The organism is Janthinobacterium sp. GMG2 (assembly GCF_033949445.1).
Taxonomy (GTDB): domain Bacteria; phylum Pseudomonadota; class Gammaproteobacteria; order Burkholderiales; family Burkholderiaceae_D; genus Janthinobacterium; species Janthinobacterium aestuarii.
In genome coordinates this window covers 629,903-686,542 of sequence record NZ_JAXAWA010000001.1, presented here as the reverse complement: position 1 = coordinate 686,542, position 56,640 = coordinate 629,903, and the positions used below count along the sequence as shown (strand labels likewise).

At 62.0% G+C, this 56,640-nt stretch carries 54 protein-coding genes and 1 tRNA gene (2 of these 55 only partly in view); 22 read left to right on the top strand and 33 right to left on the bottom strand.

The window, feature by feature from the left end:
* The 10 genes from SKZ59_RS03110 to SKZ59_RS03065 all read left to right on the top strand — a co-directional run.
* Positions 1-795 carry the 3' portion of a glycosyltransferase gene (locus SKZ59_RS03110; protein ID WP_034747038.1) on the top strand. It extends 228 nt beyond the left edge of the window, so 795 of the gene's 1,023 nt are visible here — the last part of the coding sequence; its start codon lies beyond the left edge, outside the window; its stop codon occupies positions 793-795.
* Positions 792-2,021, top strand: coding sequence for a glycosyltransferase family 4 protein (locus SKZ59_RS03105; RefSeq protein WP_034747035.1), 1,230 nt, complete (start codon positions 792-794; stop codon positions 2,019-2,021). The genes SKZ59_RS03110 and SKZ59_RS03105 overlap by 4 nt, the downstream gene beginning before the upstream one ends.
* A 25-nt stretch (positions 2,022-2,046) precedes the next feature.
* Positions 2,047-2,901: an SDR family oxidoreductase gene (locus SKZ59_RS03100; RefSeq protein ID WP_319990790.1), complete on the top strand. Its 855-nt coding sequence runs from the start codon at positions 2,047-2,049 to the stop codon at positions 2,899-2,901.
* 13 nt (positions 2,902-2,914) lie between these two features.
* Entirely contained in the window at positions 2,915-3,925 is a 1,011-nt protein-coding gene (locus SKZ59_RS03095) for a polysaccharide biosynthesis protein (protein ID WP_319990789.1), read from the top strand.
* Positions 3,918-5,042 carry a non-hydrolyzing UDP-N-acetylglucosamine 2-epimerase gene (wecB, locus tag SKZ59_RS03090; RefSeq protein ID WP_319990788.1) on the top strand — a complete coding sequence of 375 codons (1,125 nt, stop codon included), beginning with the start codon at positions 3,918-3,920 and terminating at the stop codon, positions 5,040-5,042. The genes SKZ59_RS03095 and wecB overlap by 8 nt, the downstream gene beginning before the upstream one ends.
* A gap of 51 nt (positions 5,043-5,093) precedes the next feature.
* Positions 5,094-6,029 (top strand): SDR family oxidoreductase, encoded by a 936-nt coding sequence (locus SKZ59_RS03085; RefSeq protein WP_319990787.1) that lies wholly within the window; start codon positions 5,094-5,096, stop codon positions 6,027-6,029.
* Positions 6,030-6,040: 11 nt separating this feature from the next.
* The gene (locus SKZ59_RS03080; RefSeq protein ID WP_034747012.1) at positions 6,041-6,601 is read left to right on the top strand and encodes a sugar transferase; all 561 of its coding nucleotides are present in this window, start codon (positions 6,041-6,043) and stop codon (positions 6,599-6,601) included.
* A gap of 93 nt (positions 6,602-6,694) precedes the next feature.
* Positions 6,695-8,650: a nucleoside-diphosphate sugar epimerase/dehydratase gene (locus SKZ59_RS03075; RefSeq protein WP_319990786.1), complete on the top strand. Its 1,956-nt coding sequence runs from the start codon at positions 6,695-6,697 to the stop codon at positions 8,648-8,650.
* A gap of 65 nt (positions 8,651-8,715) precedes the next feature.
* Positions 8,716-9,951: a hypothetical protein gene (locus SKZ59_RS03070; protein WP_034747010.1), complete on the top strand. Its 1,236-nt coding sequence runs from the start codon at positions 8,716-8,718 to the stop codon at positions 9,949-9,951.
* Between the two features lie 46 nt (positions 9,952-9,997).
* The gene (locus tag SKZ59_RS03065) at positions 9,998-10,306 is read left to right on the top strand and encodes a hypothetical protein (protein ID WP_200872991.1); all 309 of its coding nucleotides are present in this window, start codon (positions 9,998-10,000) and stop codon (positions 10,304-10,306) included.
* Positions 10,307-10,366: 60 nt separating this feature from the next.
* Here the strand turns inward: SKZ59_RS03065 and SKZ59_RS03060 are convergent, their stop codons facing one another.
* Positions 10,367-11,917 carry a DEAD/DEAH box helicase gene (locus SKZ59_RS03060; protein WP_319990785.1) on the bottom strand — a complete coding sequence of 517 codons (1,551 nt, stop codon included), beginning with the start codon at positions 11,915-11,917 and terminating at the stop codon, positions 10,367-10,369.
* Positions 11,918-12,291: 374 nt separating this feature from the next.
* Between SKZ59_RS03060 and SKZ59_RS03055 the strand changes: the two genes are divergently transcribed.
* Positions 12,292-12,510 (top strand): oxidoreductase-like domain-containing protein, encoded by a 219-nt coding sequence (locus tag SKZ59_RS03055; RefSeq protein ID WP_083292492.1) that lies wholly within the window; start codon positions 12,292-12,294, stop codon positions 12,508-12,510.
* Between the two features lie 10 nt (positions 12,511-12,520).
* On the opposite strand, the gene SKZ59_RS03050 is transcribed toward SKZ59_RS03055, so the two are convergent.
* Positions 12,521-14,212, bottom strand: coding sequence for a methyl-accepting chemotaxis protein (locus SKZ59_RS03050; protein ID WP_070301298.1), 1,692 nt, complete (start codon positions 14,210-14,212; stop codon positions 12,521-12,523).
* Between the two features lie 481 nt (positions 14,213-14,693).
* Between SKZ59_RS03050 and SKZ59_RS03045 the strand changes: the two genes are divergently transcribed.
* The 6 genes from SKZ59_RS03045 to SKZ59_RS03020 all read left to right on the top strand — a co-directional run bounded on the left by SKZ59_RS03045 (position 14,694) and on the right by SKZ59_RS03020 (position 18,804).
* Entirely contained in the window at positions 14,694-15,413 is a 720-nt protein-coding gene (locus SKZ59_RS03045) for a Crp/Fnr family transcriptional regulator (protein ID WP_034747863.1), read from the top strand.
* Positions 15,414-15,484: 71 nt separating this feature from the next.
* Entirely contained in the window at positions 15,485-16,090 is a 606-nt protein-coding gene (locus SKZ59_RS03040; RefSeq protein WP_319990784.1) for a glutathione S-transferase, read from the top strand.
* Positions 16,091-16,210: 120 nt separating this feature from the next.
* Complete coding sequence (locus SKZ59_RS03035; protein ID WP_034746999.1) at positions 16,211-16,702, top strand: DUF4265 domain-containing protein; 492 nt, start codon at positions 16,211-16,213, stop codon at positions 16,700-16,702.
* Between the two features lie 263 nt (positions 16,703-16,965).
* Entirely contained in the window at positions 16,966-17,358 is a 393-nt protein-coding gene (locus SKZ59_RS03030) for an STY0301 family protein (protein ID WP_139143258.1), read from the top strand.
* A 158-nt stretch (positions 17,359-17,516) separates the two neighbouring features.
* Positions 17,517-18,230, top strand: a complete 714-nt coding sequence (locus tag SKZ59_RS03025) for a YjjG family noncanonical pyrimidine nucleotidase (protein ID WP_319990783.1) — start codon at positions 17,517-17,519, stop codon at positions 18,228-18,230.
* Positions 18,231-18,327: 97 nt separating this feature from the next.
* Entirely contained in the window at positions 18,328-18,804 is a 477-nt protein-coding gene (locus tag SKZ59_RS03020; protein WP_319990782.1) for a DUF2726 domain-containing protein, read from the top strand.
* 16 nt (positions 18,805-18,820) lie between these two features.
* Here SKZ59_RS03020 and SKZ59_RS03015 read toward each other — a convergent pair whose 3' ends face one another.
* The 8 genes from SKZ59_RS03015 to ybiB form a co-directional block, all read right to left on the bottom strand.
* Positions 18,821-19,156, bottom strand: a complete 336-nt coding sequence (locus SKZ59_RS03015) for an FKBP-type peptidyl-prolyl cis-trans isomerase (RefSeq protein WP_099401492.1) — start codon at positions 19,154-19,156, stop codon at positions 18,821-18,823.
* 101 nt (positions 19,157-19,257) lie between these two features.
* Positions 19,258-19,336, bottom strand: a tRNA-Ile gene (locus tag SKZ59_RS03010).
* Positions 19,337-19,444: 108 nt separating this feature from the next.
* On the bottom strand, positions 19,445-21,685 hold the full coding sequence (gene rpoD / locus SKZ59_RS03005; RefSeq protein ID WP_034746980.1) for an RNA polymerase sigma factor RpoD: 2,241 nt from the start codon (positions 21,683-21,685) through the stop codon (positions 19,445-19,447).
* A gap of 464 nt (positions 21,686-22,149) precedes the next feature.
* Positions 22,150-23,946, bottom strand: coding sequence for a DNA primase (gene dnaG / locus SKZ59_RS03000; RefSeq protein ID WP_034746977.1), 1,797 nt, complete (start codon positions 23,944-23,946; stop codon positions 22,150-22,152).
* Positions 23,947-24,075: 129 nt separating this feature from the next.
* Complete coding sequence (locus SKZ59_RS02995; protein WP_070301291.1) at positions 24,076-24,528, bottom strand: GatB/YqeY domain-containing protein; 453 nt, start codon at positions 24,526-24,528, stop codon at positions 24,076-24,078.
* A gap of 195 nt (positions 24,529-24,723) precedes the next feature.
* Positions 24,724-24,936, bottom strand: coding sequence for a 30S ribosomal protein S21 (gene rpsU / locus SKZ59_RS02990; RefSeq protein WP_008451879.1), 213 nt, complete (start codon positions 24,934-24,936; stop codon positions 24,724-24,726).
* Positions 24,937-25,118: 182 nt separating this feature from the next.
* Entirely contained in the window at positions 25,119-26,333 is a 1,215-nt protein-coding gene (locus SKZ59_RS02985; RefSeq protein WP_034746968.1) for an NAD(P)/FAD-dependent oxidoreductase, read from the bottom strand.
* A 56-nt stretch (positions 26,334-26,389) separates the two neighbouring features.
* A complete protein-coding gene (ybiB, locus tag SKZ59_RS02980; RefSeq protein ID WP_319990781.1) occupies positions 26,390-27,382 on the bottom strand; it encodes a DNA-binding protein YbiB in 993 nt (330 codons plus the stop codon).
* A 158-nt stretch (positions 27,383-27,540) separates the two neighbouring features.
* Here ybiB and SKZ59_RS02975 point away from each other — a divergent pair, with 158 nt between their 5' ends.
* Both SKZ59_RS02975 and SKZ59_RS02970 read left to right on the top strand, forming a co-directional pair.
* A complete protein-coding gene (locus SKZ59_RS02975; RefSeq protein WP_319990780.1) occupies positions 27,541-28,218 on the top strand; it encodes a hypothetical protein in 678 nt (225 codons plus the stop codon).
* Positions 28,219-28,360: 142 nt separating this feature from the next.
* Entirely contained in the window at positions 28,361-29,422 is a 1,062-nt protein-coding gene (locus SKZ59_RS02970; RefSeq protein WP_319990779.1) for a 3-deoxy-7-phosphoheptulonate synthase, read from the top strand.
* Positions 29,423-29,537: 115 nt separating this feature from the next.
* Here the strand turns inward: SKZ59_RS02970 and SKZ59_RS02965 are convergent, their stop codons facing one another.
* Positions 29,538-29,945: a nitrite reductase (NAD(P)H) small subunit gene (locus SKZ59_RS02965; protein WP_219327848.1), complete on the bottom strand. Its 408-nt coding sequence runs from the start codon at positions 29,943-29,945 to the stop codon at positions 29,538-29,540.
* A 210-nt stretch (positions 29,946-30,155) separates the two neighbouring features.
* Between SKZ59_RS02965 and tsaD the strand changes: the two genes are divergently transcribed.
* The gene (tsaD, locus tag SKZ59_RS02960; protein ID WP_219327849.1) at positions 30,156-31,196 is read left to right on the top strand and encodes a tRNA (adenosine(37)-N6)-threonylcarbamoyltransferase complex transferase subunit TsaD; all 1,041 of its coding nucleotides are present in this window, start codon (positions 30,156-30,158) and stop codon (positions 31,194-31,196) included.
* Here tsaD and eutC read toward each other — a convergent pair whose 3' ends face one another.
* The 21 genes from eutC to ybaK all read right to left on the bottom strand — a co-directional run bounded on the left by eutC (position 31,197) and on the right by ybaK (position 52,378).
* Positions 31,197-31,970 carry an ethanolamine ammonia-lyase subunit EutC gene (gene eutC / locus SKZ59_RS02955; RefSeq protein ID WP_319990778.1) on the bottom strand — a complete coding sequence of 258 codons (774 nt, stop codon included), beginning with the start codon at positions 31,968-31,970 and terminating at the stop codon, positions 31,197-31,199. It lies immediately after the preceding gene.
* An 8-nt stretch (positions 31,971-31,978) separates the two neighbouring features.
* On the bottom strand, positions 31,979-33,367 hold the full coding sequence (locus SKZ59_RS02950; protein WP_219327851.1) for an ethanolamine ammonia-lyase subunit EutB: 1,389 nt from the start codon (positions 33,365-33,367) through the stop codon (positions 31,979-31,981).
* 35 nt (positions 33,368-33,402) lie between these two features.
* A complete protein-coding gene (locus SKZ59_RS02945; protein ID WP_319990777.1) occupies positions 33,403-34,866 on the bottom strand; it encodes a TIGR01777 family oxidoreductase in 1,464 nt (487 codons plus the stop codon).
* The gene (locus tag SKZ59_RS02940) at positions 34,863-35,504 is read right to left on the bottom strand and encodes a DUF4166 domain-containing protein (protein ID WP_219327853.1); all 642 of its coding nucleotides are present in this window, start codon (positions 35,502-35,504) and stop codon (positions 34,863-34,865) included. Before SKZ59_RS02940 ends, SKZ59_RS02945 begins: the two co-directional genes overlap by 4 nt.
* A complete protein-coding gene (locus SKZ59_RS02935) occupies positions 35,501-36,055 on the bottom strand; it encodes a GbsR/MarR family transcriptional regulator (protein WP_034746943.1) in 555 nt (184 codons plus the stop codon). The genes SKZ59_RS02940 and SKZ59_RS02935 overlap by 4 nt, the downstream gene beginning before the upstream one ends.
* A gap of 67 nt (positions 36,056-36,122) precedes the next feature.
* Entirely contained in the window at positions 36,123-37,241 is a 1,119-nt protein-coding gene (locus SKZ59_RS02930; RefSeq protein ID WP_319990776.1) for an acyl-CoA desaturase, read from the bottom strand.
* Positions 37,238-38,353: a sterol desaturase family protein gene (locus tag SKZ59_RS02925; protein ID WP_319990775.1), complete on the bottom strand. Its 1,116-nt coding sequence runs from the start codon at positions 38,351-38,353 to the stop codon at positions 37,238-37,240. Before SKZ59_RS02925 ends, SKZ59_RS02930 begins: the two co-directional genes overlap by 4 nt.
* Positions 38,350-38,973 carry a phosphatase PAP2 family protein gene (locus tag SKZ59_RS02920; RefSeq protein WP_319990774.1) on the bottom strand — a complete coding sequence of 208 codons (624 nt, stop codon included), beginning with the start codon at positions 38,971-38,973 and terminating at the stop codon, positions 38,350-38,352. The genes SKZ59_RS02925 and SKZ59_RS02920 overlap by 4 nt, the downstream gene beginning before the upstream one ends.
* A 14-nt stretch (positions 38,974-38,987) precedes the next feature.
* Positions 38,988-40,292, bottom strand: a complete 1,305-nt coding sequence (locus SKZ59_RS02915; RefSeq protein WP_319990773.1) for a F390 synthetase-related protein — start codon at positions 40,290-40,292, stop codon at positions 38,988-38,990.
* A complete protein-coding gene (locus SKZ59_RS02910; protein ID WP_319990772.1) occupies positions 40,289-41,119 on the bottom strand; it encodes an MBL fold metallo-hydrolase in 831 nt (276 codons plus the stop codon). The genes SKZ59_RS02915 and SKZ59_RS02910 overlap by 4 nt, the downstream gene beginning before the upstream one ends.
* A complete protein-coding gene (locus SKZ59_RS02905) occupies positions 41,112-42,149 on the bottom strand; it encodes an NAD(P)-dependent oxidoreductase (RefSeq protein WP_319990771.1) in 1,038 nt (345 codons plus the stop codon). The genes SKZ59_RS02910 and SKZ59_RS02905 overlap by 8 nt, the downstream gene beginning before the upstream one ends.
* Positions 42,150-42,159: 10 nt before the next feature.
* Positions 42,160-43,140: a 3-oxoacyl-[acyl-carrier-protein] synthase III C-terminal domain-containing protein gene (locus SKZ59_RS02900; protein ID WP_034746931.1), complete on the bottom strand. Its 981-nt coding sequence runs from the start codon at positions 43,138-43,140 to the stop codon at positions 42,160-42,162.
* Between the two features lie 49 nt (positions 43,141-43,189).
* Positions 43,190-44,098, bottom strand: a complete 909-nt coding sequence (locus SKZ59_RS02895; RefSeq protein WP_034746928.1) for an ion transporter — start codon at positions 44,096-44,098, stop codon at positions 43,190-43,192.
* Positions 44,099-44,178: 80 nt separating this feature from the next.
* Positions 44,179-45,930: a cation:proton antiporter gene (locus tag SKZ59_RS02890; RefSeq protein WP_034746925.1), complete on the bottom strand. Its 1,752-nt coding sequence runs from the start codon at positions 45,928-45,930 to the stop codon at positions 44,179-44,181.
* Positions 45,931-46,042: 112 nt separating this feature from the next.
* Positions 46,043-47,275 (bottom strand): metal-dependent hydrolase, encoded by a 1,233-nt coding sequence (locus SKZ59_RS02885; RefSeq protein ID WP_072455122.1) that lies wholly within the window; start codon positions 47,273-47,275, stop codon positions 46,043-46,045.
* A gap of 102 nt (positions 47,276-47,377) precedes the next feature.
* A complete protein-coding gene (locus tag SKZ59_RS02880; protein ID WP_319990770.1) occupies positions 47,378-49,039 on the bottom strand; it encodes a GDYXXLXY domain-containing protein in 1,662 nt (553 codons plus the stop codon).
* Complete coding sequence (locus tag SKZ59_RS02875) at positions 49,036-49,995, bottom strand: DUF2157 domain-containing protein (protein WP_319990769.1); 960 nt, start codon at positions 49,993-49,995, stop codon at positions 49,036-49,038. The genes SKZ59_RS02880 and SKZ59_RS02875 overlap by 4 nt, the downstream gene beginning before the upstream one ends.
* Before the next feature lie 39 nt (positions 49,996-50,034).
* Positions 50,035-50,325, bottom strand: coding sequence for a DUF427 domain-containing protein (locus SKZ59_RS02870; RefSeq protein ID WP_070301271.1), 291 nt, complete (start codon positions 50,323-50,325; stop codon positions 50,035-50,037).
* A 70-nt stretch (positions 50,326-50,395) separates the two neighbouring features.
* A complete protein-coding gene (locus SKZ59_RS02865; RefSeq protein WP_034746914.1) occupies positions 50,396-51,055 on the bottom strand; it encodes a DsbA family oxidoreductase in 660 nt (219 codons plus the stop codon).
* A gap of 89 nt (positions 51,056-51,144) precedes the next feature.
* Complete coding sequence (gene plsY, locus SKZ59_RS02860) at positions 51,145-51,789, bottom strand: glycerol-3-phosphate 1-O-acyltransferase PlsY (RefSeq protein ID WP_235194155.1); 645 nt, start codon at positions 51,787-51,789, stop codon at positions 51,145-51,147.
* Positions 51,790-51,886: 97 nt separating this feature from the next.
* Positions 51,887-52,378, bottom strand: a complete 492-nt coding sequence (ybaK, locus tag SKZ59_RS02855; protein ID WP_034746908.1) for a Cys-tRNA(Pro) deacylase — start codon at positions 52,376-52,378, stop codon at positions 51,887-51,889.
* 37 nt (positions 52,379-52,415) lie between these two features.
* Between ybaK and SKZ59_RS02850 the strand changes: the two genes are divergently transcribed.
* Positions 52,416-53,387, top strand: coding sequence for an endonuclease/exonuclease/phosphatase family protein (locus SKZ59_RS02850; protein ID WP_319990768.1), 972 nt, complete (start codon positions 52,416-52,418; stop codon positions 53,385-53,387).
* Positions 53,388-53,391: 4 nt separating this feature from the next.
* Here SKZ59_RS02850 and SKZ59_RS02845 read toward each other — a convergent pair whose 3' ends face one another.
* Entirely contained in the window at positions 53,392-55,926 is a 2,535-nt protein-coding gene (locus tag SKZ59_RS02845; protein ID WP_319990767.1) for an EAL domain-containing protein, read from the bottom strand.
* Positions 55,927-56,318: 392 nt separating this feature from the next.
* Between SKZ59_RS02845 and SKZ59_RS02840 the strand changes: the two genes are divergently transcribed.
* On the top strand, positions 56,319-56,640 hold the 5' portion of the coding sequence (locus tag SKZ59_RS02840; protein ID WP_319990766.1) for an efflux RND transporter periplasmic adaptor subunit. It continues 917 nt past the right edge of the window; the window shows 322 of its 1,239 coding nt (coding positions 1-322); the start codon lies at positions 56,319-56,321; the stop codon falls past the right edge of the window.

The following is a 56,640-nucleotide window of genomic DNA, read 5'->3' as shown; positions in this document are numbered from 1 at the left end:
GACGTCATTTTGTGCTTCCATGGCATGCCGCCGCTGCTGCCGCTGGCCGGCCATGTCGTGGTATTCCAGCAAAATCGGAACTACTTTGGCCTCACGCCCCTTTCCGAATTTTCCGGCAAGACAAAGATACGGGTAGCATTCGAACGCATCATTTGCCGCGCCTTCAAAGGCAATGTCAACGAATATGTCGTCCAGACCCCATCCATGCGCTCAGCGTTGATAACCTGGCACGGCGCCAAGCCTCCCGTGCGCGTCATCCCCTTCATTGGAGCCATGGCTAGTGCGTCGCAAGACCAGGCCAGCGTACGCGACGGCTTTGATTTTGTTTACGTGGCCGATGGAGAAGCGCACAAGAATCATCGCCGCCTGCTCGCAGCCTGGATTCTGCTGGCCGAACAAAACATCTTTCCTTCGCTGGCACTTACCCTGCCCCCGCATTGCACGGCGCTCCGCGCGGAGTTCGACAGTGCAACTTCCCAGCATGGCTTGCGCATTGAGCAACTGGGGGTGTTGCCCCATGGCGACATACTGACTCTGTATCGCCATGCCAGGGCGCTGGTTTTCCCGTCAATGACGGAATCATTTGGCTTGCCCTTGCTTGAAGCCAGCTGGGCCAACCTGCCCATCGTGGCATCGGAGCTGGACTATGTGCGCGATGTATGCGTACCGGCCGCTACCTTTGATCCGACGTCGCCAGTCTCCATTGCCCGGGCCATCCGCCGCTTCCTCGGCGTGGCGGAACCCGTCGCCCGTATCGGCTCGGCATCCGACTTTCTTGCGGAGCTACGCTCTTGAACCTGCTCGTGGTGAGCCAATACTTCTGGCCTGAAAATTTCCGCATCAATGACCTCGTACGTTCGCTCGTCAAGCAAGACGTGCATGTAGACGTCTTGACGGGCCAGCCAAACTATCCTGATGGCAAGGTTTTTCCTGGTTATCGCGCCACTGGTCTTGGTACACAGGACTGGCATGGCGCTACCGTACATCGCGTTCCACTAATACCGCGTGGACGCGGTTCCGCGCTCGGCCTGATCGGTAATTACCTTTCCTTCGTCCTGAGCGGCATCTTGCTGGCGCCATTCTCCCTGCGGCGCAAGCGCGTCGACGTAATTTTTGTCTATGCGATTTCACCGATCCTGCAAGTCATTCCGGCTATTTTCCTGAAGTGGATCAAAGGTGCCAAACTGGTCATCTGGGTACAGGATCTATGGCCCGAAAGCCTGGAAGCGACCGGTTTTGTCCGCAACCGAAAACTGCTCAAGCTGGTAGAAGTGCTGGTGCGCTGGATCTATCGCCACGCCGACCTGATCCTCGTGCAATCGGAAGCGTTCGTCGCGCCCGTCGCGGCGCTGGCCGGGCGCAGCAAAATATCCTATTATCCAAACTCAGCTGATAATGTCTTCTTTCAGGATACCCAGCAGCCCAGCGTCGTGACGGGCTTGCGCGACGGCTTTTCCATCGTCTTCGCGGGCAACCTGGGAACCGCTCAGTCCGTCGAAACCATCATCGCCGCCGCCGCGCTTTTGCAAAACCAGCCACATATTCGCCTGGTGTTGGTAGGTAATGGCAGCCGCTCCGAATGGCTGAGTGCAGAAATCGCCCGTTTAAAACTGCAGAATGTTGTCATGGCGGGGCAGCATCCTCTCGAGGCCATGCCTGCCATCCTGCGGCAGGCCGGTGCCCTGCTGGTGTCCCTGCGCGATGAACCTATCTTTCGCCAGACAGTCCCCAGCAAGCTACAGGCTTATTTGGCCATGGGCCGTCCCATCATCGCCTGCTTGAACGGCGAAGGGGCACGCATCGTCACGCAGGCACAGGCAGGCATCGCCTGCGCAGCGGACAACGCTGCAGCGCTGGCGGCGGCCATACTGGAAATGTCCCGTCTCGGCGAAGCGGACCGGGAACAGCTGGGCCAGAATGGCCTGGCGTACTTCCAGCAGCATTATGACAGCGCCATGCTGACCCAAAACCTGATCACGCATTTTGACAATCTGTTGACGGGCAATAAGGACAACAAATAATAAATCGACGAGAAAAGGATAGTTTATGAAAATTTTAGTTTTGGGTGTGTCGGGAATGTTGGGCAATGCGGTCTTTCGGTATTGCTCCGAAGATAGCCAACACGATGTTATTGGCTCGGCCCGCAGTGATGGCGTACGCCGCAACTTTTCCCCGGAATTGGCGGAGCGCATCGTCGTCGGTACGGATGTCGACAATCAGGATTCCCTGGCGCTGCTGTTCGCCAGAGTCAAGCCGGATGTCATCATTAACTGTGTCGGCCTGATCAAGCAACTGGCCGATGCCAACGATCCTCTGCAAGCCATTCCCATCAACTCCCTGCTGCCGCACCGCCTGGCCCGCCTGTGCGACATCGCCGGTGCGCGCCTGATCCATGTCAGTACCGACTGTGTCTTCTCTGGCAGCAAGGGCAATTACCTGGAATCGGATGCTTCGGACGCCAAGGACCTGTACGGACGCTCAAAATTCCTGGGGGAAGTAGACTATCCGCACTGCATCACTCTGCGCACCTCGATCATCGGCCACGAACTGAACAGCGCCAAAAGCCTGGTCGGCTGGTTCCTCGCGCAGCAAGGCACTGTCAAGGGCTATACGAAAGCGGTTTTCTCGGGCTTGCCAACGATAGAACTGGCACATGTGATACGCGATGTCGTCTTGCCGCAACCCGCATTGCGCGGCTTGTATCATGTGGCCGCCGAACCTATCAATAAATTTGACCTGCTTACCCTGGTAGCGCAAGCCTACGGAAAGCAGATCGAGATTGTTGCTGACGAGCAATTGACAATCGACAGATCGCTGAATGCGGAACGCTTCCGCGCCGCCACCGGCTACGTGGCACCGGCATGGCCGGAACTCATCCAGAAAATGGCTAATTTTAAGTAATAAGGAGCAATAAATGTTTAAAGATAAAGTACTGATGATTACCGGTGGCACGGGCTCCTTCGGCAATGCCGTATTGAAGCGCTTCCTCTCCACCGACGTTGCGGAAATCCGGATTTTTAGCCGGGATGAAAAAAAGCAGGAAGACATGCGCATTGCGCTGAACAATCCGAAACTGAAGTTTTATATCGGCGATATCCGTAATTTCGACAGCATCAATGAAGCGATGAAAGGCGTGAACTATGTTTTCCACGCTGCTGCCCTGAAACAGGTGCCGTCATGCGAATTTTATCCCATGGAAGCGGTACGCACGAATGTGCTGGGTACCGAAAACGTCCTGAACGCAGCAGTCGCCAACAATGTCCAACGCCTTGTTGTGTTGAGCACGGACAAGGCCGTCTATCCAATCAATGCCATGGGCATTTCCAAGGCAATGATGGAAAAACTCATGGTCGCCAAGTCACGCATGCGCACGGCAGGAGAAACGGTCATCTGTGCAACCCGCTATGGCAATGTCATGGCTTCGCGCGGCTCCGTGATTCCGCTGTTTATTCAGCAATTGAAGGATGGCAAATCAATTACCATTACCGATCCCAACATGACACGCTTCCTGATGTCGCTGGACGATTCGGTCGACCTCGTTCTGCATGCCTTCGAACACGGCAAGCAGGGCGATATCTTCATCCAAAAAGCACCGGCATCGACGGTCGGCGATCTTGCCGCCGCGTTGAAAGAACTGTTTGTCAAAGACAACGAAGTACGCGTGATCGGTACCCGACACGGCGAAAAACTGTACGAATCGCTGGTCTCGCGCGAGGAAATGGCCAAGGCGGAAGATATGGGCCGATACTACCGCGTTCCTGCCGACAATCGCGACCTGAACTATGACAAATACTTTGTCGAGGGCGAGACCAAGATTTCTGAAATCGATGACTACACTTCGCACAATACCGAGCGCCTGACGGTGGATCAAGTCAAGGATATCTTGTTGAAACTGGAATTCGTAAAAGAGCAACTCGATGCGTAAAATCATGACCATCGTCGGTACACGCCCGGAACTCATCAAGATGAGCCGGGTGATTGCCGAACTGGAAAAACACAGCCAGCATATCCTGGTGCACACCGGCCAGAATTACGACTATGAATTGAATCAGGTTTTCTTCGACGATCTGGAAATTCGTAAACCGGACTATTTCCTCGATGCCGCCGGCACCAACGCGATCGACACGATCGCCCAGGTGCTGGTCAAGGCAGATGCAGTATTTGAGAAGGAAAAACCGGATGCGCTGCTGCTGTATGGCGACACCAATTCCTGTCTCGCCATCATTGCGGCCAAGCGTCGCAAGATTCCGGTCTTCCATATGGAAGCGGGCAACCGCTGCTTTGACCAGCGTGTGCCGGAAGAGCTGAACCGCAAGGTAGTCGACCATCTGGCCGACATCAATATGGTACTGACGGAACATGCGCGGCGCTATCTGCTGGCTGAAGGTGTGCGGCCTGAAACCATTATCAAGACCGGCTCCCACATGCGCGAAGTACTCGATTTTTACATGCCGAAAATCGAACGCTCGGATGTCCTGGCGCGCCAACAGCTGACAAAGAACAAGTTTTTCCTGGTCAGTGCGCATCGAGAGGAAAATGTCGACTCGCCGGACGCGCTGCGCGACTTACTGCGCACACTGGAAGCCCTGGCAGCAAAGTATGATTTCCCAGTGCTCGTTTCGACGCATCCGCGCACCATGAAGCGCCTGCAGGAGCTCGGCATTGATCATCTCGACAAGCGCATTGTCTTTTCCAAGCCGTTTGGCTTTGTCGACTACATCAAATTGCAAATGGCAGCGTTCTGCGTGCTGTCGGACAGTGGCACGATTACAGAAGAAACTTCGCTATTGAATTTGTCGGCCATCACCATTCGCAATACGCACGAACGGCCAGAAGGAATGGATGCCGGCACGCTGATCATGTGCGGCTTGAAAACGGAACGCGTACTCGAAGCAGTCGATATTATCACGTCGCAATATGACGAAAAGACTGCACCGGTACTGGCTGTGGCGGACTATGAAAATCCGTTTGTTTCAAAACAGGTTAGCCGGGTAGTCAGCAGCTATATTGACTATATTAATGCCACTGTCTGGTCAAAATAGTTTCACAAAGCTCATTGACGCTTAGGTAATAAGAAAAGCATTACAGAAAAGATGACGAAGATTCTAGTAACAGGAGCCAACGGTTTTGTCGGCAGTGGATTGTGCACCGCCTTGGCCGAACGCGGTATAAACTATGCTGCGGCAGTGCGCGGCAGCAATGGGCCAGGCCAGATTACTGTAGGCTCACTGTCGGCAAAAACTGACTGGACACAGGCCCTCACCGGCTGCGACGCCGTGATCCATGCGGCGGCGCGCGTGCATGTCATGCAAGACACGTCCAGTGATCCACTGGCAGAGTTTCGTTTGGTGAATGTGGAGGCGACGATCAATCTGGCAAGGCAAGCGGCGGATGCCGGTGTTCGGCGTTTCGTTTTTGTCAGTAGCATCAAGGTCAACGGCGAAGCAACCACCGATACCCCGTTCCGCGCATCGGACACGCCAGCCCCGTGCGATCCTTACGGACAGTCCAAGTTGGAGGCGGAGAATGCTCTGTTCGCATTGTCCCGGGAAACCGGGCTGGAGGTAACGGTGGTACGTCCGCCGCTGGTATATGGCCCTGGGGTCCGCGCCAATTTCCACAACCTGATGAAATTGGTGGCCAAAGGCTTGCCGCTGCCACTGGGTTCCATTCACAACCGCCGCAGCATGGTAGCGCTGGACAACCTGGTGGACTTGCTCATCGCCTGCAGTACGCATCCGGCAGCGGCAGGACAAGTATTCCTGGTATCCGATAACCGCGACGTAGGCATCACTGAACTGCTGCGCATGCTCGCGGCCGCCATGGGGCGGCGCAACCTGCTGCTGCCCGTACCCGCAAGCTGGATCGCCACCGCAGCCCGGCTGCTCGGCAAGTCTGCCGCGGCGGACAGACTGCTGGGTTCCTTGCAAGTAGATATCACATCCACGTGCAAAACGATGTCCTGGCAACCTGTAATCAGCATGGAAAAAGCACTTGCCAAGACTGTCGCTCCATTTCGTCACACATGAATCGGTTCTGAATGAAAAAAATATTTGACTTCCTGCTGGCCTGCGTCGCGCTATGCATACTGTTATTGCCAATCACGATCGTGGCCATTCTCGTGAAACTTACATCCACGGGTCCCGTGGTGTATTGGTCCGATCGGGTCGGCCGCAACAACAGCATCTTCCGCATGCCGAAATTCCGTACCATGCGTGTCGGCACACCGGCCGTCGCGACGCATTTATTGCCAGATCCAAAAAGTGTCCTGACACCGATCGGTTCATTCCTGCGCAAATCAAGTCTGGATGAATTACCCCAGTTATGGAGCATTCTTCGCGGCGACATGAGTTTTGTCGGTCCACGCCCCGCCCTGTTCAATCAGCAGGACTTGATTGCCTTACGCACTCAGTATGGAGTCGAAAAAATTTCGCCCGGATTGACAGGCTGGGCCCAGATAAATGGCCGTGATGAATTGCCTATTCCGGATAAAGTAAAGCTTGACGTTGAATATCTGCAGAAACGTTCATTTATACTTGATATGAAAATTATTTTTTTGACCTTCATCAAAGTAATACGCAAGGATAATGTAACACATTGATTCAGGGAGACTTGCCTCGACTATGCCAGAGTAATATACCGTGACCTTATTGCGTGTAGCGTTCGCAAGATTACCCATAATAAGAAAACAAAAATGAAATCTTTCCTTGACCTTTCGCGTTTCCATAAACAAATCATCGCCGCGACGACGGATTTGTTCATGTTGCCGCTACTTTTTGCTGTCGCCATATTGCTGCGTTACGACGTCGTCGATATTGTGATCCTGAAACAATACTCCTGGCTCATCCTGCTGGTACCGGTGATTTCACTGCCCGTGTTCGTGCGCCTGGGCCTGTATCGGGCAGTCATCCGTTTCATCGACCAGAAAATTGTCTATGTAGTAATCCTGGGCGTCACCATTTCGGTTGCCATTTTGGTGGCCATCGCCGCGTTTGCCATTCACATGAGCGGCATGTCACGCGGCGTATTCGGCATCTATTGGGTCAGCGCCATCATGTACATGGTCGCCAGCCGCTTTGTCGCGCGCGGCTTCCTGCTGCATGCCAACGGGGAACGGGCGCCGGTACGCGTTGCCATCTATGGCGCTGGCAAGGCAGGCACCCAACTGGCCAGCGCCCTGCGCGCCGGCCACGACTATCTGCCAGTGGCATTCATCGACGATAAAAAAGAGCTGAAAGGCGCCACCATTGCAGGCATTAAGGTGTACCCGTCGACAGAACTGGGAGAACTGATAGCCAAGAGCAGTATCATGGAGGTGCTACTGGCCATGCCATCGTTGTCCAAAAGCCAGCAGAAGCATATCCTGGACAAGCTGGAAGTCCACAAGGTCAAGATCAAGGTAACACCGCCAGTTGGTAGCCTGGTTACGGGAGAGTTGCGGGTTCAGGATGTGCGCGACATTGAAATTGAAGACTTGCTGGGACGCGACCAAGTTGCGCCAAACCGCGAACTTCTGGCTAAATGCATCACCGGCAAGGCCGTTATGGTGACAGGTGCGGGTGGTTCCATCGGCTCCGAGCTATGCCGCCAGATCATCGGCCAGCGCCCTAGCCGGCTCATCCTGCTCGACATGTCCGAATTCGCGTTGTACACCATCAAGCAGGAATTGAAGAGCACGATAAGCTCGCAAAACCTGCAAATCGAATTGCTGCCATTCCTCGGTTCCGTGCTCGATACAGAGAAGTGCACCAGGATCATGCGCACCTTTGCCATCGATACGCTGTACCATGCAGCGGCCTACAAACATGTCCCTCTCGTAGAGCATAACCCGGTCGAAGGTGTCAGCAACAACGTCTTCGGTACGCTCAGCATCGCAAAAGCAGCCATGGCCGCTGGCGTGGGCTGTTTTGTACTCATTTCCACCGACAAGGCGGTTCGTCCCACGAATGTCATGGGAGCAACCAAACGTCTGGCCGAGTTGATCCTGCAAGGTTTTGCGCGTGAACAAGATCACACGCGGTTTTGCATGGTGCGCTTCGGCAATGTTCTGGGATCCTCAGGCTCGGTCGTGCCCCTGTTCCGCAAGCAGATCATGCTGGGCGGCCCAATAACCCTGACCCATCCGGAAATCACGCGCTACTTCATGACGATCCCCGAAGCGGCACAGCTGGTCCTGCAGACAGGCGCAATGGGCGAAGGCGGCGACGTCTTTGTCCTGGATATGGGCGAGCCTGTGAAAATCCTGGACCTGGCCAAGCGCATGGTCCATCTGAGCGGCTTGGCCGTACGCAGTCCAACCTCGCCCGAAGGTATAGAAATTGAACACGTGGGCTTGCGGCCTGGAGAAAAATTGTATGAAGAGTTGCTGATCGGCGAAAAAGTAGAAGGCACGGAGCATCCTCTCATCATGCGCGCCCAAGAGTCACTGATCCCATGGCCGGAACTGGAACCGCTGTTATCCGAGCTGCAAAAAGCATGCGTTGAATTCAAATATGATGAAGTCCGTAGCCTGCTGTTGCGTACGGTTAACGAATATACCCCCCAGTGCGGCATCGAAGACCTCATCTGGCTGGAACATGAAAAACATGCTTCACAAGCACACAACAAGGCGATACGTGCAGGCTCCCCTGCCGGAGAATATCTGCAGTAATATCCTGCCGGCGTACGGCAAGAAAACATGTTTCAATCAAGCTACAACGATTCACACTCACATTTATGGAAGAACAGGCCAAATTCAATATGCAACAAATTAAAGATAATGAAGATGTCGCTTCCTTGACGGAACTGCTTGGGACGGCATGGCAGGCGCGCTGGCGCATCATTTTGGCAACATCCTTGATCGTCATCGCCAGCGTCTCGTCTGCCCTCTATATGGCCCAGTACAAGAGCGAAGGTTTTTTCCAGTTTGGCGGCGCCATTCCCCTGCCAGCCGAGAGAAAACTGGATACCAAGGAAAAAGATCCGGCCAGCGGTATAGCCCTGGCCGACTACAAGCGTTACGCTGCAGCCTTTGGCACTGCCGAGCGCTATGCTGACTTCATCAAATACAACCAACTGAATGACGCTCCGGGCGCGGACCAGTTGCGCAAGATTTTTATATTGCGTGATAACATCGACAAGGTTGTTGAGCCGGTTTACCCGTTTTCCAAGCTTGATGCCAAGGAGCTGGAACAGCCACGCGATGGAAGCAATACAAATGTGATTGGCTTGCGCCTCAGTTTTGAGTCCGACAGCCCGCAAAATGCCCAGCGCACGGTTGGCTTGCTGGGCCGCTTCGTCATGGACAGCATCATTTACCTGAGCTATGAGGATTCACTGCGAGTCAAGGCCGCCGAGATGAATGCCAAGATCACCAAACTCGACAATCACATCATCGATAGCAATCAGTCGCTCGAAGAGTATCAACGCAAGCGGGAAAGCCTGAAGCAGATCGTCTCCCGTTATCCCGACTCGGCCCAGAATGCGCGCCAGCTGGTTACCGTGACGGAAGACAATGCCCGCTACTTGTCGCCCATCACGCAGTTGACGACCAGCGAAGTGCGGATCGTCGATCTCAATGAAATCATCACCAAGGCAAAACGCGACCGCCAGCAGGCAGTACTGCTACGCGACTACTACGACAAGGCCAGGGCTTTCATGAATCAGACACGCTCCGGTGAGGTCATCGTGCGCGGCCTGGAAGCGGTCAAGGATGCAGCGTTCAAGAACAAGGATTTGAATGACGATATAGTTAAGGAAGTCTACAACACCATCTCGATAGAAAACCAGAGCGCGCTAAGCCTGTACCTTGAAAAGAGCCGCTTCATTGCCGGACCAAGCTTGCCTGAGCGACGTTCGTCTCGCCTGTCGTCAGTCATCCTGACGAGCGGCCTGCTGGGCTTGCTCTTTTCCGTGATTCTGGTATTTGGTAGCAAATGGTGGCGCGAGAACCGCCAGAAACTGAATTCCTGACCACAGCGTTGCGTGGCTGCTTCATTCCTTCCGGGAACGACGCCCGATGCACCGCATCGGGCGTCTTGCATACAAGATCGCTCACTCTTGTACTGCAGGGCTTAACCATGCCATGGAGCCGTCCGCTTGCGATCCCATCCGTCAAAAAACGCTGATCGGTCTTGTGCCGCGTGCACATTTGCGCCTGCTTGTACGTCAGCTCGCCTTTTTCCACCTGCTCGACAACGCTCAATTTAAAAGCCAGGCTGTAATCTCGCTGACTGCGCCGAAATCCTTGTTTCATCGGACACTCCTTCTCTGCATCGAAAAAGTGTCAACTTATTCCAGGATGGGCCAATCGCAAAAAAAAGCCTGAAACTGAGTTTCAGGCTTTTTTACATCATGCGACGAGGACAGAAATATTGGTATCTGCCTTTTACTGCTTCAGCAACCCACCCAACAACGCCGCCACCTTCTGCTTCGGCTTGGCCGCGGCAGGCGCCATGCTGGCGGCAGCGGGAGCGGCTGCTTTGGCGGGCTCATATGGCTTCAGGAACCAGGGATCGGCCTTCTCGCGGCGGGCGCCGGGACCAAAGGCGGGACGCGCACCGCGCTCGGCGGAGCGGCTGTCGCGGCTCTCGCCGGCATGGCGGCTCTCCGGGGCGCGTGCGGGACGCGCCTCGCCACCTTCGGTGCGGCGCGGTGGGCGGCGCTCGCTATCGCTGCTGCGGGCAGGAGCGGGATTGAAGCCCGTCAATTCGCCGCGCTTGATGCTTTGCTTGATGAGTTTCTCGATATCGGCCAGCAAGCGCTCGTCTTTATCCGAGTAGATCGAGATGGCATCGCCCGAGGCGCCGGCACGGCCCGTGCGGCCGATACGGTGCACATAGTCTTCCGCGTTGTACGGCAAGTCGAAGTTGATGACGCAAGGCAAGTCCGAAATATCCAGGCCGCGCGCCGCCACGTCGGTGGCCACCAGCACGTCGATCTCGCCCTTCTTGAACGATTCCAGCGCCGCCATGCGTTCCTGCTGGCTCTTGTCGCCGTGAATCGCCGTGGCGCTCATGCCTTCCTGTTCCAGCACGCGGGCCAGGCGCGAGGCACCGATCTTGGTGTTCGAGAAGACGATAACCTGCTTCAGGTCGCGCTGGCGTAGCAGATGGGCTACCAGGGCATGCTTCTGGTCTTCCGTCACCTTGTAGACCACTTGCGTGACCTTGTCGGCCGTCTGGTTGCTGCGCGCCACTTCGATCGTCAGCGGATCGTTGAGGAAGGTCGCGGCCAGCTTCTTGATTTCTGGCGAGAACGTCGCCGAGAACATCAGGTTCTGGCGTTGTTTCGGAAGCAAGTTGATGATGCGTTGCAAGTCCGGCAAAAAGCCCATGTCCAGCATGCGGTCCGCCTCATCCATGACCAGCATCTGCACCTGGCTCAGACTGATGTTCTTTTGCTCGATATGGTCGAGCAGGCGGCCTGGCGTGGCGATGACGATTTCCACGCCGCCGCGCAGGATGACGGTTTGCGGCTTCATGTCCATGCCGCCGAAGACGACGGTCGAACGCAGCGGCGTGTGCTGGGCGTAGGCCTTGACGTTTTCGGCCACCTGCACCGCCAGTTCACGCGTCGGCGTGAGGATCAGCGCACGCACCGGGTGGCGTGCCGGCGACATGCTGCTGCTGGCATGCGCCATCAGCAACTGGATGATCGGCAAGGAAAAACCGGCTGTCTTGCCGGTGCCCGTTTGCGCGGCACCCATCACATCGCGGCCTTGCAGCACGACGGGAATCGCTTGTTCCTGGATCGGTGTCGGATGGGTGTAGCCCTGGTCGGTCAGTGCGCGCTGGATTTCAGGCGCGAGGCCGAAGTCGGCAAAGGTCAGGCTGGGAGCAGCGGATGCGGCAGGTGCTGGTGCAGGCGCAGCGGCGACGGGCGCCGCTTCAGGGGCAATCGCCGGGCTGGGCGTAGGAGTCGATTCGGTTTCAGACATAAATTTTCTGGTGTGCCTCCGCACTGCGGAAGCCATGCTTTCTCAATAAACAACATTTCGGGGCACAGGCAGCTCCGTCTTGCAAGCCATGGATCATTGTTCTTGCGGCACCTCTGTGCTCCGGGACATGCTGGATGGCGTATGCGGGAGCGTCGAAGAGATGTGCTGCGATGGCGGCGGAGATCGCGCCGGCGGAACATCGCGCGCAGAAGATACAATATCAGTGCTGTAAACGATACCCTAATTCACCGCAACTGTACACGGAAACCGTGATTTTTGAGCAAAAAGCATTCCAGCAATGGCCTGCGGGAATGCCGTATGATGCCGTTCCAATGCCTGCTCCGATCCCTGCCGCTCCATCCCCTGCCCTCACCATGTCCACCCCGCCCTTAGCCCACGATCCGCAACCGCAGCCACCCAGCAAACCGGGCAATGACGAGTGCTGCCATAGCGGTTGCACCTTTTGCGTGCTGGAAATGTACCAGGAAGACCTGGCCGCCTACGAAGAGGCCCTGAGGGCCTGGCAACAGCGCCAGCAAGCCGCTGCCGCGCCCGCGGCCCCAGGCGTCAAGAAGCCGCGCAAGCGCGCTTGACTTCATTCACTTAAAAGCTTTCCCACTCATCGACTGGTGCCGCGCAACGCGCCGTGCTGGCCAGTTGACGCGGCGCCGGTGCCGGCGTCACGGTTGCCGGCGTCTTGACGGTGACGGTGACGGGTGCGCGCGGCCGGTTCGCGGCGGCGCTGGCCACGTCAAGCTTGAAGACGCTGACGACGGCGCTCAGGCTGGCAGCCTGTTCCTGCATCGATTCGGCTGCCGCGGCCGCCTCTTCCACCAGGGCCGCATTTTGCTGCGTCACCTGGTCCATCTGGGCGATGGCCTGGTTAACTTGCTCAATACCGGCGCTCTGCTCGCTGCTGGCGGCCGTGATCTCGCTCATGATGTCCGTCACGCGGGTGATGCTGGCAACGATGTCATCCATCGTGCGGCCCGCCTGGTCCACCAGTTTCGAGCCCGCCTCGACTTTCTCGACCGAATCGCCGATCAGGACCTTGATATCCTTGGCTGCCGCGGCCGAGCGTTGCGCCAGGTTGCGCACTTCCGTGGCCACGACGGCAAAGCCGCGCCCCTGCTCACCCGCACGCGCCGCCTCGACGGCCGCATTCAGGGCCAGGATATTGGTCTGGAAAGCAATGCCGTCGATGACGGCGATGATGTCGACAATCTTGCGCGACGATTCGTTGATCGACGCCATCGTGCCCACCACTTCGCCGACGACCTTGCCGCCCTCGATGGCGATGCTCGACGAGGTCTGCGCCATGGTGTTGGCCTGGCGCGCATTGTCCGCATTCTGCTTCACGGTCGACGTCAGCTCTTCCATCGACGAAGCTGTTTCTTCCAGCGAACTGGCCTGCTCTTCCGTGCGCGACGACAGATCCTGGTTGCCGGCCGCGATCTGGCTCGACGCCGTGGCGATGGTATCGGTGCCGCTGCGTACCTGGCCCACCAGCTTTTGCAGGCTGGCATTCATGTCTTTCAGGGCCTGCATCAACTGCCCCGTTTCGTCTTGCGATTGCACAACGATCTGTGCGGTCAGATCGCCAGCGGCCACCTGGCGCGCCACGCCGACGGCCTCGATCAGCGGACGCGCCACGCTGCGCGCCACCCACAGCGCCAGCAACATGCCGATGACGACGATACCTACCACCAAGCCGATCAGGCTGGCGCGCGAGGCCGCATAGGTTGCATCGGCGCTGGCGCTCGAGCGCACGCCGCCGTCCGTGTTAATCGACACCAGTTTATCGAGGGCCGCCATCATGTCCGTCATGACCTTGGCCGACGGCCCCACAGCCAGCGCGCGCGCCTCTTCCTTTTTCATCTCGCGCGACAGGCTCAGCATGGTTGCATGCAGACGCATGAATTCATCGTTGAGCGCCAGGAAGCGCTCGAACACTTCCTTCTCGCCCGCTGCGGAAATCAGGCTGCGGTACTTGTCGGCATCGGCCTTCAGCTTGGCCTGGGTTTCCGTCATGCGCGTTTCGTTCTGCACCATGTCGGCATCCTGCGCGGCCAGCATGTGCGCCAGCTCCCAGCGGCGGAAATCGCTGACATCGCTGCGCATATTCATGGCCGTCAGCACGCTGGGCATCCAGTTGTCGGACAGGTCGGTCGACGCGGTATTGATGCGCGCCATGGACAAGATCGCCGACACGCCCAAGGCCGCCGTCAACAGCAGCACGGCGCCAAACGACAAGATCAGCTTGGTGGCAATTTTCAAATCAAAAAACCATTTCATGCGTTGCTTTCCTTCATTAAACGAACGGGACAAAAGTGAGCAGAGATGGAGAGCAAGCTCATACCGGCACACAAATCGAATTTCCGCAATGCAACATTTTATCACCGTCGTACTGCAGCGCAGAGTGGTTTGATCGCGGCGTGCGGCCAAAGTTCGCGCATAGCGGGCAGCACGGCATTTTTTTCCCCAGCACGCTTGTTTCCACAAGGAAAAATGCAGCAGCAGGCGTAGGAGTCGGATGACACGAGGCAATGTTCCTAGCCTACATAAGCACGTCGGCTCATCCGATGCCCGCCGGCGCCCCCTGGTTCTATAGTGGATACAAGATTCAGCACAACGCTAGCAAGCCATAAAAGCAGCGCCATCCAACAAAATCAGAAGACGAGGCCCTACCATGTACAAAGCTTATAGCAACCTGACACCAGCAACGAATGCCCACGCAGCCGCCCAGCACAACTGGCAAGCCGCACCCGCCACGCCCATGATCAGCATCACGGGCGCGCAACAGAACGAATTGCTGCGTGCCTTGTCGCGCGCCGATCTGGAGCGCCTGTTTTGCCAACTGGAATTGGTCGCTTTGCCTGCCGGCAAGCACCTGTTCGATTGCGGCGGCAAGATTGAATACACGTACTTCCCCACCAACGCCATCGTTTCCCTGCTGTATGTGATGGAAGATGGCGCCACCACCGAGATCGCCGTCGTCGGCCGCGAAGGCGTGGCCGGCGTGGTGCTGTACGAAGCCGAGCGCGCCACCTGCACCGCCATCGTGCAAACGGCCGGCTACGGCTACCGCCTGAAAACGGCCTTCCTGCGCGAAGTGTTCAATGAAGGCGGCGCCCTGGCGCAATTGCTGATGCGCTACACCAGCGCCATGTTTGCGCAAATGGCGCAGAACGTGGTGGGCGGCCGCCATTGCAGCATCGAACAAAAACTGTGCCGCTGGCTGCTGGACCGCCTCGACCGTTCCCTGTCGAACGAACTGAAGGTAACGCAAGACACCATGGCCAACATGCTGGGCGTGCGCCGCGAAAGCATCACCGTCACGGCCCGCAAGCTGCAGGACGAAGGCTTGATCCAATACCGCCGCGGCACGGTCGAAGTACTCGACCGCGAAGGCCTGGAAGCGGCCGCCGGCAATTGCTACAAGGCCGCCCGCGCCGGTTTCGAACAATTCCGCAGCGGCATCAGCGCACACAATTAAGCACCATGTTGGCAAACGGGCAGGCAAGCGGGTATCGTAGACATTCCCGCTGACTTCCCCGGAGACTGGCCATGAAACTGATCGGCATGCTCGACTCGCCCTATGTGCGCAGGGTCGCCATCTGTTTGCAACTGCAGGGCATTAACTACGAGCACTTGCCGCTGTCCGTGTTCCGCAACATGGATGCTGTGCGCGAGATCAACCCCGTCATCAAGGTACCGACCCTGGTCCTGGACGACGGGCAAGTGCTGATGGATTCCACCTTGATCCTGCACTATCTGTCGCTGCTGCGCCCCGCCACTTCCGTCCCTGACCTCGCCAACAGCGTGCGCGCGCTGCGCTTGACAGGCTTGGCGCTGGCCGCCTATGAAAAAGCCGTACAAATCGTCTATGAGCGCAAGCTGCGTCCGCTCGACAAGCAGCACGCGCCGTGGCTGGAACGGGTCAGCATGCAATTGCACGCCGCGTGGAACCTGCTGGAACAGGAATGCGCACACCTGCCCCTGCCTAGCGAGACGGGCACCATCGACCAGGCGGGCGTGACCATCGCCGTCGGCTGGAGCTTCGCCCAGCTGGAAACGCCCGATATCGTCAAACCGGCCGACTACCCGGCCATCCACGCCTACACGCGCTCGGCGGAAACCCTGCCTGCCTTCCTGGCCACGCCGCCAGTCTGAACCACCGGGCGAACTGCCTGCGGCAGGTGCGGCCCCAGCAGGCACGCACCCGGTACAATATTGGTATTCCCCTATCTGGCGCGCCCAACAGCGCGGCGCGCCGGCACCATGAAAGAATGAATGGAAGACATCAATTGCGAAGGCTTGCCGCACATCCGCGTACTGGCAGGCGAAAACACCGACGGCCCCGTGTATGAGACCCTGCCGGCACGCCAGATCGACGAGCACGTCTACGAACTGCTGGCCTCGCCCGGCCTGACCCTGAACCTGGCACGCGGCGACATCGTCAGCATCGCCGACCCGCTCGCCCCCGCCGAAGTGCTCAAGCGCGGCGGCAACTTCTGCATCCAGATCTATGCCGACGACGTGTCGCAAGAGGCAGTGGACCAGCTCGAACGCGACGTGCAAAGCCAGCTCGGCGGCACCATGGACGGCCAGTACAAGGGCAACCTCACCTTCAGCGTGCCGGGACACCACGGCATCTACAGCATCAACGGTCCCTTCGACGCCTTCCGCGAAGCGACGGGCGTGGAGTGGTACTTCGCCAACATCTACGTCAACCTCGATGACGACGATGATGAAACCTTGCTCAACTGGTGGGTGGATATGTAAGGTTGCCCGTGCGCCAGGCGGGGCCATAACACACGTCAATGCGTCGTATTGCCCTGGCGCACATCAAGATACCGGCCCGCATCTTGCGTACGCTCTCTCTACCGTCAACCACAGAGAGAAACGCTATGCCCTACATTGCGCGTGCCGACTATGCAAAGCAAAAAGAGATCGTAGGAAATGGCGAATGCGTCACCCTCGCCAGGCACCTCACTGGCGCCCGTGCCTCGTCGCTTTGATCGCCCCGAAATCTATTCGGTGGTCGAATGAAGCCGCTCGCACTGCTGGCATTGGCTATCGCGGTCACGACGATGCAGCCAACTGCAGCAGCCCCTTTTTCTTGCCCGCAAGCAGCTCCATTGACCTGGGACCTGCCAGCCGCCAGGCTCGACAGCGTGCGCGTGCTGTCCTATCCGGCGAATCAGCCGCCAGCGAACGGCGCCGCCTTGCCTATCCTGGCACCAGACAGGGAGTGGACACGAGCCGGCACCTTGTATCAACGCTGGAATATCAATTTCGATGCCCCCCACTATCTGTTTCAAGTGGACTGCCTGTATGCCGGTACCGAACGCTACCTGCGCTTGGATTTGCCGGGAGTCAAACAGTGCACCTCAGCTATCCAACAGCGAACGAAAATAATAAGTTTTCAGTGCAAATAGTACGCTGGGCCGAATTTCTCATGCATGCTCATGGGAAAAAACGGAGTGCGTGTGACAAGTCTGGCAGCGGTCGTGGTGGATCGCCAGCGCAGGGCACGGCAAACCGAACTCATCGCTACGTGCTACGATGCAAGACAAGTTCCTTTCAATGACACGCCATGAAATACAAGCTATTCCTGTTTGACCTCGACGATACCCTGCTCGACTTCCGGGCCTCCGAAAAACGCTCGTTCCTGCACACCATGCACGAACTGGGCTTGCGCGACGGCATTGACGCGTTGTTCTCCCAATACCAGGCGATCAACGTCGACCTGTGGAGACGTTTTGAGACGGGCGACGTGAGCAAGGATTTCCTGAAAGTGGAACGCTTCCGCAAGACGTTTGCACTGAACGGCATCGCCATCGACCCGGAGCTGGCCAGCCGTCTGTATCTGGACTCCCTGCCGGACACGGTCGTGCTCATCGATGGCGCCAGAGAAGTGTGCGAAACGCTGTCGCGTATCGGCGAAGTGGGCATCATCACCAACGGCGTCGAGTCCATCCAGAACCGCCGCATCGCCGCCTCCGGCCTGAGCGACTACATCTCCTTCGTCGCCACCTCCGAAGCGTGCGGCCACGCCAAGCCGGACGTGCGCTTCTTCGAATATGCCGCCAACATGGCGCGCGCATTCAGCAAGGACGCGACCATCATCATCGGCGACCGCCTGGACGCCGACATCCTCGGCGCCAACCGCTACGGCATAGCCAGCTGCTGGTTCAACCCGGACAGCATGGCCAATACCTCGGCCGCCATCCCCACTTATGAAGTGGCCAGCCTGCATGACATCGTGCCGGTGCTGGGCATGATGCCGGTCAACTTGAAACAGGCTTGATCGCCAACAAGCGCATCACCTGAAATACGCTGGCAGCGGCACGAAAACGCGCCGCTGCTCGCGTACCATCAGGACTCGTCCATATTGGTGCCAGCTTATGCCTTCCCACACCGTCCTGATCGCCATCGCGGCCTTGATCCTGTTCTTTGCCATGCTGGCCACGCGTCAGGCGGCCAAGTCCCGCAGGCCATTGAAGCTGCAAAGAAAGCCCGTCATGACGGCGCGCGAACAACAGATGTACCATCTGCTGCAGACGGCCTTGCCGGAATGCACGGTGCTGGCCCAAGTGGCGTTTTCCGCGCTGGTGACGGCAAAAGGATGGGCAAACAGAAACCGTTTCGACCGCAAGGTGGCCGATTTTGTGCTGTGCAGCCAGCAACTGCACGTCATCGCCGTGATCGAGCTCGATGACCGCAGCCATGCAGGCCGAGAACGCCAGGACAAGGAGCGCGACGCCATGCTCAGGCTAGCCGGCTATGTGACCTTGCGCTATGCAAACCTTCCCACCCAGCAGGCGCTGCGCGCCGACATCGAGCAACTGCTGCTGAAAAAGGCCGGCGTCGTATCTGCCTGATGACACCATCCAGGCATCAATCGCGCGTCAGCACTTCCAGCAATTCAATCTCGAAGATCAAATTGGAATGCGGCGGAATCAACCCCACCTGCCGCTCGCCATACGCCAGCGCCGCCGGCACCCACAGCTTGCGCGTGCCGCCGACCTGCATGCCTTGCAAACCCAAAATCCAGCCCTGAATCACCTTGTTATTGCTCAACACACAGCGAAAAGGCTCGCCCCGCTTGTGCGACGAGTCAAACTCCGTGCCATCCTCCAGCCAGCCCCGATAGTGGGCCGTGATCAGCGCACCGCGCGCCGCCGCCTTGCCATCACCGACCACGATATCGTCAATCTTCACTTCAGCCGTCATCTCACTCCATCCTTCGTCTATCGCAATGCCACGATTGTACGACAGCATGAAAAAAGCCCCGGCAGTCACCCGCCGGGGCTTGTTCTATTCTTGCTAAATTCTGGTGGGCCTCCCGTGAGTCGAACACGGCACCAACGGATTATGAGTCCGCTGCTCTAACCAAGCATGAGCTAGAGGCCCTGGGACTGCGGCGTGGCGGCGCTGTTGATGCCCGCCTCGCGCGGCCGTTTTGGAAACGGACACGCGAGGATAGGGGTATCAGGGGCGTACGTCAAGCCCTATTGGCTTCTAGTTGCCTTCCAAGAAGCTTTTCAGCTTGTCGGAGCGCGATGGGTGGCGCAGCTTGCGCAGCGCCTTGGCTTCGATCTGGCGGATGCGCTCGCGCGTCACGTCAAATTGCTTGCCCACTTCTTCCAGCGTGTGGTCGGTGGACATCTCGATGCCGAAGCGCATGCGCAGCACTTTCGCTTCGCGTGGCGTCAGGGAGTCGAGCACGTCCTTGACGACGCCGCGCATGGACGCGTGCAGGGCCGCGTCCGCCGGCGCCAGGGTGTTGTTGTCCTCGATGAAGTCGCCCAGGTGGGAATCGTCGTCGTCGCCGATCGGCGTTTCCATCGAGATCGGTTCCTTGGCGATTTTCATGATCTTGCGGATCTTGTCCTCGGGCATTTCCATCTTGATCGCCAAGGTGGCCGGATCGGGTTCCGCGCCCGTTTCTTGCAGGATCTGGCGGGAGATGCGGTTCATCTTGTTGATCGTCTCGATCATGTGCACGGGAATACGGATCGTGCGCGCCTGGTCGGCGATCGAGCGCGTGATGGCCTGGCGTATCCACCAGGTCGCATACGTGGAGAACTTGTAGCCTCGACGGTACTCGAACTTGTCGACGGCCTTCATCAGGCCGATATTGCCTTCCTGGATCAGGTCGAGGAATTGCAGGCCGCGGTTCGTGTATTTCTTGGCGATCGAAATGACCAGGCGCAAGTTGGCCTCCGTCATTTCGCGCTTGGCCTTGCGCGCCTTCATTTCACCGGCCGCCATCTGGCGGTTGATGTTGCGCAAATCCGGCAGCGGCAATACAACGCGCGCTTGCAGGTCGATCAGGCGCTGCTGCAGTTCCTTGACGGTCGGAATGTTGCGGCCCAGGATGGCGCTGTACGCGTGTCCTGCGTTGACTTCGCCATCGACCCAGTCGAGGTTGGTTTCATTGCCGGGGAAGACCTTGATGAAGTGGGCGCGCGGCATGCCGCAGCGGTTCACGGCCACGTCGAGGATTTGCTTCTCGATATGGCGCACTTCGTCGACCTGGCCGCGCAGGGTGTCGCAGAGCTTTTCCACGACCTTGGCCGTGAAGCGGATGCCCAGCAACTCTTGCGAAATAGCTTCCTGTGCCTTGGCGTACGGTTTCGAGTTGTAGCCTTCTTTTTCGAAGGCGCGGCGCATCTTGTCGAACTGCTGCGAAATGATGGCGAATTTTTCCAGCGCCGTGCGTTTCAGGGTTTCCAGCTGTTCGGCCGAGAAACCGGCCGCGCCCGAAGCGCTCGCTTCTTCTTCCTCTTCTTCTTCCTCTTCTTCCGCTTCGCCTTCTTCCTCGTCTTCTTCGACGGGAGCGGCCACGACAGGGGCGGCGGCGACCGGTTCGTTTTCATCGACGAGGCCGTCGACGATTTCGTCGATCTTGATCTCTTCGTTGGCGATGCGGTCGGCAGCGGCGATGATCTCGGCGATCGTCACGGGGCAGGCGGAAATAGCCTGGATCATGTCTTTCAAGCCATCTTCGATGCGCTTGGCAATCTCGATCTCGCCTTCGCGCGTCAGCAGCTCGACCGAGCCCATCTCTCGCATGTACATGCGCACGGGGTCGGTGGTGCGGCCGAAGTCGGAATCGACGGTCGACAATGCGGCCTCGGCCGCTGCTTCCGCCTCGTCGTCGCTGGTGACGACGGCAACGTTATCGGACAGCAACAACGTTTCCGCATCGGGCGCGTGCTCGTAGACGGCGATGCCCATGTCATTGAAGGTACCGATGATGCCTTCGATGGCTTCCGGGTCGACGATGTTTTCGGGCAAGTGATCGTTGATTTCCGCGTAGGTCAGGAAACCGCGTTCCTTGCCGAACTTGATCAGGGTCTTGAGTTTCTGGCGCCGGCGCTCAAGTTCTTCCTCGCTCGCTTCCGTATCGGACGAGAACGCATCTTTCAGCAGCGCGCGCTCTTTCGCCTTGCGGTCCTTGGCCTTGGCCTTGTCGACGGCCTTCAGTTCGGCCCGCTCGACGGCATTCAGGGCGGCGACTTCATCATTTTCTGGTTGGAATTCTTTTGGCTTGCGGCCGCGGCGGCCTGGCACTTTTACCGACGGCAAGACATAACCGGACGTATCGATCGCGGCCAGGGTGGCGGCGTCGGTGGTCTGGCTGACCACAGGCGCGCTGGTGACGCGCGCTTCTGGCCGGTCGAGCGCCTTTTCGGCTTTCGTGGTAACTTTAGTGGGCTTTGCAGCCGCTTTGGATTCGGGTTTCTTGATTGGCACAGGCGCTTTCGATTACACAACGACTTGCTTTACGGTGGATTAGGATAAAGTTTGCTGCCAGTTCCCTGTCTACCTGCGGGAACCACCATCTTCGAACCTGCCGACTACGCAAATTCGACACTGTTACGTTACTTACACCTCATCGGCCACGATCCGCGGGAAGCGCAGCAATTCCTGTCCACCGGCTGTTGCCAGCCGCCTCGGCAAAAATTCCTGCATCGACCGCGTTGGGAGCGAGAGCCTGGCGCGGCTTGCCAGCGTCTGCGAGCCTTGCCCGCAACGCCGAAAGCGCCTGTTGGCCCTGGCTGCCGACACGATCCACCGCGCCGATCAAGAGCCTAACTTACTGAAAACAAATACTATTTACGAAACAGAACTAGCTTGCCAAAGCACACAATACTTAGCATTTAATTATAGCACGCGAAAAATGTTTTTCCAGTGCGCGCCATACCCTCAGAGCAAGGTTAGCGATTCACCAACTCGGCATCGCGCTCGCGTTCCAGCGCCCCCTGCTCCTGCATGATTTCGCGGTAGCGTACACCAATTTTCTCCGATGGCAAACCCGAGGCAAACAATTGCTGCAATTCCGCCTTCAAGGCATTCAATTTGATCTCGCGGATGGTGCTCACCAGCCACGACAATTCGCTGTCGTAATCGGATTCCGTGCCGGCCGCGATCTCGCCGATGATCTCGTCGTACTCGCTGCCCAGTTCCTTCAACTGCTGCGCCAGCGCGGCAAAACTGCCGTGCTCGCCCAAGGCCTGGCCCACGGCCACCAGCTGCCCCAGGCTGTGCGCCGCGTCCGGCCCCAGGTGCTGGAAGGCGGCCAGGGCGGCTTCGTCGATGCGCATCGTCAGCGGCGGATGCGCCACCAGCATGCGCATGATCTTCAATTCCAGCCCGACAGGCACGGGGCGGCCCGATTTCGGCGGCGCCCGGTGCGCTACGGCAACAGGCTTGGCCAGCTCGAACAGGGCTTCGATCTCGGCCGGCGTGGACTGCGTCAGCTGTGCCAGGCCGCGCACGATCTGCAGGCGCAGCGACGATGGTGCCATCAGCTGCAGCAGCGGCTTGGCATCGAACTGCACGCGGGCGCGCCCTTCCGGTTCCGACAGGTCATGCTCGCCCGACACTTCTTTCAGTAAAAATTGCGACAGCGGCATGGCTTCATGCACTTGCTGCTCAAACCCTTCGGCGCCGAATTCGCGGATATAACTGTCCGGATCGTGTTCCGAGGGCAGGAACAGGAATTTGATCGTTTTATTGTCCGACACGTGGGCCAGGCTCGCTTCCAGCGCGCGGCGGGCGGCGCGGCGGCCGGCCTTGTCGCCATCGAAGCTGAAAATCACGTTATCGGTCTGGCGCAGCAGTTTTTGCACGTGGGTCGGCGTGCACGCCGTGCCCAGGGTCGCCACTGCCTGCGGGAAACCCATCTGCGCCAGCGCCACTACGTCCATATAGCCTTCCGTCACCAGCACGTAGCCGGCGTCGCGGATGGCTTGGCGCGCTTCGAACAACCCATATAGTTCGAAACCCTTGGAAAACAAGGGGGTTTCCGGCGAGTTCAGGTATTTCGGTTCGCCATGGTCGAGCACGCGGCCGCCAAAGGCGATCACTTGCCCCTTGGTATTGCGGATCGGGAACATGATACGTTCGCGGAAACGGTCATAGCGCTTGCGGTTATTGCCCTCTTCATCGACCTTGTCGATCACGAGGCCGGCCTCGGCCAGGGCTACCACGTCGTATTCGGGGAAGACGGAGCGCAGATTGTCCCAGCCGCCGGGCGCGAAACCCATGCCGAAGCGAGCGGCCACTTCGCCCGTCAAGCCCCGGTTCTTCAGGTAGGCGATGGCTTCGGGCGCGTGGCGCAATTGCCCGCGGTAGTAATCGCACGCCTGCGTCATGGCGTCGGACAGGGCCAGGCTTTGCGCCTGGATCTGCGCGCGCTGGGCCGGCGGAATCTTGTCATCCGCTTCTGGCACGACCATGCCCACGTTCTGCGCCAGGTCCTTGACGGCGTCGACAAAGCCCATGCCCGAGTACTCGATCAGGAAGCCGATCGAGGTGCCATGCGCGCCACAGCCGAAGCAATGATAGAACTGCTTGGTGGGGCTGACGGTAAAGCTGGGCGATTTTTCACTGTGGAACGGGCACAAGCCCATGAAATTGGCGCCACCTTTTTTCAGTTGCACATAGCGCCCCACGACATCGACGATATCGACGCGGTTGAGCAAATCGGAAATGAAGGATTGAGGTATCACTGGCTAGGGCGGGTCTTGTTATAGGTCAGACTATACTACCGCACGTGGCCTGAGGTTGAGCCAGGTCAACGTGTGGGCTGTTAACAGGCTGCCAGCGCGACGGCTGGCAGCCCTTGCTACTATTGTTGCTTACGCTGCCGGCGTCAAGGCTTTCTTGACCAGGGCGGACACCACCGTCATGTCGGCGCGGCCAGCCAGCTTCGGCTTGACGATGGCCATGACCTTGCCCATGTCTTGCGGACCGGCGGCGCCCGAGGCGGCCACGGCGGCAGCGACTTCGGCCGACACTTCTTCGTCCGACAGGCCGGCAGGCATATAGCCCGTCAGGTGCACCAGTTCGGCTTTTTCGATGTCGGCCAGGTCGGCGCGGCCACCGGCTTCGAACTGGGTGATCGAATCCTTGCGCTGCTTGATCATCTTTTCCACGATGGCCGTCACGTGGGCATCCGTCAGTTCGATGCGTTCGTCGACTTCCTTGCGCTTGATTTCCGCCAGCAACAGGCGAATCGTGCCCAGCTTGCCCGCTTCCTTGGCGCGCATGGCGTTTTTCATGTCTTCGGTAATTTGTTCTTTCAAGCTCATGGCAATCCTCGTGTTGGTAAGTAGGGTTCGATGCTCGTGCAGGCACTCCAAGCAGGCGGCCACAAAAGCGAAAACCCGCTGCGGCGAACCGGAGCGGGTATGCGACTCATCTGAAGTATCACTCCAGGCGAATCAAAACAAAACCCGTGGCGAACAATGCGCCGAACTACCCGGGTTGGTTCTGACTGAACAGTCTTAGAATAATTTTTTCGGCAGTTGTTGGCTGCGGATGCGTTTGTAATGACGCTTGACAGCAGCTGCCAGCTTGCGCTTGCGCTCAGCTGTTGGCTTTTCGTAGAATTCGCGAGCGCGCAATTCGGTCAGCAGACCCGTTTTTTCGATGGTGCGTTTGAAGCGACGCATTGCGACTTCGAACGGCTCGTTTTCTTTAAGGCGAATAGTGGTCATGTAAAATTCAAACCGTTGAGGTGGTGTATAGGAAGAGATAGATAGTAGCAGCTTTTATTCGGAAAGGGAAGCCCCTCCCCCACTTGCGTGCGGCATGCAGCCTGCGGTCGCTGCCGGAATGTGGCGTAAACCACGCACCGGGGTGGCGCACCGGGCGCCAGAACCCCATCTTACAGAGTAGCTTACTGCAAGGCAATACCTGCCGCCACGCCGGAAGCCCAGGCCCACTGGAAGTTGTAGCCGCCCAGCCAGCCCGTCACGTCAACCGATTCGCCGATGAAATACAGGCCCGGCACTTTATTGGCCATCATGGTCTGCTGCGACAGTTCGCGCGTATCGATGCCGCCGCGCGTCACTTCGGCCTTGCGGTAGCCTTCGGAACCGTTCGGCACGATGGACCAGGCATTGATGGCCAGCCCCAGCTTGCGCAGCTGCGCATCGGGCATGTCGGCGATGCGTGCATCCGGCGCCAGGCCGTTGACGGCCAGCAAACAGTCGGCCAGGCGCTGCGGCAGCCATTGGGCAACGATATTGCCCAGCTGCTTCTTCAGGGTGCCCTTGCCTTCGATCAAGGTCTGCGCCACGTCCACTTCCGGCAGCAAGTTGATGACGATGGGCTCGCCCGGCAGCCAGTAGCTGGAAATCTGCAGAATTGCCGGGCCCGACAGGCCACGGTGCGTGAACAGCAAGTCTTCGCGGAAACGCGCGCCCGTCGCCTTGCGGCCTTTCAGGCTACCCGTTTCCACGTCCACTTCCAGGGCGATACCGGACAATTCCGCGAACGGCGCCCAGCTGGCTGCATCGAACGTCAGCGGCACCAGGGCCGGACGCGGTTCGACCATCGTCAAGTCGAATTGCTTGGCGATGCGGTAGGCAAAATCCGTGGCACCGATCTTCGGAATCGACAGGCCGCCCGTGGCGATGACGATGCTGGCCGTCTCGATGTCGCCGCTATCGGTCTGCAGCACGAAACCGCCATCCGCTTGCTGAGCAACATTGTCGATCTTGCACGGCATGCGCCAATGCACGCCGCCAGCGGCGCACTCGTCCTTGAGCATGTCGATGATCTGCTCGGCCGATTCATTGCAAAACAGCTGGCCCTTGTGCTTCTCGTGGTAGCCGATCCGGTATTTTTTCACCAGCGCGAGGAAATCCTGCGGCGTGTAGCGCGACAGCGCGCTCTTGCAGAAATGCGGGTTTTCCGAGAGGAAGTTCTGCGGGGTGGCGTTGATATTGGTGAAATTGCACCGTCCACCACCGGAGATGCGGATCTTTTCGGCCAGCTTGGCCGCGTGATCGATCAACACCACGCGCTTGCCCTGCTGGGCGGCCACCGCCGCACACATCATGCCGGCCGCGCCCGCGCCGATCACTGCCACATCAAATTGTTTTGCCATAAGAATTCCGGTCACCGCTGATTACAAAGACGCCATTGTAAACTGCGGCGACGCGGCTAGCGCGGCCGTGCCGCAATCTGCCGCGATGCCGTCAAGCATTGCGCCACCTGCTCGGCGATCGACGGCGGCACGGGCACCTCGCCGCGCAGCACGGCCGCGATCCAGGCCGCCGTGGTGGCCGCATCGCGCTCGGCCGGCAAATGCGGCAACTCTTCCACGAGCAACTGCTTTTCCACCAGCACCGTGCGTTCCACGCCATGGAACCAGTCGATCTGCTGCGCCTTGTTGGCGTTGGCCACCGTCTCGCCCTCCGTGCCACGCATGAGGAAAGCGTCGCCGCGCGCGGGATCAGAGGCGGTGAGGAAATATTCGCCGAGCATTTCCAGATATTCCGGATGCGTGTACGACACCAGACGCAGGGCAGGACCGGCGAACGGCTGCATGATTTTCACCAGGGTATGCGTGGAATTGCGTACGCCCAGCACGCGCCGCAGCGACAGCATCCAGGATAAGCGCGGCGCCAGGGCTTCGATGGGCAGGAAGGCGGCCTCCCCGCGCGCCATGGCGGCCTCGGCTTGCGCATGGTCCTTGGAAGCGGGCACGCCCAGCGCGGCCAGCACTTCGGCCGTCGTGATGCGGCCCGGGTCGCTGGTCACGCCATGCACGAGCACGGGTGCGCCCGCGCGCGCCAGCAGCAGCGCCAGCAAGGCCGTCAGATTGGCCATCTTGCGCGCGCCGTTGTAGCTGGGAATGATGATCGGGGCAAATTCGCCGGCCGGCGCAGCCAGCGGGGCGAATGAGGCTTCGGCAGCATCGAGGAAGCCGGCGATCTCGTCCACGGACTCGCCCTTGATGCGCATCGACAATAAAATGCCGCCCAGCTCCAGGTCCGACACGCGGCCCTCGAGCATGGCGCGGTACAGGGCGCAGGCGTCGTCACGCGTCATGCTGCGCGCGCCGTTCTTGCCGCGTCCTATTTCCTTGATGAAACGTGCTGCGGGGAATGGCTCACCGGCCACATCGGTATGGGGTATGGAAACAGTCGTCATGGCGCCAGCTTACACGGATTTTTCCCCTTGCAGACGGGCAGGCAGGCGGCTTAGGCGACTATGCAACAGTCTTTCAAGCTCTTTTTTGAATGAATCCGCATCGCGGCTGCATCCAAACGCGCCACCGCTGCGTATAAGACTGCACAGGGGGACTCATCATGGAACACGCGATCAAACGGGAAACGGCCTTCGTCGGCATCGAAACGAGCAAGCTGCTGCTGAAAGCCGTGCTGCTCTCGGGTAACGAAGTGCTGTGCAAGGTACTGGAAAACGACGTGGCCGGCTACCGCTGGCTACGCAGCTGGCTGCAAAGGAACGACGTGCCCGTCATCGGCTTGCGCGTCTGCATGCGCCTCGATATGCCATACAGCGAGGCGCCCGCCCGCATGCTGGCCGACATGGGCATGGTGGTTTGCGATGCCCAGCCCGCGCAACTGGACGACTATCTGCGCGGCCAGGGCTTGCCCGATGACGCGGCGCACAGCGCCGTGGTGCTGGCCAACTACTGTGCGCACAGGCGTCCCGCGCGCTGGACGCCGCCCTCGCCCGCCTACGTGGAACTGCGCCTGTGGCTGCGCCGCCTGCACGCCATCGAAGGCGTGCGCCAGCAGGAATCGGCGCGCCTGAATGTGCATCTGCAGGCTGGCCAGCATGCGCTGCACGCCCTGTTGCGCCAGCAGATCGCCTGCCTCGACGCGCAGATACGCCAGCACGAAAGCGCCATCCTCGAGCATGTGAAGCGCCATCCCGGCCTGCCCCGGCCGCCCGAGCTGGCCGGCAACTACCAGCGCATCGCCCGCTACAGCGTTGGCGCCAGCCTGGCCGGCGGCCATTGAACGCACAGGGCCGGCAGCGTGCCGGCCCTGCCATAAAAACAACTGAAGCATTGCCGTTTTGGCCCCATCCCCGCCGCCAGGCCGCATTTCCGCTACACTATTGCCTCTTAAAGAACGCAATCGCGAAAGCCGAGCCAGAATCATGAATACGCCAGACATCGAAAATATCAACGTCACCTCTTTCGCGCCCATGCCGACACCGGCCGAACTGCACGCCAAGCTGCCCCTGTCGGAGAGCGCCTTCGACACCGTCAGCCGCGGCCGCGAAGCGCTGCGCAACATCATCGACCGCAAGGACCAGCGCCTGTTCGTCGTCGTCGGCCCATGCTCGATCCACGACCCCGTCGCCGGCCTCGATTACGCGCGCCGCCTGAAAGCGCTGCAAGAGGAAGTCAAGGACACGATGCTGCTGGTGATGCGCGTGTATTTCGAAAAACCGCGTACCACCACGGGCTGGAAAGGCTATATCAACGACCCGTATATGGACGATTCGTTCAAGGTCAACGAAGGCATGGAAAAGGCGCGCCATTTCCTGCTCGACGTATGCGAACTGGGCCTGCCCACCGCAACCGAAGCGCTGGACCCGATCTCGCCGCAATACCTGGGTGACCTGATCGCCTGGACCGCCATCGGCGCGCGCACGACGGAATCGCAGACGCACCGCGAAATGTCGTCGGGCCTGTCGACCCCGGTCGGCTTCAAGAACGGCACCGATGGCGACATCAGCATTGCGGTGAACGCGATCCTGTCGTCGGCGCACCCGCACTCCTTCCTGGGCATCAATGGCGAAGGCAACGTCGCCATCGTGCGCACGCGCGGCAACGCGTATGGCCACGTGGTGCTGCGCGGCGGCGACGGCCGTCCGAACTACGATTCCGTGTCGATCGCCATCGCCGAACAGGCGCTGGCCAAGGCCAAGCTGCCGGCCAATCTGGTGGTCGACTGCTCGCACGCGAACAGCTACAAGAAGCCGGAACTGCAACCGCTGGTGATGGCCGACGTGGTCAACCAGATCCGCCAGGGCAACCGCTCGCTGGTGGGTGTGATGATCGAATCGAACATCGTCGGCGGCAACCAGAAGATCCCGCAAGACCTGTCGCAACTGACCTACGGCTGCTCCGTCACCGACGGCTGCATCGACTGGGACACGACGGCGACCATGCTGCGCGATGCGCATGCGCATCTCGTCAATCGCCCGGCGTAAATACACGGCCAACAATGTTGTCGGATTACGGCCCTGTGGGCCTAATCCGACCTACCCGACCGGACGTAGGTCGGCTTAGCGCACAGCGCGCAAGCCGACACCAGCACGAGACATATCACGCCATCTGCACATGCGGCAGCAGCGCAAACGAGCCGGCCAGCGCCTGCTCGGCCTTGCTGGCCGGGACATTGAGCTCCTTCAAGTCCAGGTAGATGCGTCCGTCCAGGATGCGCACGGCGTACATACGCGCCATGCCCTGCACGGGCGCCACCAGGCGGCCCGAATCGAGCTCGATGATCCAGCTGCTCTTCGGCCCCATCAGGTTTTTCTCCATCAGCACCCCATGCGCGAGCGGGCCGCCCAGGCAAGGCACTGTGTCGAGCAGCGCGTACACCATATCGTCAGCCGCGCGAAACAGCGCCACGCCCGGCAAATCCTGCCACGCCAGCCCCCGCTGCACCATGCGCGCGCCCGCCAGCGGCATGTCCTTCAGGCGGCAAATCATTTTCCATTGTTCTGGCATCGCTAGCTCCCTCGAGAAAGGTACACGCTTGCATAAGCAAGAGCGGTGCCAGTGCCGGCACAGGCGGGGAATGGCCAAAATCCAGGGAAAAATGGCACCGCGCCGCACTGCGCAAGTGCACACTGCCGCCGAAATGGTGCGCCTGCCGCACGGTGGACTGCCCGGCTTTCCTTTACAATGGTGGATTACTCCTCCCTATTTAACACCTTCATGATTGTTCTTGGCGTCGAATCCTCCTGTGACGAAACCGGCCTGGCCTTGTACGACACGCAACGCGGCCTGCTGTCGCACGCCCTCTATTCGCAAGTCGCCATGCACGAGCAATATGGCGGCGTGGTGCCGGAACTGGCGTCGCGCGACCATATCCGCCGCGCCATCCCGCTGCTCGAAGAAACCTTGACCAAGGCCGGGATCACCCTGCCCGAGATTGACGCCATCGCCTACACGCAAGGTCCAGGCCTGGCCGGCGCGCTGCTGGTCGGCTCCTCCGTTGCCTGCAGCCTGGGCCTGGCCATCAACAAGCCGGTGCTGGGCATTCACCATCTGGAAGGCCATCTGCTGTCGCCCTTGCTGGCATCCGAGCCGCCGGAATTCCCGTTCATCGCCCTGCTGGTGTCGGGCGGCCACACGCAGCTGATGCGCGTCGATGGCGTGGGCCAGTACACGATGCTGGGCGAAACGCTGGACGATGCTGCCGGCGAAGCGTTCGACAAGTCGGCCAAGCTGCTGGGACTCGGTTATCCGGGTGGCCCCGCCATTTCGCGCCTGGCGGAATTTGGCGACCCGCTCGCGTATAAACTGCCACGCCCCATGCTGCATTCGAAGGATTTCAATTTCAGCTTTTCCGGCCTGAAGACGGCCGTGCTGACGGTGGTGAAAAACCATGAAGAAAAAGTCATCGCGAATATCTGCGAACAGGACAAGGCGAACATCGCGCGCGGCTTCGTCGACGCCATCGTCGACGTGCTGACGGCCAAATGCGTGTCGGCCCTCAAGCACACGGGTTTGAAACGCCTGGTGATCGCCGGCGGCGTGGGCGCCAACGCGCAGTTGCGCGCCTCGCTCAACGCAGCGGCCGCCAAGAAGCGCTTCAAAGTGTATTACCCGGAGCTGGAATTCTGTACCGACAACGGCGCCATGATCGCCTTTGCCGGCGCCATGCGCCTGCAGATCAACCCCGACGCCGCCAAGCACGATTACTCGTTCAACGTGCGCCCGCGCTGGCCGCTGGACGAAATCCGCGAAGTCTGATCATTCCAGCAGGAAGTTGCGCGCCCCCGCCAGGGCCGCGCCCTCTTCCACCGTTTCATCCTTCAATGCCACGCCCGACAACTGCCGGCTGAACGCCTGCGACAGCAAATAGTGCAGCCGGTATGCCGCCTGCGCATACGCCAGCCCCTCGGGACGCACGTTCGAAATGCAGTTGCGGCGCTCGTCCAGCAAGCCCACTGCAGGTGCCCACGTCAGGTACAGGCCCAGGCTGTCCGGAGAAGTCAAGCCGGGCCGCTCGCCGATCAGCACCAGCACGGCGCGCGCCTGCAATAATTCCCCCACCTCGTCGCCGACAGCTACCCTTCCCTGCGCAACGATGTGCAGCGGCGACAGCGTCCACGCCTCCAGCGCCAGCCGTTCGCGCAGGGCGGCCAGGAACGGTGCCGCGTGGCGCTGCACGGCCAGCGCCGACAGGCCATCGGCCGCCACCAGCGCCAGGTCGACTCCCGTAGCAGCGGTGGCCAGCCGCGCCCGTGAGCCTTCGTCGAGCCGGCGCCCCAGGTCGGGCCGTTGCAGATAGTCGGCGCGCGTGGCGGCCGCGCTGTGCAGCTGCACGCAGTCTTGCCCCTGCGCGGCCAGGACGCGCGCCAGGCCCTCGCCATCGAGCGCCAGATACACGGCGTCGCGCGCCTGCGCGTGGGCCAGCTGGAACGCCAACTGCGCCTTGGTCGGCACGCTGACGCCACGGCGCCCGAGCGCGATGCGCGCCGCCGTATGCGCGCGCAGGGCCTGCCAAGGGTTGGTTTCGTCCATGCGCCCTCCTAGTCGTCCAGGCGCAGCAGGGCCGCCTGGAAAGCCGGCGCCAGCGCTTCGCTCAAGCGGCCCTGCACATCCGTGATCCGCATGCGCGCCAGCCAGGCTTCGAATTCCGGCGCAGGGCGCAAGCCCAGCACTCGGCGCGCATACAGGGCGTCGTGGAACGAGGTGCTCTGGTAGCCGAGCATGATGTCGTCCGCGCCCGGCACGCCCATGATGAAGTTGCAGCCGGCCACGCCCAGCATGGTCAGCAAGGCATCCATGTCGTCCTGGTCCGCTTCCGCATGGTTGGTGTAGCACACGTCGCAGCCCATGGGCAGACCAAGCAGCTTGGCGCAGAAATGGTCTTCCAGCCCCGCGCGCATGATCTGCTTGCCGTCGTACAGATATTCGGGGCCGATGAAGCCGACGACGGAATTGACCAGCAGCGGCTGATACGCGCGCGCCACCGCATACGCGCGTGCCTCGCACGTCTGCTGGTCCATGCCGTGGTGGGCGCCGGCCGACAGCGCGCTGCCCTGCCCCGTTTCGAAATACATGGCGTTGTTGCCCACCGTGCCGCGCCCCAGCGACAGGGCCGCCGCCCGCCCCTCGGCCAGCAGCGCCAGGTCGATGCCGAAGCTGCGGTTGGCCGCCTGCGTACCCGCCACCGACTGGAACACGAGGTCGACGGGCGCGCCGCGGCGTATCGCCTCGATGGTATTGGTGATGTGCGTGAGCACGCATGACTGCGTGGGAATCCGGTACTGGTCGATGACGGCGTCGAGCAGGTGCAGCAGCGAGACCACCTGTGCCACATTGTCGGTGGCCGGATTGATGCCGATCACGGCGTCGCCGCTGCCCAGCAGCAGGCCATCGACGACGGAGGCGGCAATGCCTGTGGCGTCGTCCGTCGGGTGGTTCGGCTGCAGCCGCGTGGACAAACGGTTTTCCAGGCCCAGGGTATTGCGAAAGGCCGTGACGACCCGGCACTTGCGGGCCACCAGCACCAGGTCCTGCAAGCGCATGATTTTTGAGACGGCGGCCGCCATTTCCGGTGTGATGCCGGCGGCCACTTGCGACAGCGTTTGCGTATCCGTCGCGTCATCGAGCAGCCAGTCGCGAAAGTCGCCCACGCACAGGTGCGCAATGGAGGCAAAGGCGGACCGGTCATGACTATCGATGATCAGGCGCGTGACTTCATCGTCTTCATACGGCACCAGCGCCTCGCTGAGGAAGAGCGGCAGCGGCACGTCCGCCAGCGCCAGCTGCGCCGCCACCCGCTCGCGCGCGCTGACGGCCGCCACACCGGCCAGCACGTCGCCCGAACGCAGCGGCGTGGCCTTGGCCAGCAACTCCTTCAGGCTGGCGAACGCATAGGTATGGCTGTCTATCGTATGGCTGAAGCGGGGCATGGTTCGGTTCCTCCGATACCCCATTCTACGCCAGGCTACAGGCTGCGCAGCGCCCCTTCCAGCTGCGGATGACGGAAGACAAAGCCGTCGGCCAGCAAGCGGCGCGGCGCGACCCTTTGGCCTTCGACCAGCAAATCGGCCTGCTCGCCCAGCAAGGCTTGCATGACGAAGGCCGGCGTGGGCATGAAGCTGGGGCGGTGCAGCACGGCGCCCGCCACCTGGGCGAAGCGGCGCTGCGCTATGGCTTCCGGCGCGCAGAAGTTGTATGCGCCACTGACTGCCTGCTCTTCGCTGCGGCGCGCCAGATGGGCGATGCCGAGGATCACGTCGCGCACATGCACCCACGTGACCCATTGCCTGCCGCTGCCCAGCGGGCCGCCCACGCCAAAGCGGACCGGCAAGAGCATCTGCGGCAGCGAACCCTGGTGGCCAAAGACGAGGCCAAAGCGCATGCAGCCCACCTGCACGCCAAATTTCTCCGCCTGGCGCGCGGCCGCTTCCCACTCCTGGCACAGCTGCGACATGAAGATGGCTTGCGGTGTGCTCTCCTCCGTCAATTCCGTGTCGTCGCCCTGCGGCTGCACGCCGTAGTAGCCGATGGCCGACGCCGACAGCAGCACCCGCGGCTTGTGCTGCGCGCGGGCGATCCACGCCACCAGTGCCTGCGTCAGCGCGACGCGGCTGCGGCGCAAGGCGGCCTTGCGTGCATCCGTCCAGCGCCGCCCGACGATGCGCGCGCCGGCCAGGTTGACGACCATGTCGATACGCTGCGCATCCCCCAATTCGTCGAACGACTGGATACAGCGCACCTGGCCATCAAAGGTCCACGCGGCCTGCTTCGGCTGGCGCGTCAGCACCGTCACGGCATGGCCGTCGGCCAGCAAGGCGGCAACCAGCTGCTGGCCGATGAAACCCGTGGCGCCCGTCACCAGCACGGATTGTGACGTGCTGGCAAAGCGCAGGGGCTCCTCTTGCTCTGCCGTCTCTTGCACCTTGCGCCGTCCCAGCTGCCAAACGGCATACGCGTCGCGCAGGCCGGACAAGCCCACGCCCACGCCGCACAGGGCGAGGAAGACGCTGAGCCAGCCATACGGCTGCCACACGAGGGCCGTCGGCAAGGTCGCCCATTCGCTGCTGTTCAGGGCCAGCAGGGCGATGAAAGCGCCCGCGTTAATCGCCAGCACCGTGTGCGTAACCCGCTCCGTGGCGGGCAAGAGGCGCGTCCGGTCCTCGACGACGAAGTCCCACAGGGTCAGCACGATTTCCACGCCAAAGACGATCACCAGCACCCAGGCCCAGGCGCCATGCCACTCCCAGGCCGCCAGGCCCACGAACAGCAGGCCGTAGATCAGGGCGCGCGTCGCGTGGATCGTCAGCTCCAGGCGCGCCGATGCCTTTTGCGGCAGCGCCTCCGTAATTTCATGGTGGTAGATGGTGTCGAAGGCGCCCAGGCAGCCTTGCGCCGCCATCAGTTGCAGGGCCAGCAGATGCGTATTCATGGTGTCTCCTTCATTTCCGGTGCGGCCGATTCGCGGAACACGCCCGCCTGCGTGAACGTGGTGCCGAACAGCGCGTGGCGAATCTCGATGCGGATGTTGAACTGCTGCGGCGTTTCATTGCGGTGGCACAGAAAGGTTTTTCCGGGCGTGAGCACGCCGGGCAGCGGCAGGCGCCAGCCGAAAAGATCCCAAAAATAGCCGTCGCTGGTAAAGTGGAGATTGCCGTCTTCCACGTGCAGCACCAGCTTCATGCCCAGGCCCATGCCCACGTATTCGAGCACTTCGCCCTTCGCGCTTTCCGCCATATAGGAGGTAAAGCGGATCGGCGCGCGCCCGTGCAGGCGGTAGGTGCGCTGCTTGAAGATGAAGGGGCAGCCGGGGCGCGAATAGACTTCGATATCGACGGGGAAATCGTGATCGTCATGCGGGATCAGGGCGCCGTCAATGAAGGGGCGCGTCAGCCAGCCGAGGAATTTTCCCAGGCGCGAGCTGGTGAGTTCACTGAGCTCACCCCGGTAATACAGGGGCTGGCCCGGCGCGGGATTTTTCTCGAAGCGGCGGCGGATATCGGGGTGCAGGGTCAGCCATTGCGCGCCCATCACCTTCTTGAACAGTTCTCCTTCCGAAGGGCCGTTCATGATTTTGCGCGCTTGCCAGGTTTGTCTTCCGGGCTGAGGAACTTGGCCACCTTGCCGCCCATCGACAGCATGCGCTGCAGGGTCGCCGGCGGCAAATTCTTGTAATCGCTGTAGGTGCTGCTGAGCATTTCCAGAAAGGCCAGCACTTCGCCCATGCGCTCGAGCGTGGCCGGTGGAATGGCCGCATCGTGCTCGCCCTCGATCGCGCATTCGCGCAGCACCGTCAGGGTGGGATCGATCTCGCGCCGCTTGCGCTCCTCCATGATGACGCGGAAGATTTCCCACACATCCTGCAGGGCGACGAAGTGGTCGCGCCGGTCCCCCATCACGTGCGTACTGCGCGCCAGGCCCCAGCTTTGCAATTCCTTCAGGCTGTTGCTGACGTTCGAGCGGGCCACGTTCAGGCTGGCCGCGATGTCTTCCGCCGTCAGCGGTTCATTCGCCAGGAACAGCAGCGCGTGGATTTGCGCCACCGTGCGGTTGACGCCCCAGCGCGTGCCCATTTCGCCCCAGTGCAAAATGTACTTCTGCGTGGTCGGACTCAGTTCCATGATTTTCTCTAATTTCTGTCGTTACAGAAATGTAAGACGGAACGGAAACCGAGTCAAGCACGATTCGTCAGGTGCGAGTGGGCGGCTGGCCCATGGCGCGCAGGAATTGCTGCTGCGACTCTTGCAGCTGGCCGTAACCGAGTTCGCGGTAGACGAGGCCATGGCGCGGCGCCAGTTCGGCCAGGATGCGCGCCAGCGCCGGGTAGTGGCGGTGATTCCAGGTGGGGAACAGGTGGTGCGTGAGGTGCAGGTTCAAGCCGCCCAGCCAATAGCCTAGCCAGCGCAGCGCGCGCGGTTTCGGCGTCCAGTCGCAGGCCGTATAAAACGTGTGCTGGTACCAGTCGTGCGGCAAGGTGCCGTCCGCGCCCGGCTGGAAAAATTCCACTTCGGCCCAGTGCGTGCCGAGGATCAGCGCCACCAGCGCGCACGAGGCGATCATCTGGCCCAGGAAATACGCGCCCAGCACCACGTTCCAGGCTATGCCGTGCTGCTGCAGCACCCACATGGGCAGCGCCAGCACCAGCGCCACGTGGCCCAGCTTCCAGCCGAGGAACGACAGCCAGCCGCGCCAGCCCTGCAAGCGGCTGTGCGCGGCCACGGGCGTCTTGCCGAAGCGGTCCAGCCAGTCGCCATACCAGTTCAGGTACGGCAGCGACAGGGCCGCCACCACGGGCCAGTACAGGTATTGATAGCGGTACTGGGGCGACCAGCGTTGAAACGGCGTCTGGCGCAGGAAGGGGTTCGGCTCCGTATCGAGGTCATAGCCTTCCACGTTCGCATACGTGTGATGGAAGTGCACGTGGCGGATGGTCCAGAAATCCGTGTCCACGCCCACGGGCAAGCCCACCAGGCGTATCAGCACGCGGTTCAGGAATCCCCGGCGGAAGACGGCGCTGTGGGCCGCGTCATGCAGGGTATTCATGGCCAGCGCCATGGCCGCGACCAGGCAAGCGACATAGCTGGCGACAAACGGCCAGGTGCTGCCAGCATTCAGCGCCAGCGCATACAGCCCCACCGTCAGCGCGGCCAGGAACACGGTTTTCGCATGCAGACGCCAGTCGCCGAAGCGGTGCGTTCCTTCATCCGTCAGGTAAGCGTCGGCGCGGGCGCGCAATTCGCGGCGGAAGGCCGAATCGCGGGCGGGCTGAAAGCGCAGCGGCGGCAGCGAAGGCACAGGCTGCGTCACGCGCGCGTCCCCGCTGCCGCCGGCCACCACAGGCGGCGCGCGCCATCGAGGCCATGCGCCAGCAGCGCGGCCAGGAAGACCATGCCCCACACGTCGCGCACGCCATACCAGCCCATATACAGGGCCGGCATGGCCAGCGCGATGGCAACCCAGGCGATGGCGCCCCAGCGGCGCGCATCCGACAGACCGCCCAGCGCCAGGGTGCCGCCGAAGATCAGCGCGAACAGAATCGCCTGCTGCGCGCCAGCCAGCACCGCTTCATGGTTGACGTAATAGATCACGAGACCGAACAGAATCACGCCGCCGGTGCCGATGAACAGCTCGGGCACGTGGAAGGTGCCGCGCGACTGCCAGTGGGGGAAACGCGCACGCAGCCATGTAAATAGTTTGCCGTTGCTGGCCAGCAGCGGGTTGTGCGTGGGTGTCATGCCCTTCACGCCATAGCGCATTTCCACGCCCTCGAGTTCGGGCTGGAAGCTGCCGAACAGCCTGTCCCACAGCAGCAGGGTGCCGCCGAAATTGCGGTTGATGTAGCGTTTATCGGTGCCGTGATGCACGCGGTGGTGCGAGGGCGTGACCATGAAACGATCGAGGATGCCGGACTTGTTCACCAGCGCATTGTGGTTATAGAACTGCACCGTGTAATGCAGCGACGAGACGACAAGGAAGATTTCCAGCGGCACGCCCAGCACGGCCAGGATGGCGATGAAGGGGAAATTCGTCAGCGACGAATACCAGGAATTGCGCACGCCCAGCGACAGGTTGAAATGCTCGCCCTGGTGGTGCACCACGTGCACGGCCCACAGCAAAGGAATCTTGTGGTGCAGCCGGTGCATCCAGTAAAAGCACAGGTCCCAGGCAAAAAAAGCGAATATCCATTGCGCCACCACGGGCCACTGGTCGACGATGTGCAGGTTCGCATGGCGCAGCAGCAGGGCGAAGGCCGCCACTTCCACGCCGCGGAACACCCACATCAGGATGTGGCCGGAATTGAGGTTGAAGATCACGTCCTTCCACGGCACGGGCGTCTTGCGTACCCATTTGAGTATCAGCAGTTCGGCCAGCACGAAGGCCAGCATGATCAGGAACGACAGGGCAAATGGATTCATCATGGTGCGGTTTTGATGGAAACGGCGCGGCGGGCAGCCAAGGATACCTGCATTTTCGCCAGCATGCCGCCAGCGATGCCGACAAACAGGCCGGCGGCCAGGTCGATGCTCACGTGCCGGCGCAGCGCGATGATGGCGTAGCAGATAGCCACGCCCAGCACCAGGGCCAGCGCGGAACGAACCAGGTGGCGTTTGTCGCACAGGGCCCACGCGCACAGCAGGGTCAGGGCGCCGTGCAGCGACGGCAGGCAGTTTTGCGTGGAATCCGCCGCCTGCAGCATGCGCAGCGCCTGCGTGCTCCACGCGTTGCCCTCGCCCACGGGCGGGTAGGCGAGCGTGGTCGGATACAGCAGGAAGACCACGCCGCACAGGACGGCGGAAAGCGCCATGGCGCGCGCCAGCCAGCGCACGCGGGCCGCATCGGCAGCCAGGTAGGCGTACGGGATCAGGATGAAGAAGGACAGGTACAGCCAGATGGCAGAGTCGCTGTAGGGGATGGCGCGGTCGATGGCCGTTTCGGGCAGCAGTACCCCCTGCCCTTGCAGCAAATCGCTGGAAAAATACACGAGGCCGACGCTGCCCCAGCCAGCCAGCAAGTGCAGCAGGCGGGAATACAGCGTCATGGTGTCTACAGATTTCATGCGGTGGCAAGGCGCCGGATGCGGCGCCGTTTCATGGTGGGGTCAAAGGGAGGCAGTTCGCTGCTCGCCGTCCAGGCCAGGCTATCGACAGCCACGCCCAGGCCCTGCAGCACCGTTGCCAGGTGCGTGCGCAGGGCGGCCAGGCCCGCATCGTCCAGCGCCGCATGCAGCTGCAGGGCAGCTTCGCCCGTTTGCACCAGGCGGTAATCGGCATCGGCCGGCAAGGCTTGCGCAAACGCGCGCGTCAGCACGTCGGCAAACACGGCGACCGGTGAGCCGCCTTGCACAGATGGCAAGGATGGCAAGAACAACATATCGTCGCAGCGCCCTTCGATGCCATCGATGGCGCGCGTGGCGCGGCCGCACGGGCATGGCGCGGCGCGCGCGATCAGGATATCGTCCAGGCGGTAGCGCACGATGGGCTGCGTGATGCGCGTAAAGTCCGTAATCACGGGTACGAAGCGCCGTTGTTCCGCATCGAGCCACTGCGGCTCGATGTGCACGTATTCTTCGTTCAGGTGCAGCACGCCGTGCTCGCAGCTGCTGGCAAGGAAACCCTCGGTGGCCTGGTAGATTTCATGCACGGCGCCAAACGCCTGCACGATCAGCGAGCGGTCCTGCGCTTCCAGCACTTCGGCTACGGAGATGACTTTTTTCGGCGCCAGCGCGAGGCTGCCGTCGATGACGCGCAGGGCCAGCTGGCGCAGCACCTGGGCCGGCGCGACAATGACGGATGGCCGGTATTGCGCCAGCCGCGCGCACAGTGCGTCGAACGGTTCGAACAGATCGTAAAACGCAAAGGTCAGCCACGGCGAACGCACGGCCGTGTACAGATTGCTGTTCGCGCGCAGGAACAGCGCGACTCTTTCGCCGGAAAACAGGCCGTCGGGCAACGCCTTGGCCAGCATCACGCCCGCCCATTGCGCCTTTTCGCGGGGGCTGACGGTAAACACGGCGCGCCGCGACGAGGTGCCCGACGACAGGCCGACCGTGATGTCGCCCACGGCCGGCGTGAAGTCGCGGCTATGCTCGGCCGCCATGGCCGCGTCCATCGCCTGCGCCAGCGTCACCCCTTGCGTGTTCATGGCATCGAAATGCTCGAGCATCAGCGCCTTGTTCATCGTCGGCCACTGCGCCAGCGGCAAGTTGCGGTATGGGGCAAAGTAGCGGCTGCGCGCACACAGCGTGTCGATAAAACGGGCCAGTTGCCGCTGCTGGTAGACGGCCAACTGCGTGCGATCCGCAAAGCGCAAGCGGCGCGTGCGCCAGTACGACAGCAACAGCCAGACGATACGCTTCACGGGCGGCCCGCCACGGCAATGTAGTCGACCGTATCTTCGTGCGTGATGCGGATCTGCGCATTGCCCGACTGGTGCAACTGGTGCAGCCGGTTCAGGGTGGCGTAGTACGGCGCGCGCTTGTGCTGGATGATGAACGACAGTTCCGAGGGGCCGCGCAGTTGCTGGAAGCTTTCCGGCACCCAGGCCGCGTCCGACGCCAGCAGGGTCCAGCCGCCGTCCTGCAGCACGAAGGCGCCCAGATGGCCGATGGCGTGGCCGGGCAAGTCGACGATGTAGATCTCGCCCGTGCCGCTGACGTCGCGCCCGTGCGTGAATGGCAGCAGGGCCGCCGGCAAGGCCGTTTCGGGCACGCTTTCCACAAAGGCGAGGCGGTCGGCGATATCGTTCGGCAGCAGCTCGGGCACGAAGGCCTGGCGCACGGCGGCCACGCCGGACAGGCCGCGCACGGCGTCCCAACCCGTCTTGGACGCCATCAGCCGCGCGCCGGGAAAGTCGCGCATGCCGGCGATATGGTCGGCGTGAAAGTGCGACAGCAGCAGGGTGTGGATGTCGCCGGGCGAGACGCCATGCGCGCACAGCTGGCCCTGCAGCGACTCGTTCTCGTCGAAGAAAATCGGCGTCACCCACGCATACATGCGGTACACACCTTTCGACGTGGCCGCGCGGAAGTGCTCGGCGTAGCCGGTGTCCCACAGGTACAGGCCCGCGCGCGTTTCGATCAGGTAGGCGCGCGACGGGAAGCAGCGGCTGGCCAGCCCGCTGCCTTTCAGGACCATGCACGAAGGATGGGTGCAATGGCCGACGCGAAACGCGGTGATCCTAGCCATTGCGCTCCTTGCCCACCTTGTGCGCCGCCGCTTCCTGGCGCATCCACTGCGCAGTGCGGGCAATGCCGTCCTGCAGGCTGACGATGGGACGGTAGCCGAGCACCTTGCGCGCCTTGGCGTTATCGAGCGTCATGTCGAAACTGAGCGCGCCGATGCTGTAGGGCGTCAGCGATGGCTCGCGGCGCGTAAAACGCGAGGCGAACTGCATCAGGCGCGCGACCGCCGCCAGCACGCGGTAAGGCACGCTGACGATCTCGAACGGCTGCTGCAGATGGTCGCAGAACAGGGTGCGCAAGATGTCGCACAAGCGCGCCGGTTCGCCATTCGTGATGTTGAAGGCGGCGCCCGAAGCGATGGTCTTGTGCACGGTGGCCAGCCACATCGCATGCACGACGTTGTCCACATAGGTGACGTCGATGGTGGCCGCGCCGCCATTGGGCAACGGCAGCTTGCCGCCGCGCTCCTGCAGCACCCTCGCCAGGCGCGGAATCAGGACCTGGTCGTGCGGGCCGAAGATGGCGCGTGGTCGCAGGATCACGCACGTCATGCCGCGCTGGCGGTCGACGCACTCCTGCACCAATTTTTCCGCCATCGCCTTGCTGCGCGCGTAGGCGTTGACGAAGGCGTCGGGGCGGAAGGATTCCGGCACCTCGTAGCGGTTGCGGTAGTCGAAATAGATGGCCGGGGTGGAGATGTGCACGAAGCGCGCCACGTGCAGGCTGGCGGCCGCGCGCAGCAGCTGGGCCGTGGCCGTGACATTGGCGGCGATGAAGTCGCGTTCCGCGCCCCAGGGCGACGACAGCGCGGCGCAGTGCCAGACGGTGTCCATGCCGCGCACGAGTTCGTCGACCTGGCGCGGCGTGGCCTGCGCCAGGTCGAGCGCGACGAATTGCGCGCCCATGCGTTCGAGTTCGCGGCCCACGGCGGCGTTGCGGCCCGTGGCACGCACTTCCACGCCCTGCGCCAGCAGGGTGCGCACGGCATTGCGTCCCAGCCCGCCCGTCGCTCCCGTGACCAGTATCCGCCTCATCGCCCCACCTTCACAGGTCAAGTATCATGCCGCCGATGGTCAGGCCAGCGGCCGTGCCCATCATCAGCAAACGCTGGCCTGCCACGGCGCGCCCCGTCATCACCGCCTCGTGCAGGGCGGTGGGCAAGGACGCGGCCACCTGGTTGCCATGCGTTTCAAAGATCTTGATGATTTTAGCATCGGGAACGTCGAGGATGCGCGCCGCATGCGCGAGGCCCAGCGGGCTGGCCTGGTGCGGCACGACCACGTCGACCTTGTCCAGTCCCGCGCCCGACTCCTGCATCAATTCCGCCAGGAAATCCGGCATCACCTTGACGGCCAGGCGAAACACGGCCTTGCCATCCATGCGGAACAGGTAGTCGCCCGGTTCGCAGCCGTTGCGCGGGTTGCGCTCGGTGCCGCCGCCGCGGATTTCGCAGTAGCGCCGCCCTTCCGGATACGTGCCCATCTTGTAGGCGCGGATGCCCGCGCTGCCGTCGCCCCGCTCGACGATGACGGCGGCGGCGCCGTCGCCAAAGATCATCGACGCTTCCGGCTCGCTCCAGTCGACCCCGCGCGACGCGAGGTCGGACGAAACGATGGCGATACGCCGATAGGCGCCGCCGGCCAGCATCGACGCGGCCACGCGGAAGGCGGCCATGAAACTGAGGCAGCTGGCGTTGACGTCGAAGCTTTGCGTGCCTGGCGGCAAACCCGCATGTTCGGCCACGAAGCAGGCCGTATTCGGCAACGCCTGCTCGGGCACGCCGCAGGCGCAGATCAGAAGATCGATGTCGGCCGGACGCAGGCTGGCATTCTTCAGCGCATCGAGCAGAGCGGCGGCGCCCAGCTGGCTTTGCGACTCATCGGGCGCGGCGACAAAGCGCGACAGCACGCCGCTCTTGCGCAAGGTGTAGCCGGCCGGATGACCCAGTTTCAGGTCCAGGCTGGCGGAGGTAACGCTGTGCGACGGCACGGCCTTGCCCGTCGCGATCAGGCGAACTGGAATCATGTTGGCCTTAAAAAAGTAAAGTAAAAACGGTGGATGAAGGGTTCAGGCGCTAATCGCGGGCCAGCGGCGGCAATGCGACTCCGCAGTTCTTGCAGAAATTGGCATCGTCGTCGAGCCCTTCTTTCAGGCATGTGGGGCAGGTACGCGTGGTGACCAGCTTGGAGCTGCGCTGTACCGTCATCTCGGCGCTGATAATGCCGGTAGGCACTGCCAGGATGCCCCAACCCAGCAACATCATCAGCGAGGCGATGGTGCGCCCGATGTCGGTCTTCGGCGTGATATCGCCGAAACCGACCGTGGTCATGGTGCTGATGGCCCAGTATATCGACGTGGGGATACTGCTGAAACCGTTTTCCGGCCCTTCCACGACGTACATCACCGTGCCCAGCAGAAAGACCACCATCATGACGAATGACAGGAAAATGAGGATCTTGCGCCGGCTGGCCAGCAAGGCCCGCCCCAGCACCGTGTATTCATGCACATACGACGTGAGCTTGAGGATACGGAACATGCGCAGCAGGCGCAAAATGCGCACGTCGATCAGCACGTGCGCGCCCGGCAACAGCAAGCCGATGTAGGTTGGCACGATGGCCAGCAAGTCGATAACGCCGAAGAAACTCTTGGCGTAGCGCACCGGATGCTGCAGGCACGCCAGGCGGGCGAAGTATTCGATGGTGAATAAAATCGTGAAAAACCATTCGAGCGCCGTCAGCCAGGTGCCATAGCGCTGCGCCACGGAGGCGACACTGCTGAGCACGACCACCGTCACGCTGATCAGGATGGCGGCGATCAGCAGCAAATCGAAGGCGCGGCCCGTGCGCGTTTCCGCCTCGAAGATAACGGTGTACACCTTCTCGCGCCAGCCCCGCTCGGGCTTGCCAAATTTTTGCTGCGTTTCCTGCGCCGCCAGCTGCTGCGGCGTCAGGGGCGCCGCTCCGCTCTTCGTCGCGGCTTTCATGTGGTTGATGTGCTCATATACTATTATTGTATAGATAATTGACAAAGCACGGCGACACGCACTGTTGCGCTACGGCAGCACTACGATAGCTTTTTCGCCAGCAGCACGGCATTGCGCCGGTCGCGCTCGGCTTGCACGATGTCCGTCGTGCGCGCTTCCGACAGGCCCACCTCGTGCAATACCGTGGCCGTCAGCTGCAGCGCCGACTCCAGCGCCTCGGGCACGACCAGGGTGGCGCCCGCCAGTATCAGGGCCACGGCATGCGCCTCGTCACGGGCCCGCGCATACACGGGCAGCTGCGGATATTCGCGGCGGATCGATTTCACGGCATGCAGCACGGAGGCCGCATGGTCCATCGTCAGCACGACGGCGGCAGCCCGGTCCGCATTCACCTTTTGCAACAGTTCCGCGCGCGACGCATCGCCGAAATACACGGGGAAACCGCGCGGATGCAGGGTCGTCACCAGGCGCGCATCGTTTTCAATCGCCACATACGCGATATCCTGCTCCGTCAGCACCTTGGCCAGCAACTGCCCCACCCGGCCGAAACCGGCAATGATGACGGTGCTGCCCTGCGGCGGCAGCGCGCCATGCGCCAGGTCGGCCAGCTGATGGTGGTGGCGCTGTTCCCACCAGTTGCCGAACGCGCGCGCCGCCTTGGCCAAGGCCGGCGTGGCAAACAGGCTCAGGCCCACCACCAGCATGACGAACTGCGCCACCTGAGGGCCGATCAGCTTGGTGCCGAGCGCATACGCGACGACGATGAAGGCGAATTCGCCGCCCTGACCCAGCAGCACGCCCGTTTCCACGGCGCGCCCCCAGTGAAAGCCGCCGATGCGGAAAATCACGCTGATGACGAGGGTCTTCAGCGCAAACAGGCTCAGCACGGCCAAGGGAATCAGCACGGGCGACTTGAGGATTTCGCGTACGTCGATCTGCATGCCCACAGACATGAAGAACAGTCCCATCAGCAAGCCCTTGAAGGGCTCGATCGTCACTTCCACTTCGTGGCGAAATTCCGTTTCCGCCAGCAGCAGGCCGGCCAGCAAGGCGCCCAGCGCCATCGACAGGCCCGCCAGATACGTCAGGCCGGCGATGCCCAGGGTACTGAGCAAGGTCAGGGCCATGAACACGTCGGGCTGGTGCTTCTTGACAAAGAACTGGAACAGCGGGCGGATCACGCGGCGTCCCAGCAGATAGATGAGCAGGATGGCGCCCGCCGATTTCACGGCCGCAAAGCTGAGCAGGTAGGCCAGGTCGTCGCTGCGCCCGCTGGCGAACACGTCGATCAGGATGAACAGCGGCACCACCATCAAATCCTGGAACATCAGAATGGAAAAGCCCGCCTGGCCGGCCGGCGTCTGCAAAGAACGCTGATCGGTCAGCAACTGCATCACGACGGCCGTCGACGACAGCGACAGCACCAGGCCCAGCACGATGGACGCTTCCAGCGACAGGCCAAAGTAGTAGGCCACGCCGCCGATCAGGCAAGCGCTGACGGCCACCTGCCCCACGCCCGCGCCGAACACCCAGCGCCGCAGCGCCCACAGCCGTTCCGTCGACAGCTCCAGGCCGATCATGAACATCAAGAACATCACGCCCAGCTCGGCCAGGCCGCTCACCTGCTCGGCCCGCACGAACGAGAAATACGTCAGCCACGTAAAATCGCCGGCCCACAGGCCGAAGCCGAACGGGCCGAACAGGGCGCCCACGGCCAGGAAGCCCAGCACCTGGTTGACCTTCAGGCGTTGCAATAGCGGGATAAAAATCCCGGCCAGGGCGAGAAACAGCAGGGTTTCTCGCAAATACGGTAAGGCGTGCTGCTCTTCCAAAATAATCCTAACTTAATGATATCCATGCCGAATTGGCAATTATTGCATGCTGGGTCGTGGCAAAACAGGCGCACCCGCGATATTTTTTGCCTAAAAGCAACACAGCCGTTCTCTATTTCGGCGGCGCCAGCATGTCCGCGCGGGGACGGTCCCAGCCCGGCACGTAGGCGGGGCATGGCCGGCTGCGGAACTGTTGCAATTCGACCGTGGTGAAATTGGGCTGCATGCCAGGATTGAAACGCACGTCCGTCAGCTTGTCGGCATTCAATCTGGGCATGCGCGCAAAGCGGAACCAGGCGTCCACATAGCAATTGTCTTCCTGCAAGGCGCGCAAGGCGGCCAGGCTGCCCGCCGCCCGGGCGGACACGGCGATGCCGGGCGCCAGTTGCTGCTCCTTCTTGCCCGTCTCGGCCAGCCCGGCCGGGCAGGCGGCGGGCGCCAGCGATGCGGGCAGCAGGCTCAGGGTGCCGCGCCGCAGGGTGTACACGTCCGTCTTGCTGTCGAGCGAGACATAGATCCAGCACAGCGGATTGCTGGGGAAGGCCGTCATCGACACGTCCCACACGCGCGTGCCGGGATCGAGCCGCTGCACGGCCGCCTCGATGCGCGTACGGCCGAGGGCCGACGCCACGCCCTGCGTACCGATGAAGGTGGCGGCCAGCGCGAAAGCCAGCAGCAATGGACCGCGTCCCCGTTCGCCGGCCCGTCCCTGCAGCACGGCCAGGATCACGCCCAGCCCCAGCAGCACGGCCAGCGAGGCGGGCGCCAGATAGGTTTTATAGGTAAAGAAACACAGGGCCGCCGCCAGCCCCGCCAGCAGCACGCTTTTGACGATGCCGTAGCGCAAGGACATGATCACGGGCACGCCCAGCAGCACCCAGAACATCGGTTCGACAATGAAGACCATGTCGCCATACAGCCAGCGGCTGTCAAACGGATAGAACGGGTGCAAGCCATAGGAATTGAGGAAATCCATGCTCATGTGCAAGCAGAATCCCAGCAGCAGACAAGCTGCCAGGCCGATGCGGGCGGGCACGCTTTCCTTCAGCAGACGGCGCGCGCCCGGCCATAGCAGCCACAGCAGGGCCAGCAAGATCAGCGCCTGGGGCAAGGCCAGCAGCAAGGTATGCGTATGGCCACGGTGGTGCAGCATGTAGCCAAACGGGCGCGGCAGCAGCCGGGTCAGCACCAGGTCGAGATCGGGCGCGTTGCTGGCAAACCATGCTGTAAAGAGAAACAGCGCACGCCGGGTGCGCTGTGCGGGGGCTTGCGGCTCGGGCGGCAGGCTGCGGTGTACCAGTTCGCCGACCCCGAGGCCGATGACCGAATGCGTAATATTATCCATCGGGCAATTTTACAGGATGCGGCCACCCCAAGAGCAAAGGCTGGGGTCGTACCCTCAGGTTACGACTCCGGATTCTGCCATTGGGTTTGTTCAATCAAGCGGCTACAGCGCCTGTAAATCTTCCCCGCGCATGCCCACCAGCAAGGCGCGGCCATCGGGCAGCACGCGGAACTCGCCATAGCGTGCCTTTTCCCAGCGCGCCGCCTCGCCTTCCTTGAAGAACCAGGCATCGCTGACCAGCACCCAATTCCCATCCTTCGGCGTCAGCTCGAGCAGGAATTCGCCGGGCGCCAGCGCCTCTTTGGTGTACGGGCGCAACAGTTCCGCCACGCCGCGCGCATCGCGCCGGGCCACGACGAAGGGCCGGCCGGGCGCCCGCTCCACGCTGGCCAGGGTGCTCAGCACGCCCAGATTGACGAAATTGAGGCGCATGTAGTCGCCCTGCATCAGCGAGCGGGGATCGACGGGTTCCAGCGCCACGAAGATTGCTTCCCCCTTGGCAATCAGCTGCTCTTTTTGCCAGATGCCGCCATTGGCGACCAACAACACCAGCAGCAACCCGCCCAGCACGCCCAGGCGCGCGGCGCGGCGCTCAAGCGCCACGTCCGCCGGTTTGTTTTCCACCAGGTGCAGCACGGCGCCGCGCGTGGCCAGCCAAGACAGCGCGCACAGCACGGCGCCCGCGATCGCCAGCAGCGCCGCCTTGCTGGCCAGCGGCCACGCCAGTTGGTAATAAAAGCTGCCGATGATCCACGCCGCCGCCAGCGCGGCCGCCACGGCCACGCGCGAACGCCCGCTCGTCACGCAATACGCAAGGATCAGCAGCACCGGACCCAGTGCCGGCATGAACCACGCCAGCACGATCAGCACCAGCGCCACACCGATGGCGGGCAACTGGCGCAGCGCGGGCCAGCGCCACCCCGTCCAGGCAGCAGCGGCTGCGGCCAGCACGAGCGACACGCCATTCAAGGCCTGCGCATACCAGGCAATACCCTGGTGCCGGGTCACTTCGCGCGCCACTTCGCCGGCAAAGCCACCGCCCAACGCGCCGCCCAGCATGAAGGTCATGCCGGACCAGAAGACCAGCCCCAGCAGGATCGCCAGGACCCACCCCGTCGACAGCGATTCCAGGAAGGCGGCGACGGGCGCGCCGCGGCCGTCATTGAACGCTTGTTTCTGCAGCCAGTGTGCGGCCAGCCAGAAGGCCAAGGCCAGCATCCAGGCGAAATACAGTTCCGTGGGATCGTTTTCGAAAATCCAGTCACGCGTGCTATCGACGATGCCCAGCCCCAGCAAGCCGCAGGCGACCAGTCCCAGCAGCACGCGCAGCCAGTCGCGCGGCAAGGCGGCGGCCACCACCAGGCACGCCAGGCACAGCAGCAGCGACGCCGTCTGCGTGGAATAGTCGCGGTACAGGGCATAACCGAGCAAGCCGCCGCCCACGAGCAGGCAGGGCACTGCCAGTTGCTCGACAAACAGCGCCACGCCGCGCGTGCGGATCAGCAGCACAGCCACGACCAGCACGATGGCGGCCACGACATACGCGCCGGGACCGTGGCGCACGACGCTTTCCAGCCCCACGCCCAGCGCAATCATCAGGGGAATGGCGGCCAGCCAGGCGCCGAAGGCCGTCATCAGCACCAGCGGCCACGGCCGAACATCCTGCACGGGACGGGTGGCGTTGGGCGGCAGCAGGCCCGCGCGCGTGGCGTCGTCGATCAGGGTGGCGAGCGCATCGGTTCGTTGAGTATTGATATTGCTCATGCCGCCTCCCGGCGCGTGCGCCACAGTATGCCTTGCACGGTCAGCGCCAGCAGCACGGCGGCCAGCAAGCCCAGCACGGTCAGCGCGCCGACGCCATCGCCATGCCCGTTGAACAGCACGTGCGTCAGCCCTCCCACCAGCAAGGTGTTGATACCGAGCGCCACGGCGCTCAGGCCGAACACGTCAAAGAACCGGCCCGTGGCCAGCAGGACGCCGGCGACGAGCAGCAAGCCCAGTCCGGCCCAGTACGGCGACTCGATCTCATTGCCGAACAGGGCGCTGACGGCCGTGCCCGTGATGAGGATGGTGGCCAGCACCAGGCCCAGGCGCAGGGCCCAGCTGCTCGCGCCCGTCCAGCGCGCCAGCAGGGGGGAGACAAACGCACAGGCAAGCAGCACGGCCAGCCAGCCGCTGAGGAAAATGCTCAGGTCGGACGAATCGATGCGCCAGCTATGGCGCACATGGGCCTGCATCCACAGCGTGACGGCCGTCGACAGTACCAGCATCCATGGCGTCCACAGCACGTCGCTGCGCGCGACAAAACACAGGGGCAAGGCCAGCACGGCCCACAGGGCGAACAGCTGCCACGGATCGGCGCCCGTCTGGTAGGTCTGGCCGAAATACGCGAACAGGCCGCCGATGGCCAGCAAGGCCAGCAGCAACAAGGGAACGCGCGCCTTGGGCACGGCAAACGCGCCCACGCAGGCGGCGGCAAACATGCCTTGCAGCAAGGCAAAGCGGCCCATGCGGCCGTAGTCTTCCCAATTGGCGGCCACCCAGCAGATCAGGCCCATGCCCAGCAAGGCGGCGCCCAGCACGGCCACACCGCGCGGCAGCCAGTGGGCCAGGCGCGCCGGTTCGCGCTGAAAACCGGCCACTTCCTGCAACTGCCTGGTTTGTTGGGCATCGAGCGCATGGGCCGAGGCGAGTTGGTACACGGCGAGGCGTAAATCCATCGTCTGCTTTCTATTGATTTTTAGTATGGAAAGAAAGTGTCAGCGCTCGACGCTGACGCCGCGCCAGAAGGCGACGTGGCCGGTAATTTGCTTGGCGGCATCCTTGGGCTGGGGGTAATACCAGGCCGCGTTGGCATTGACCTGGCCGTCGACGACGAGGTCATAATAGCTGGCCGTGCCCTTCCACGGGCAGACGCTCGTGTGGCTGCTGGGACGCAGGTAGTCCTGCGTCACCGCAGACAAAGGAAAATATATATTGTTTTCAACGACTTGCACCTGCGCATCGGTCGCTTGCGCGATGACGGCGCCATTCCAGCGGGCTGTTGGCATTTGGCTATCCTCCTTCACTGCGGAGTGTAGCCGAAATTAACCGTCATGGCGCGCGCCATTGGCGCCTGGTTCAGGCGCCGGCGATGATCTGGCGCAAGGCTTGCTCGAACACCTCAGGCGGCTGGCCGCCGGAAATCAAATGGCGCTCGTTGATGATGACGGCCGGCACCGAGTTGATGCCGTTCTGCTGGTAGAACTGTTCCTGCGCGCGCACCTCGTCCGCATAGGCGCCGGATGCCAGGACGTCGGCCGCTTTCACGGTGTCGAGCCCCACCTTGCCGGCCACGGCCAGCAGCACCTCGTGCGAGGATGGATCCTGCCCTTGCGTGAAATAGGCATCGAACAGCGCCATCTTGAGTTCCTTCTGCCGCCCTTCCAGGGCGGCCCAGTGCAGCAGACGGTGGGCATCAAACGTGTTGTAGATGCGGCCGCGCTTGTCCATGGCGAAGGTAAAGCCCAGCTGTTCGCCGCGCGCCCGGATCGCTTCGCGCGATTGCGCCATCTGTTCCGGAGTGGAACCGTATTTGCGGGCGATGTGTTCGCCGACATCCTCGCCTTCGGGCGGCATATTGGCGTTCAGCTCGAAAGGCTGGAAGTGGATGTCGGCCTGGACGGTGTCTTGCAGCTTGTCCAGCGCCTGCTCCAGCGATTTCAGGCCGACCACGCACCAGGGGCAGGAAACGTCGGAAACGAAATCGATACGGACGGGAGTGGGAGTGGAAACAGTCATGGTGGGCAGCCTTTGCGCGAGTCGGTGGCGGCCGCACCGCGCGGCGCCGCAAGGTTGGGGTCAGACCCGGCGGGTCTGACCCCGGCATTTTACTTTTTCTTGACGGGCGCCTTGGCCGCATCCTTCTTGCCGCCGATCTTGCTTTCCTTGCCAGAGAGCAAATTCGCGATGTTCTGGCTGTGGCGGTAAGCGAGCAGCACGCTCATGACGATGACGGACAGCAAGATGGGATCGACGCCGAACAGCAAGCCATAGTAAAACGGCGCGAACAGGGCCGCCACCAGCGCTGCCAGCGAAGAATAGCGAAACGCGTAGGCGATGATCAGCCAGGTGGCCAAGGTCGCCAGGCCCAGCCATGGGTTGATGCCCAGCAGCACGCCGAGGGCCGTCGCCACGCCCTTGCCGCCGACGAAGCGGAAGAACACGGGCCACAGATGGCCGAGGAAGACGGCGATGGCCACCAGGGCCACGGCCGTGTCGCCCACGCCCAGCGCGCCGGCAAAATGGTCGGCCAGGAACACGGCCAGCCAGCCCTTGGCGCCATCGCCCAGCAGGGTCATGATGGCGGCGCCCTTGTTGCCGCTGCGCAGCACGTTGGTGGCGCCCGGATTTTTCGAGCCATAGGTGCGCGGATCGGCAATGCCGTAGACCTTGCTCATCACCACGGCAAACGATATCGAGCCGAGCAAGTAAGCGGCCACTGTCATTGCCACGGTTGTGATTACTGGATTCATTTCTTCCCTTTATTGTGTTTATTACACCAGCATCGAGGCTGGCGCAGCAGAATATACACCAGCGCCCCGCCTACGGACAGGGCGGGGACTGGTTTTCTTAATCCTGCAAGGCGCACTGCACCGGCTTGGCTTGCAGCAAATCAACAAGCACCTGCGGCGCCAGCGAGACGAGGAAACCGCGCCGCCCGCCATTGATGTAGATGCGCGGCAAGTCCAGGATCGATTGCTCCACGTACACGGGCATGGCCTTCTTCGTGCCGAACGGCGACGTGCCGCCGATCATGTAGCCAGAATGGCGCTGCGCCACGTCGGGCTTGCACGGCTCGACGGATTTGCAGCCGATGGAGCGCGCCAGGTTCTTGGTCGACACCTTGCAATCGCCATGCATGAGCACGATCATCGGCTTGGCCGCCTCGTCCTGCATCACCAGGGTCTTGATCACGTCGTGTTCGGGCACGCCAAGTTCGCGCGCCGACACGCTGGTGCCGCCGTGCTCTTCGTACGGATACGGGTGTTCTTCGAAGGAAACTTGATGCTTGCGCAGCAACTGCGTCGCCTGGGTTTCGGAAATATGCTCTTTTTTAGCCATGCGTGATACGCTGATCGTTCAGTGAGGAGTGCTAATTATGCAGGAAGAAATCCGCTTTGCCACATTCAATGTCTGCAACCTTGCCCCCGCCGGGGCGAAATTGTATGACAACCTGGAACCGTTGAGCCCGGCGCAATACGCAGCCAAGGCGGAGTGGACGGCGCGGCAGATCGACCTGCTCGACGCCGACGTGATCGGCTTCCAGGAAATTTTCTCGCAAGCGGCCCTGCGCGACGTGCTGTCGCGCACGCGCCATTACCGCGAAGCCGCCGTGGCCGGTTACGACGCGATGGATATTGCCGGACGCATGCTGCCCACGGTGGCGCTCGTGTCGCGCCTGCCGCTGGTGGGCGCCGGTGTGGCCTGGGCGGACTTTCCCGCCGGCGTGAGCGTCTCCGCCGAGGACAACGCCTGCCGCTTCGCCCGCGCGCCCCTGCACGTGCAGGTCATCTTGCCTGGCGGACAACTCACGGACGTGGTCGTCGTGCACTTGAAATCGCGCCGGCCCGACTACCGCCATGGCGACGGCAACGATGCGGCCGCCTACGCGCTGGCCAACCTGCGCTCGCTGCAGCGGCGCGGCGCGGAGGCCGTGGCCCTGCGCGTGCTGGCAAGCGAACTGGGCCGTAGCGGCCGTCCCCGCATCGTGCTGGGCGACTTCAACGACATCGCCAATGCCGTCACCACGGCCATCGTCATGGGCGCGGGCGCGCCGTGCGAACCGCATGGTGACATGCCGGAAATGCGCGCGCGCCTGTACGACGCCAACGCCATCCAGCTGCGCCAGGATGCCTTGCGCCACGTGGGCTACACGAATATCCACGACAGCGCCTACATGACGATCGACCACATCCTCGTGTCCGAACATTTTCATCCTGCCTCGCCGCGCGCCATCGGCGTGCTGCAGGAAGTGACGTATCTCAACGACCATTTGCTGCTGGGCTTGCCGCATGCCTCCGACCATGGCCAGGTGCTGGCGCGCATCAGGCTGCTGGGAAATGTCCACTAATTAACTAATGCAACAACCTCGCCAGCGCGCTGCCCTCGACTTGCGCGCTGGCAAAGCGCCCCTGGTATTGCTGGCAGCCCTGCCCCCGCAAATACGCGAGTTGCTGCGCCGTTTCCACGCCTTCGGCGATCACCGTCAATTGCAGCTCGCGCGCCATGGCGATGATGGTGGCGGCGACGGCCGTGTCGGACTCGCCCGCCGCGCCGTCCGCGGCAGCGGGCAGGAACGAGGGGTCGATCTTGAGTTTGTCCACCGGATAATGGCGCAGATTGGCCAGCCGCGAATAGCCGGTGCCGAAGTCGTCGATGGCCAGTCTGGCGCCCAGCGCGCGCAGCTGCGCCAGCACGCCGGCCAGGCGCGCGCCGCCCTTCATCAGCAAGGCCTCCGTCACTTCCAGTTCGAGGCTGGCGGCAGGCAAACCGGACGCGGCCAGCGCTTCTTGTACGCTGAGCAATAAATTATTGTGCAGGCATTGCGCCGGCGACAGATTCACGGCTACGCGCCAGGCATGGCCCGCATCGTGCCAGGCGCGCGCGCGCAGGCAGGCGTGGCGCAGCACCCAGTTACCGATCGACACCATCAAGCCGCATTCCTCGGCCACGGCGATGAAGCGCTCGGGCGGCAGCACGCCCAATTGCGGGTGATGCCAGCGCAGCAGCGCTTCGGCGCCGAGGATCTGCCCGCTGGCCACATCGAGCGCGGGCTGGAACTCGAGCACGAATTCATCACGGCCCAAGGCTTCGCGCAAGCCTTGCTCCAGGCTGGCCCGCTCGACGATTTGCGCATTCATTTCGGCATTGAAAAACTGAAAATTGTTGCGCCCGTTTTCCTTCGCGTGGTACATGGCGATGTCGGCGTTGTGCACGAGGGTATCGATGCCGTCGCCATCGCTGGGAAAGATGGCCACGCCGATCGAGGTCGACACATGCAGTTCGTATTCGCCCAGCTGGTACACCTGCGTCACGGCATGCAGCAGGCTGGCCGCCACGTGGGCCACCTGGTCGATACCGCCCACCTCGGCCAGGATGATGACGAACTCGTCGCCGCCATGCCGGCTGACCGTGTCGACGCCGCGCACGCAGCGCACGAGGCGCCGCGCCACTTCCTTGAGCAGCAAGTCGCCCACGTGGTGACCCATGCTGTCGTTGATGTGCTTGAAGTGGTCGAGGTCCAGGTACAGGATGGCCAGCATGCTCAGCTTGCGCCGTGCGGCCGCCAGCGCCAGCGACAGCCGGTCCAGCAGCAGCACGCGGTTCGGCAAGTCGGTGAGGAAATCGTGCTCGGCCAGGTGGCGCGTGTGTTCCTCGTTTTTCTTGCGCTCGCTGATATCGCTGAGGATGGCCAGGTAATTGCTCAATTGCCCCTGCGGGTCGCGGATGGCCGTCAGCGACAGCCAGGCCGGGTAGCGCCCGCCCGCCTTGCGCTGGCCCAGGATGTCGCCTTGCCAATAGCCGTTCGCCTCGACCTCATCCCACACATGGTCGAAAAATGCGGGCGCGTCCGGCTCCACGCCGTGCAACACAAAAGGCTTGCCCAACATATCGTCCAGGCTGTAGCCGCTGATCTCGCTGTACGCGGGATTCATGCTGACGACGCGCTGCTGCGGATCCATCACGACGATGGCTTCGCGCGCATGTTCGACCACCTGTGCCGACAGGTACAAGGCCCGCTCGGCCAGTTTGCGCGAAGAAATATCGCGGATCACGGCATAAAACAGATAGGTGTGGTCGAGCGTGACGGACGTGAGCAGCACTTCGCCCCAGAACAGCTCGCCGGTGCACGTCTGATAGCGCCAGTCGTAGCGGCAGTTGCCGCCGGCATGGGCTTGCGCCGCCAGTTGCGTGCCGCGCAACGAGGACAATGCGCCATCGGGCTGGCGCAAGGGCGAAAAGTCGCTGAGGCGGCGCCCCAGCAGCCGTGGCCGGTCTTCGCATCGGAACAGGGCAATGGCGGCCGGATTCGCTTCAGCGATATGTTCGTCGCGCAGCAGCAGGATGGCGTCGGCCGATTTCTCGTACAACTGGCGGAAATTGTCGCCCATTAGCAACAAGGCGCCCTGCGCGGCGCCGTCGTGGCCGCTGGCCGTGATGTCGACATCGACACAGACCACTTGCCGCACACGGCCGGATTGGATGACGGGAAACACGGTGGAGCAGATGCAGCGCGGCGCGGCCCCGTCGGCAGCGAGCTTCCACAGGCGCGTACTGCGCGCCTTGCCGCTTTCCCACACGGCCGTCAGTTCGCCCGCCGCCTCCTCGGCCACGCTGGCGGCGCCGGGCAGCGCGGCGGCCACTGTGGCCCACGGCTGGCCCAGCGCCAATTCGGCCGCCACGCCATACAGGCGCGCCGCGCCAGCGCTCCAGTAGCGCACCATGCCGTCGCGGTCGATGCCGCGTACGGCCAGGCCGGGCGCCTGTTCGATGGCGGTAACAATGATCGACAGCAAATCGAGCGCCTTGCCGGCCGGCCCCGCCTGCGGTTCGGCCGCGGCCAGCAAACGGCCCGGCGACGGGGCGGCTCCGGCAATCCGATCAGACATCAGGCCCCCTGTGGCGCGGCCGCGCGGCAACCTGCAGGCGTATGGCCTGTCCGGTGGCGCAACCATCCCGACCATTCTTGCGCGCCGGCGAATCGGCTTCTTGAGGATGCGCAAGCATCGTGACGCGCATGGCGCGCATGCTGGCCGTGGTCTCCGGTCGCCGTTTTTTGCATTCCAGCCCCGATTTTGTGCAATCTGTCGCACGGCGATGGCGGCCCGGCTTGAATCTTCCTAAAGTGGCAACATGCGCATCGCCGTGAACGGCCGCAGCGGCAGGCGTGCTGTCTGCGGCCGCCACGGTGATGCGCTACCCGAATTCCCCCGGCCTGCCGCAGGCCGGCCGCACCGAGACCTGGCGCCGAACCCCTGCGCCGCTCCTGACTAAAAAACCTATGAAAAACGAGACCCTGCCCCCCGCCTCCCCCCTTGCCGCCACGCGCCGCCGGCGCTGGCGCACGCCCGTCTTGATCCTCGTCGTGCTGGGCCTGGCCGGCGGCGGCTGGACGGTGATGCAGTCGAAGCAGCAAGCCGCCAAGGCGGCCGAACAGCAGGCGAGCAAGAAGAAGGAGCAGGAAAAGACGCCCGTGCATGAACTGGCGCAGGGCGACGTGGCCGCCATCGATGCGCGCGCCCTCAGTATCAGCCTGCCCCTGTCCGGCTCGCTGGCGCCCGTGACCCAGGCCACCATCAAGGCCAAGGTTTCCGGCGTGATCG

What these genes read in the sequence shown, in the direction of transcription:
- SKZ59_RS03100 (WP_319990790.1), top strand. Translation starts at nt 2,047, where the DNA reads ATGAAAATTTTAGTTTTGGGTGTGTCGGGAATGTTGGGCAATGCGGTC.
- SKZ59_RS03095 (WP_319990789.1), top strand. Translation starts at nt 2,915, where the DNA reads ATGTTTAAAGATAAAGTACTGATGATTACCGGTGGCACGGGCTCCTTC.
- wecB (WP_319990788.1), top strand. Translation starts at nt 3,918, where the DNA reads ATGCGTAAAATCATGACCATCGTCGGTACACGCCCGGAACTCATCAAG.
- SKZ59_RS03085 (WP_319990787.1), top strand. Translation starts at nt 5,094, where the DNA reads ATGACGAAGATTCTAGTAACAGGAGCCAACGGTTTTGTCGGCAGTGGA.
- SKZ59_RS03080 (WP_034747012.1), top strand. Translation starts at nt 6,041, where the DNA reads ATGAAAAAAATATTTGACTTCCTGCTGGCCTGCGTCGCGCTATGCATA.
- SKZ59_RS03075 (WP_319990786.1), top strand. Translation starts at nt 6,695, where the DNA reads ATGAAATCTTTCCTTGACCTTTCGCGTTTCCATAAACAAATCATCGCC.
- SKZ59_RS03070 (WP_034747010.1), top strand. Translation starts at nt 8,716, where the DNA reads ATGGAAGAACAGGCCAAATTCAATATGCAACAAATTAAAGATAATGAA.
- SKZ59_RS03065 (WP_200872991.1), top strand. Translation starts at nt 9,998, where the DNA reads ATGCACCGCATCGGGCGTCTTGCATACAAGATCGCTCACTCTTGTACT.
- SKZ59_RS03060 (WP_319990785.1), bottom strand. Translation starts at nt 11,917, where the DNA reads ATGTCTGAAACCGAATCGACTCCTACGCCCAGCCCGGCGATTGCCCCT.
- SKZ59_RS03055 (WP_083292492.1), top strand. Translation starts at nt 12,292, where the DNA reads ATGTCCACCCCGCCCTTAGCCCACGATCCGCAACCGCAGCCACCCAGC.
- SKZ59_RS03050 (WP_070301298.1), bottom strand. Translation starts at nt 14,212, where the DNA reads ATGAAATGGTTTTTTGATTTGAAAATTGCCACCAAGCTGATCTTGTCG.
- SKZ59_RS03045 (WP_034747863.1), top strand. Translation starts at nt 14,694, where the DNA reads ATGATCAGCATCACGGGCGCGCAACAGAACGAATTGCTGCGTGCCTTG.
- SKZ59_RS03040 (WP_319990784.1), top strand. Translation starts at nt 15,485, where the DNA reads ATGAAACTGATCGGCATGCTCGACTCGCCCTATGTGCGCAGGGTCGCC.
- SKZ59_RS03035 (WP_034746999.1), top strand. Translation starts at nt 16,211, where the DNA reads ATGGAAGACATCAATTGCGAAGGCTTGCCGCACATCCGCGTACTGGCA.
- SKZ59_RS03030 (WP_139143258.1), top strand. Translation starts at nt 16,966, where the DNA reads ATGAAGCCGCTCGCACTGCTGGCATTGGCTATCGCGGTCACGACGATG.
- SKZ59_RS03025 (WP_319990783.1), top strand. Translation starts at nt 17,517, where the DNA reads ATGAAATACAAGCTATTCCTGTTTGACCTCGACGATACCCTGCTCGAC.
- SKZ59_RS03020 (WP_319990782.1), top strand. Translation starts at nt 18,328, where the DNA reads ATGCCTTCCCACACCGTCCTGATCGCCATCGCGGCCTTGATCCTGTTC.
- SKZ59_RS03015 (WP_099401492.1), bottom strand. Translation starts at nt 19,156, where the DNA reads ATGACGGCTGAAGTGAAGATTGACGATATCGTGGTCGGTGATGGCAAG.
- SKZ59_RS02995 (WP_070301291.1), bottom strand. Translation starts at nt 24,528, where the DNA reads ATGAGCTTGAAAGAACAAATTACCGAAGACATGAAAAACGCCATGCGC.
- rpsU (WP_008451879.1), bottom strand. Translation starts at nt 24,936, where the DNA reads ATGACCACTATTCGCCTTAAAGAAAACGAGCCGTTCGAAGTCGCAATG.
- SKZ59_RS02985 (WP_034746968.1), bottom strand. Translation starts at nt 26,333, where the DNA reads ATGGCAAAACAATTTGATGTGGCAGTGATCGGCGCGGGCGCGGCCGGC.
- ybiB (WP_319990781.1), bottom strand. Translation starts at nt 27,382, where the DNA reads ATGACGACTGTTTCCATACCCCATACCGATGTGGCCGGTGAGCCATTC.
- SKZ59_RS02975 (WP_319990780.1), top strand. Translation starts at nt 27,541, where the DNA reads ATGGAACACGCGATCAAACGGGAAACGGCCTTCGTCGGCATCGAAACG.
- SKZ59_RS02970 (WP_319990779.1), top strand. Translation starts at nt 28,361, where the DNA reads ATGAATACGCCAGACATCGAAAATATCAACGTCACCTCTTTCGCGCCC.
- SKZ59_RS02965 (WP_219327848.1), bottom strand. Translation starts at nt 29,945, where the DNA reads ATGCCAGAACAATGGAAAATGATTTGCCGCCTGAAGGACATGCCGCTG.
- tsaD (WP_219327849.1), top strand. Translation starts at nt 30,156, where the DNA reads ATGATTGTTCTTGGCGTCGAATCCTCCTGTGACGAAACCGGCCTGGCC.
- eutC (WP_319990778.1), bottom strand. Translation starts at nt 31,970, where the DNA reads ATGGACGAAACCAACCCTTGGCAGGCCCTGCGCGCGCATACGGCGGCG.
- SKZ59_RS02950 (WP_219327851.1), bottom strand. Translation starts at nt 33,367, where the DNA reads ATGCCCCGCTTCAGCCATACGATAGACAGCCATACCTATGCGTTCGCC.
- SKZ59_RS02945 (WP_319990777.1), bottom strand. Translation starts at nt 34,866, where the DNA reads ATGAATACGCATCTGCTGGCCCTGCAACTGATGGCGGCGCAAGGCTGC.
- SKZ59_RS02940 (WP_219327853.1), bottom strand. Translation starts at nt 35,504, where the DNA reads ATGAACGGCCCTTCGGAAGGAGAACTGTTCAAGAAGGTGATGGGCGCG.
- SKZ59_RS02935 (WP_034746943.1), bottom strand. Translation starts at nt 36,055, where the DNA reads ATGGAACTGAGTCCGACCACGCAGAAGTACATTTTGCACTGGGGCGAA.
- SKZ59_RS02925 (WP_319990775.1), bottom strand. Translation starts at nt 38,353, where the DNA reads ATGATGAATCCATTTGCCCTGTCGTTCCTGATCATGCTGGCCTTCGTG.
- SKZ59_RS02920 (WP_319990774.1), bottom strand. Translation starts at nt 38,973, where the DNA reads ATGACGCTGTATTCCCGCCTGCTGCACTTGCTGGCTGGCTGGGGCAGC.
- SKZ59_RS02910 (WP_319990772.1), bottom strand. Translation starts at nt 41,119, where the DNA reads ATGGCTAGGATCACCGCGTTTCGCGTCGGCCATTGCACCCATCCTTCG.
- SKZ59_RS02905 (WP_319990771.1), bottom strand. Translation starts at nt 42,149, where the DNA reads ATGAGGCGGATACTGGTCACGGGAGCGACGGGCGGGCTGGGACGCAAT.
- SKZ59_RS02900 (WP_034746931.1), bottom strand. Translation starts at nt 43,140, where the DNA reads ATGATTCCAGTTCGCCTGATCGCGACGGGCAAGGCCGTGCCGTCGCAC.
- SKZ59_RS02895 (WP_034746928.1), bottom strand. Translation starts at nt 44,098, where the DNA reads ATGAAAGCCGCGACGAAGAGCGGAGCGGCGCCCCTGACGCCGCAGCAG.
- SKZ59_RS02885 (WP_072455122.1), bottom strand. Translation starts at nt 47,275, where the DNA reads ATGGATAATATTACGCATTCGGTCATCGGCCTCGGGGTCGGCGAACTG.
- SKZ59_RS02880 (WP_319990770.1), bottom strand. Translation starts at nt 49,039, where the DNA reads ATGAGCAATATCAATACTCAACGAACCGATGCGCTCGCCACCCTGATC.
- SKZ59_RS02875 (WP_319990769.1), bottom strand. Translation starts at nt 49,995, where the DNA reads ATGGATTTACGCCTCGCCGTGTACCAACTCGCCTCGGCCCATGCGCTC.
- SKZ59_RS02870 (WP_070301271.1), bottom strand. Translation starts at nt 50,325, where the DNA reads ATGCCAACAGCCCGCTGGAATGGCGCCGTCATCGCGCAAGCGACCGAT.
- SKZ59_RS02865 (WP_034746914.1), bottom strand. Translation starts at nt 51,055, where the DNA reads ATGACTGTTTCCACTCCCACTCCCGTCCGTATCGATTTCGTTTCCGAC.
- plsY (WP_235194155.1), bottom strand. Translation starts at nt 51,789, where the DNA reads ATGAATCCAGTAATCACAACCGTGGCAATGACAGTGGCCGCTTACTTG.
- ybaK (WP_034746908.1), bottom strand. Translation starts at nt 52,378, where the DNA reads ATGGCTAAAAAAGAGCATATTTCCGAAACCCAGGCGACGCAGTTGCTG.
- SKZ59_RS02850 (WP_319990768.1), top strand. Translation starts at nt 52,416, where the DNA reads ATGCAGGAAGAAATCCGCTTTGCCACATTCAATGTCTGCAACCTTGCC.
- SKZ59_RS02845 (WP_319990767.1), bottom strand. Translation starts at nt 55,926, where the DNA reads ATGTCTGATCGGATTGCCGGAGCCGCCCCGTCGCCGGGCCGTTTGCTG.